General features: G+C 40.2%; 52 protein-coding genes (2 of these 52 running past the window's edge). 39 read left to right on the forward strand and 13 right to left on the reverse strand.

Going from position 1 to position 57,671, the window contains the following annotated elements:
• From SAE01_RS12225 to lysA, 20 genes are all read left to right on the forward strand, one after another.
• On the forward strand, positions 1–687 hold the final stretch of the coding sequence (locus SAE01_RS12225; RefSeq protein ID WP_147204048.1) for an ABC transporter ATP-binding protein. The gene continues 1,098 nt to the left of window position 1, outside the view; 687 of the gene's 1,785 nt are visible here — the last part of the coding sequence; the start codon falls outside the window, past its left edge; its stop codon occupies positions 685–687.
• Positions 687–2,126: a CDP-glycerol glycerophosphotransferase family protein gene (locus SAE01_RS12230; protein ID WP_147204049.1), complete on the forward strand. Its 1,440-nt coding sequence runs from the start codon at positions 687–689 to the stop codon at positions 2,124–2,126. Before SAE01_RS12225 ends, SAE01_RS12230 begins: the two co-directional genes overlap by 1 nt.
• Positions 2,123–3,376 (forward strand): glycosyltransferase family 4 protein, encoded by a 1,254-nt coding sequence (locus tag SAE01_RS12235; RefSeq protein WP_147204050.1) that lies wholly within the window; start codon positions 2,123–2,125, stop codon positions 3,374–3,376. The genes SAE01_RS12230 and SAE01_RS12235 overlap by 4 nt, the downstream gene beginning before the upstream one ends.
• A 13-nt stretch (positions 3,377–3,389) precedes the next feature.
• Complete coding sequence (locus SAE01_RS12240) at positions 3,390–4,622, forward strand: glycosyltransferase family 4 protein (protein ID WP_147204051.1); 1,233 nt, start codon at positions 3,390–3,392, stop codon at positions 4,620–4,622.
• A 36-nt stretch (positions 4,623–4,658) separates the two neighbouring features.
• A complete protein-coding gene (gene asnB, locus SAE01_RS12245; protein WP_170234152.1) occupies positions 4,659–6,509 on the forward strand; it encodes an asparagine synthase (glutamine-hydrolyzing) in 1,851 nt (616 codons plus the stop codon).
• A gap of 4 nt (positions 6,510–6,513) precedes the next feature.
• A complete protein-coding gene (locus SAE01_RS12250) occupies positions 6,514–7,692 on the forward strand; it encodes a glycosyltransferase family 4 protein (RefSeq protein ID WP_147204053.1) in 1,179 nt (392 codons plus the stop codon).
• A gap of 12 nt (positions 7,693–7,704) precedes the next feature.
• Positions 7,705–8,991, forward strand: coding sequence for a hypothetical protein (locus tag SAE01_RS12255; RefSeq protein WP_147204054.1), 1,287 nt, complete (start codon positions 7,705–7,707; stop codon positions 8,989–8,991).
• Positions 8,992–9,148: 157 nt separating this feature from the next.
• Positions 9,149–10,531: a glycosyltransferase family 2 protein gene (locus SAE01_RS12260; protein ID WP_147204055.1), complete on the forward strand. Its 1,383-nt coding sequence runs from the start codon at positions 9,149–9,151 to the stop codon at positions 10,529–10,531.
• A 133-nt stretch (positions 10,532–10,664) separates the two neighbouring features.
• Positions 10,665–11,801 (forward strand): glycosyltransferase family 4 protein, encoded by a 1,137-nt coding sequence (locus SAE01_RS12265; RefSeq protein ID WP_147204056.1) that lies wholly within the window; start codon positions 10,665–10,667, stop codon positions 11,799–11,801.
• A 7-nt stretch (positions 11,802–11,808) separates the two neighbouring features.
• Positions 11,809–12,969 (forward strand): glycosyltransferase, encoded by a 1,161-nt coding sequence (locus SAE01_RS12270; RefSeq protein ID WP_147204057.1) that lies wholly within the window; start codon positions 11,809–11,811, stop codon positions 12,967–12,969.
• Positions 12,956–14,299 carry an O-antigen ligase family protein gene (locus tag SAE01_RS12275; protein WP_147204058.1) on the forward strand — a complete coding sequence of 448 codons (1,344 nt, stop codon included), beginning with the start codon at positions 12,956–12,958 and terminating at the stop codon, positions 14,297–14,299. Before SAE01_RS12270 ends, SAE01_RS12275 begins: the two co-directional genes overlap by 14 nt.
• Positions 14,259–14,894 carry a GNAT family N-acetyltransferase gene (locus tag SAE01_RS12280; protein ID WP_147204059.1) on the forward strand — a complete coding sequence of 212 codons (636 nt, stop codon included), beginning with the start codon at positions 14,259–14,261 and terminating at the stop codon, positions 14,892–14,894. The genes SAE01_RS12275 and SAE01_RS12280 overlap by 41 nt, the downstream gene beginning before the upstream one ends.
• A 99-nt stretch (positions 14,895–14,993) precedes the next feature.
• Entirely contained in the window at positions 14,994–16,007 is a 1,014-nt protein-coding gene (locus SAE01_RS12285; RefSeq protein ID WP_147204060.1) for a Gfo/Idh/MocA family protein, read from the forward strand.
• Position 16,008: 1 nt separating this feature from the next.
• Entirely contained in the window at positions 16,009–16,473 is a 465-nt protein-coding gene (locus SAE01_RS12290) for an acyltransferase (RefSeq protein ID WP_147204061.1), read from the forward strand.
• Between the two features lie 77 nt (positions 16,474–16,550).
• Positions 16,551–17,960, forward strand: coding sequence for a phenylacetate--CoA ligase family protein (locus SAE01_RS12295; RefSeq protein WP_147204062.1), 1,410 nt, complete (start codon positions 16,551–16,553; stop codon positions 17,958–17,960).
• 136 nt (positions 17,961–18,096) lie between these two features.
• A complete protein-coding gene (locus SAE01_RS12300) occupies positions 18,097–19,122 on the forward strand; it encodes a glycosyltransferase family 4 protein (protein WP_147204063.1) in 1,026 nt (341 codons plus the stop codon).
• Positions 19,123–19,226: 104 nt separating this feature from the next.
• Positions 19,227–20,237 carry a glycosyltransferase family 2 protein gene (locus SAE01_RS12305; RefSeq protein WP_147204064.1) on the forward strand — a complete coding sequence of 337 codons (1,011 nt, stop codon included), beginning with the start codon at positions 19,227–19,229 and terminating at the stop codon, positions 20,235–20,237.
• 349 nt (positions 20,238–20,586) lie between these two features.
• Complete coding sequence (gene atpG, locus SAE01_RS12310) at positions 20,587–21,468, forward strand: ATP synthase F1 subunit gamma (RefSeq protein ID WP_147204065.1); 882 nt, start codon at positions 20,587–20,589, stop codon at positions 21,466–21,468.
• A gap of 106 nt (positions 21,469–21,574) precedes the next feature.
• A complete protein-coding gene (gene scpB, locus SAE01_RS12315) occupies positions 21,575–22,423 on the forward strand; it encodes an SMC-Scp complex subunit ScpB (RefSeq protein WP_147204066.1) in 849 nt (282 codons plus the stop codon).
• 49 nt (positions 22,424–22,472) lie between these two features.
• Positions 22,473–23,687: a diaminopimelate decarboxylase gene (gene lysA / locus SAE01_RS12320; protein WP_147204067.1), complete on the forward strand. Its 1,215-nt coding sequence runs from the start codon at positions 22,473–22,475 to the stop codon at positions 23,685–23,687.
• A gap of 43 nt (positions 23,688–23,730) precedes the next feature.
• On the opposite strand, the gene SAE01_RS12325 is transcribed toward lysA, so the two are convergent.
• A complete protein-coding gene (locus tag SAE01_RS12325) occupies positions 23,731–24,120 on the reverse strand; it encodes a Dabb family protein (protein WP_218029145.1) in 390 nt (129 codons plus the stop codon).
• Positions 24,121–24,305: 185 nt separating this feature from the next.
• Between SAE01_RS12325 and SAE01_RS12330 the strand changes: the two genes are divergently transcribed.
• The 4 genes from SAE01_RS12330 to rnc all read left to right on the forward strand — a co-directional run bounded on the left by SAE01_RS12330 (position 24,306) and on the right by rnc (position 27,884).
• Positions 24,306–25,139, forward strand: a complete 834-nt coding sequence (locus SAE01_RS12330; RefSeq protein ID WP_147204068.1) for a 3-keto-disaccharide hydrolase — start codon at positions 24,306–24,308, stop codon at positions 25,137–25,139.
• A gap of 440 nt (positions 25,140–25,579) precedes the next feature.
• Positions 25,580–25,816, forward strand: a complete 237-nt coding sequence (locus tag SAE01_RS12335; protein ID WP_018617185.1) for an acyl carrier protein — start codon at positions 25,580–25,582, stop codon at positions 25,814–25,816.
• A 99-nt stretch (positions 25,817–25,915) separates the two neighbouring features.
• Positions 25,916–27,169 carry a beta-ketoacyl-ACP synthase II gene (gene fabF, locus SAE01_RS12340; RefSeq protein ID WP_147204069.1) on the forward strand — a complete coding sequence of 418 codons (1,254 nt, stop codon included), beginning with the start codon at positions 25,916–25,918 and terminating at the stop codon, positions 27,167–27,169.
• Between the two features lie 4 nt (positions 27,170–27,173).
• A complete protein-coding gene (rnc, locus tag SAE01_RS12345; protein WP_147204070.1) occupies positions 27,174–27,884 on the forward strand; it encodes a ribonuclease III in 711 nt (236 codons plus the stop codon).
• A gap of 95 nt (positions 27,885–27,979) precedes the next feature.
• Here the strand turns inward: rnc and SAE01_RS12350 are convergent, their stop codons facing one another.
• Together SAE01_RS12350 and SAE01_RS12355 are read right to left on the reverse strand one after the other, a co-directional pair.
• Positions 27,980–28,522 (reverse strand): hypothetical protein, encoded by a 543-nt coding sequence (locus SAE01_RS12350; protein ID WP_147204071.1) that lies wholly within the window; start codon positions 28,520–28,522, stop codon positions 27,980–27,982.
• Between the two features lie 241 nt (positions 28,523–28,763).
• Positions 28,764–29,054 carry an isoamylase early set domain-containing protein gene (locus SAE01_RS12355; protein ID WP_147204072.1) on the reverse strand — a complete coding sequence of 97 codons (291 nt, stop codon included), beginning with the start codon at positions 29,052–29,054 and terminating at the stop codon, positions 28,764–28,766.
• Between the two features lie 220 nt (positions 29,055–29,274).
• Here SAE01_RS12355 and SAE01_RS12360 point away from each other — a divergent pair, with 220 nt between their 5' ends.
• Complete coding sequence (locus tag SAE01_RS12360) at positions 29,275–30,240, forward strand: glycoside hydrolase family 5 protein (protein WP_147204073.1); 966 nt, start codon at positions 29,275–29,277, stop codon at positions 30,238–30,240.
• Between the two features lie 153 nt (positions 30,241–30,393).
• On the opposite strand, the gene SAE01_RS12365 is transcribed toward SAE01_RS12360, so the two are convergent.
• Positions 30,394–33,153, reverse strand: a complete 2,760-nt coding sequence (locus tag SAE01_RS12365; RefSeq protein ID WP_147204074.1) for a hypothetical protein — start codon at positions 33,151–33,153, stop codon at positions 30,394–30,396.
• A gap of 164 nt (positions 33,154–33,317) precedes the next feature.
• Positions 33,318–34,337: an aldo/keto reductase gene (locus SAE01_RS12370; protein WP_147204075.1), complete on the reverse strand. Its 1,020-nt coding sequence runs from the start codon at positions 34,335–34,337 to the stop codon at positions 33,318–33,320.
• 265 nt (positions 34,338–34,602) lie between these two features.
• Here SAE01_RS12370 and SAE01_RS12375 point away from each other — a divergent pair, with 265 nt between their 5' ends.
• The 6 genes from SAE01_RS12375 to SAE01_RS12400 all read left to right on the forward strand — a co-directional run bounded on the left by SAE01_RS12375 (position 34,603) and on the right by SAE01_RS12400 (position 41,413).
• Positions 34,603–36,834, forward strand: a complete 2,232-nt coding sequence (locus SAE01_RS12375) for a transferrin receptor-like dimerization domain-containing protein (protein WP_246113229.1) — start codon at positions 34,603–34,605, stop codon at positions 36,832–36,834.
• A 267-nt stretch (positions 36,835–37,101) separates the two neighbouring features.
• Positions 37,102–38,100: an AAA family ATPase gene (locus SAE01_RS12380; RefSeq protein ID WP_147204077.1), complete on the forward strand. Its 999-nt coding sequence runs from the start codon at positions 37,102–37,104 to the stop codon at positions 38,098–38,100.
• Positions 38,101–38,191: 91 nt separating this feature from the next.
• Positions 38,192–38,560 carry a four helix bundle protein gene (locus tag SAE01_RS12385; protein ID WP_147204078.1) on the forward strand — a complete coding sequence of 123 codons (369 nt, stop codon included), beginning with the start codon at positions 38,192–38,194 and terminating at the stop codon, positions 38,558–38,560.
• Between the two features lie 46 nt (positions 38,561–38,606).
• Complete coding sequence (locus tag SAE01_RS12390; RefSeq protein WP_147204079.1) at positions 38,607–39,473, forward strand: DUF58 domain-containing protein; 867 nt, start codon at positions 38,607–38,609, stop codon at positions 39,471–39,473.
• Positions 39,474–40,406 carry a protein BatD gene (locus SAE01_RS12395; RefSeq protein WP_147204080.1) on the forward strand — a complete coding sequence of 311 codons (933 nt, stop codon included), beginning with the start codon at positions 39,474–39,476 and terminating at the stop codon, positions 40,404–40,406.
• The gene (locus SAE01_RS12400; RefSeq protein ID WP_147204081.1) at positions 40,406–41,413 is read left to right on the forward strand and encodes a vWA domain-containing protein; all 1,008 of its coding nucleotides are present in this window, start codon (positions 40,406–40,408) and stop codon (positions 41,411–41,413) included. The genes SAE01_RS12395 and SAE01_RS12400 overlap by 1 nt, the downstream gene beginning before the upstream one ends.
• Before the next feature lie 93 nt (positions 41,414–41,506).
• Here SAE01_RS12400 and SAE01_RS12405 read toward each other — a convergent pair whose 3' ends face one another.
• The gene (locus SAE01_RS12405; protein ID WP_147204082.1) at positions 41,507–42,415 is read right to left on the reverse strand and encodes a S66 peptidase family protein; all 909 of its coding nucleotides are present in this window, start codon (positions 42,413–42,415) and stop codon (positions 41,507–41,509) included.
• Between the two features lie 117 nt (positions 42,416–42,532).
• Here SAE01_RS12405 and SAE01_RS12410 point away from each other — a divergent pair, with 117 nt between their 5' ends.
• The 8 genes from SAE01_RS12410 (at position 42,533) to SAE01_RS12445 (ending at position 49,620) form a co-directional block, all read left to right on the forward strand.
• Positions 42,533–42,763, forward strand: coding sequence for a hypothetical protein (locus tag SAE01_RS12410; protein WP_147204083.1), 231 nt, complete (start codon positions 42,533–42,535; stop codon positions 42,761–42,763).
• On the forward strand, positions 42,745–43,125 hold the full coding sequence (locus SAE01_RS12415) for a type II toxin-antitoxin system VapC family toxin (RefSeq protein WP_147204084.1): 381 nt from the start codon (positions 42,745–42,747) through the stop codon (positions 43,123–43,125). The genes SAE01_RS12410 and SAE01_RS12415 overlap by 19 nt, the downstream gene beginning before the upstream one ends.
• A 154-nt stretch (positions 43,126–43,279) precedes the next feature.
• A complete protein-coding gene (gene metG / locus SAE01_RS12420) occupies positions 43,280–45,520 on the forward strand; it encodes a methionine--tRNA ligase (protein ID WP_147204085.1) in 2,241 nt (746 codons plus the stop codon).
• Positions 45,521–45,592: 72 nt separating this feature from the next.
• On the forward strand, positions 45,593–47,053 hold the full coding sequence (locus SAE01_RS12425; RefSeq protein ID WP_147204086.1) for a DUF6056 family protein: 1,461 nt from the start codon (positions 45,593–45,595) through the stop codon (positions 47,051–47,053).
• A 50-nt stretch (positions 47,054–47,103) separates the two neighbouring features.
• On the forward strand, positions 47,104–47,925 hold the full coding sequence (locus SAE01_RS12430) for an SDR family oxidoreductase (protein WP_147204087.1): 822 nt from the start codon (positions 47,104–47,106) through the stop codon (positions 47,923–47,925).
• 242 nt (positions 47,926–48,167) lie between these two features.
• Positions 48,168–49,181, forward strand: a complete 1,014-nt coding sequence (locus SAE01_RS12435) for a sugar kinase (RefSeq protein ID WP_147204088.1) — start codon at positions 48,168–48,170, stop codon at positions 49,179–49,181.
• 32 nt (positions 49,182–49,213) lie between these two features.
• Positions 49,214–49,417 (forward strand): type II toxin-antitoxin system HicB family antitoxin, encoded by a 204-nt coding sequence (locus SAE01_RS12440; RefSeq protein ID WP_147204089.1) that lies wholly within the window; start codon positions 49,214–49,216, stop codon positions 49,415–49,417.
• On the forward strand, positions 49,414–49,620 hold the full coding sequence (locus tag SAE01_RS12445; protein ID WP_147204090.1) for a type II toxin-antitoxin system HicA family toxin: 207 nt from the start codon (positions 49,414–49,416) through the stop codon (positions 49,618–49,620). Before SAE01_RS12440 ends, SAE01_RS12445 begins: the two co-directional genes overlap by 4 nt.
• A gap of 73 nt (positions 49,621–49,693) precedes the next feature.
• Here SAE01_RS12445 and SAE01_RS12450 read toward each other — a convergent pair whose 3' ends face one another.
• From SAE01_RS12450 to SAE01_RS12480, 7 genes are all read right to left on the reverse strand, one after another.
• Positions 49,694–50,140, reverse strand: coding sequence for a NanQ anomerase/TabA/YiaL family protein (locus tag SAE01_RS12450; protein WP_147204091.1), 447 nt, complete (start codon positions 50,138–50,140; stop codon positions 49,694–49,696).
• 182 nt (positions 50,141–50,322) lie between these two features.
• Complete coding sequence (locus SAE01_RS12455) at positions 50,323–51,348, reverse strand: sugar kinase (RefSeq protein ID WP_147204092.1); 1,026 nt, start codon at positions 51,346–51,348, stop codon at positions 50,323–50,325.
• A gap of 122 nt (positions 51,349–51,470) precedes the next feature.
• Positions 51,471–52,163, reverse strand: a complete 693-nt coding sequence (locus SAE01_RS12460; RefSeq protein ID WP_147204093.1) for a phosphatase PAP2 family protein — start codon at positions 52,161–52,163, stop codon at positions 51,471–51,473.
• A 68-nt stretch (positions 52,164–52,231) separates the two neighbouring features.
• Positions 52,232–53,197 carry a phosphatase PAP2 family protein gene (locus SAE01_RS12465; RefSeq protein WP_147204094.1) on the reverse strand — a complete coding sequence of 322 codons (966 nt, stop codon included), beginning with the start codon at positions 53,195–53,197 and terminating at the stop codon, positions 52,232–52,234.
• Between the two features lie 840 nt (positions 53,198–54,037).
• Positions 54,038–54,982, reverse strand: coding sequence for an isoaspartyl peptidase/L-asparaginase family protein (locus tag SAE01_RS12470; RefSeq protein WP_147204095.1), 945 nt, complete (start codon positions 54,980–54,982; stop codon positions 54,038–54,040).
• A 245-nt stretch (positions 54,983–55,227) separates the two neighbouring features.
• Positions 55,228–56,220: a bifunctional heptose 7-phosphate kinase/heptose 1-phosphate adenyltransferase gene (locus tag SAE01_RS12475; protein ID WP_147204096.1), complete on the reverse strand. Its 993-nt coding sequence runs from the start codon at positions 56,218–56,220 to the stop codon at positions 55,228–55,230.
• A 7-nt stretch (positions 56,221–56,227) separates the two neighbouring features.
• A protein-coding gene (locus tag SAE01_RS12480) for an APC family permease (protein ID WP_147204097.1) crosses the window boundary here: on the reverse strand, positions 56,228–57,671 show its 3' portion. The gene runs 20 nt beyond the window's last position; only the last 1,444 of its 1,464 coding nucleotides appear in the window; the start codon falls outside the window, past its right edge; it ends in the stop codon at positions 56,228–56,230.

The raw sequence follows: 57,671 nt of genomic DNA on the forward strand, positions 1-57,671 counted from the left end.
TCACAAGTGGTTTTAAATAATATAGATGTAGAAATACCAAAGAATAAAACGATCGCACTGGTTGGAGAAAGTGGCTCCGGTAAAACGACACTTGCAAACATTGTATCAGGACTTATACAACCGACAACCGGTGAAGTCTTGATAGATAATTATCCTTTAAAGAATATCAGCCTAAATAGTTATCGCGACCAGATGGGATACATCTCGCAGGAGCCGGTGATCTTCAACGACAACATTTTTAATAACATTACTTTTTGGGCTGAACCCACTGCTAAGAATATTCAAAAGTTCTGGAACATCGTTGAGCTTGCCTCGCTTACCACATTCATTACCGGCTTGCCACAGAAGGAATTAACTCCTTTGGGTGATAATGGAATGCTCGTTTCAGGAGGACAAAAGCAAAGAATATCTATTGCGCGTGAATTATACAAGGATGCGCAGATCCTGATCTTGGATGAAGCTACATCTGCATTAGATTCTGAAACAGAAAGGGTAATACAGGATAACATAGATAAGCTGCACGGCAAGTTCACCATACTAATAATAGCACATCGATTATCCACAATAAAGAACGCCGATATTATTTACTTGCTAGATAAGGGCAAGGTGTTGGCTCATGGAGACTTTGATAGTATGCTTTCAGAATCACAAAGATTTAAACGAATGGTCTCTTTACAGGAAATGTAATGCGACAAACAACAGGCGGAACTGAAATGGAAAATTTAAAGAAAAGAATACTAGTACCTATTGTTGGCCAGGGGTCTATAACCCATGTCATTCGTACCGGCATGCTTGACAGTATGAGCGAGTTCTGTAAGCCTGTAGTGGCGTTAATATGGAAGGAAGAAGAACTTGTAAAAGAATTAGAGAGTAAGGGTTATGAAGTCACTTTTTTTCCGCCTTATAAAGTTTCTCCTGAATATGCTTCTTTGCGATACAAAATAAACCTGTGGTATCTGCAGCATAAACTCAAGACGCCTAGTGTAAATATCCAGCGGCAATACCTGGAACAATTCAGAAAGAATAAGCAGACTGTCAAGCTGAGAAAACAGCTAAGCGAGACTTATTATAAGTGGCGCTTTAAGTTGCAGAGCGGGTACATCAAAGAGTTGCTTCAGCAGGAGGAAATTCTAATGCAGAAGGAGCAAGTATTGCTTGAATATAAAAGCTGGCTCAAGTTGTTGAATATATATGGCCTCTTTACCGTTACACCTTTCCTGCATGAAGTTGATTTGATAGCCCGACTTTTTAAGCAACAAAAAATTCCGGTAATTGCTTCGATACACAGCTTTGATAATGTTACAAAGCGAGGGTGGCAATCGGTAGTCTTCGACAAATACATCGTTTGGAATAAATACAATAAAGCCGAGCTGCAACGTATCTACTCGACCTTACAAAAAGACGAGCTGATTACCATCGCAGGTGCACCTCAATTTGACTTTCATTACAATACCTCATTTGCCTGGGATCGGCAGGAGTGGCTGCAACGGAAAGGGCTACCAACCGATAAAAAAGTAATCTTATTTAGCGGTGGACCTGTAGCATTGCTGCCGGATGAGCCGCAGTATTTGAAATTGCTGAAAGAGGCTTTCGAAAATGGGGAGATATCGAAAGACTATGTAATTCTTTTTCGTTGTCATCCGCTTGATAAAGTGGAAAGATGGAAACAATATGTAGGCGAGAGCAATTACATTTTTTACGACAGCGCCCCGAATGGTGTTGAAAAATTAGACCATGCAAATGTGCTGAAAGAAGACATTATGAACCTGATGTCAACGCTAAAACATACAGAAATTCATATCAATACTATCTCAACAATGTGCGTCGATGGAAGTGCGTTTAAAAAGCCCCAGATAGGGCCGTATTATGACGAGGTAAACCCTTCAAATGAGAAGTTGTTCAGGCGCATGTATTTTCAGGAACATTATGTTCCCATCATGAATAGCAAGGTTCTAAATCTGGCATATAACAAAACCCAGTTCATTGATTTGGTTAACCGCCTTATCGCCAACCCTTCTGCTTATACCACCAATTGTACAAGATGCGTCGAAGAGATTATTACTTACTCTGACGGTCGGTCAACATCGCGTGCTGTTTCTGCTATAAAAAATTTCTTTGTAGCGTGAAAATTCTTCATGTAGCTCAAAATTATTTTCCTTCTGTAGGCGGTCCCCAGTACACGATGAAACATCTTTCAGAAAAGCTGGTTTCTTACTACGGCGATGAGGTGAAGGTTTGTACGACTAACTCATTGTATAATCCGGAAGCTAAACTTTTTAAGAAAGTGGTACCTGCTGTTGAGTCTGTTGGGCAAGTTGAAGTGAACCGGCTTCCCTTTAATCGTTGGCATTATCCATTGATTGAAATAGCAGGCAAAGTTCATGGAAAAGCAACCGGCAAACCACTACCTCAAACGATTACAAAGTATAGATGGGAGCTGGATAGCCCTGCCATAAGTAGTATGATCGCAAAAAGCAATGCTGACGTTATCATGGCTACCACAATTATTTACAGTTTTGCTGATTATCCTTTTTGGCGATTTAAAACTGCAAAGCCAAAGCCGTTTGTTTTGTACGGAGCCATTCATTTGCACAAAGAGCTTCCTGCAAATTCTACCTTAATAAAAAGAGCTAAAGCTTGTGATTGTTATATAGCAAACACTCTATTTGAAAGAGATGAATTGATTAGATATGGAGTGGAAGAAGACAAAATAGCTACGATAGGTACAGGTATTGATTTGAATGATTTTAGAACAGATTTGGAAGAATCGGAATTATTCCGGCAAAGAAATGGAATTAAAGAAACAGATGTTTTAATAGGCTTTATCGGCAGGTTGGTAAAAGGCAAAGGTGTTGCAATATTGATTGACGCGTTTCGTAAACTGTATGCAGAGAACACAAATGTAAAACTCTTACTTGCCGGTGGAACGACAGAATACGTACCCGAAATAAAAAGGGTAATAGAAGAAGAAAAGCTACCAATCATACTGGTAGAAAATTTTGTTGAAGAGTTAAAGCAGGTTCTTTTCAACGCCCTAGACATTTTCGTACTAGGATCTCAAAGCGAATCATTTGGTGTAGTTTTTTTGGAAGCCTGGGCTTGCAAAAAACCGGTAGTAGGTTCAAGAATGGGCGCGATACAATCTTTGTTAAGCGATGGTGTAGATAGTCTATTGTTTGAACCAGGAAATGCAGAAAATCTAAAAGCAGTTATACAATCGTTAGTCAATGATTCGGAGGCAAGAAAATCTTTAGGAGAAAAGGGCTATAACAAAGTAGTCGAAAACTATACCTGGGAAAAAGTTGTTGCAAAATACAGGTCAGCTTATGAGTTAGGAATTGAACGGTTTAAAAGCAAAGCGTTGCACAATATCTAATTCAATTCCTTCAATGAAAATTGTTCACATAAGTCATCTTTATCATCCTTCAGTTGGTGGCGTTCAAACCTTTTTTAAAAATATTTCCGAAAGATTGGTAAAGGATTATGGGGACGATGTTTCAGTCGTTACAACAAATTCCTACTACGGTCCCGAACGTAAAATATTTAAAAAGATTGAGCCTTCAGAGGAAGTTATCAATGGGGTAAAAGTTATTCGTTTTCCATACCAAAGGGTACATATAAAGCCTTATGGTTTCATGTATAAAGTTTTTGCAAAGCTATCTATCGCAAAGCCGGGCCGGATGGTGCTACAATCAAATGGCCCGTATTCTCGGCAAATGAAAAAGTACCTGATGCAGGTAGAGGCAGATGCTTTTTGTGCATCAAGCAGTCCTTATTATTACATGCAACTTCCTCTTTGGCGCAAGTGTAATTTTTTCTATTATGGAAGTATTCACCTCGAAAAGGATGAAAGTAAGACCGTCCTTTATCCTGCCCAATTAGCTTCTATGAATGCCTCTAAACTCTACCTCGCAAATACTGCCTACGAGAAAAAGCAACTTGAAAAACTTGGAGTAATCGGCAAAAAGATCTTCGTACTGGGGACAGGTGTAGATATGGAGCCTTTTACGTCCGTTTTAGAAAAAGAGGTAAGAGCTTACCGGCTAAAACTAGGCGTTCCGGAAGATGGGTTATTGCTTGCGTATGTTGGTCGCGTCGAGCCTACAAAAAATGTCATTACTCTTATAAAAGCATTTGAAGAAATAGCCATAGAATTTCCGGGTACATACTTACTAATTGCAGGATCAAATAGTGGATATGTTGAAGAGTTAAAAGTGTACTGCGAGCATCTTAAAAGAGAAGTTGCTGAGAGAATTAGGTTCGAGGTAAATTTTCCAATAGAAGAAAAAGCGCTTGTATTTAATGCGCTTGATATACTTGTTTTACCAAGTCACAATGAGTCTTTCGGACTTGTGTTTCTCGAAGCCTGGAGTTGTAAAAAGCCAGTCATAGGCACCTCTATCGGGGCTGTGAAAGATGTTATAAGCGATGGAGTTGATGGGCTATTGATGGATGCGGGAAATGAAATCAGCCTTGCAGGAAAGTTGAAAGAGTTGATTAGCGATAAAGCATTAAGAACAAGCATGGGAGAGAAGGGCTTTGTGAAAGTAAAGGAGAATTATACGTGGGATATTATTACAGCTCGATTAAGACAATGTTATGTAGATGCAAGTATTTCATAAAATCTGCGTTTAATACAAAAAAAGGTATCAACTAAGGTGTGCGGAATTGTAGGCATATTTAATTATCGCGATAGTATTGAAGGCGAACGCCCATTTATAGAATGGGCGCTAAAAAGCATGCATCATCGTGGGCCTGATTCCAATGGTACCTGGACAAACAATGAAAATTATATAACAGGCTTTGTGCGATTATCCATTTTGGATTTATCCGAAAACGGCAACCAGCCCATGATTTCCGCTTGCGGTAAATATGCACTTTCTTTCAACGGCGAGATGTATGATGTCGGCAAGTATAGAAAACGTTTGCAAAATGAAGGGGTGACATTTCGTTCTACAACGGACACCGAAGTGTTGCTATATGCGCTCATACATTGGGGAGAGGAATATGTGTTGGAGCAGTTTGACGGCTTGTTTGCCTTTGCATTTTATAACGTCGTTGCCAATAGCCTTATTCTTGCACGCGACCGTAGTGGAATTAAACCCCTGTATGTCGGGCACTCGTCACAAGGACTTGTATACAGTTCTCAATATGACCACATCATCAATCATCATTCTATTAAGTCAAACCCGTTACATACGGGCGCTGTAGGTGCCTACCTGTCTCTAGGGTATGTACCTGAAAATTCCGGTGTGGTTACTTCTACTTTCCTCTTGCCTCACGGCTATTACTTGCATGTAAACAGTGCAGGATTTACCAGGCACAGGTTCTTCAATTATTCACTTCTGCAAAAAGGAAAAGCTGCAAAGTCACTTGAGCAAGTTCTGGAAGAAAATGTAAGGGCTCAGTTGGTGAGCGACGTGCCGGTAGGAACTTTTATGTCTGGTGGAGTGGATAGCCCTTTGGTTTCTTATTATGCAAATAAGCACACAAATATTCAATCGTTTACTATTGGGGTAGATGATAAAAAAATAGATGAAAGTAAGGCCGCTGAAGAGTATGCAAACATCTTCCATACCCAACATTTCTGCCAGCACATAACTGAAAAAGATCTGCTTGAAACAATTGCAGATAATACAAAAGCTTTCTCGGAACCCTTTGCTGATTTTTCGTCTATACCAACTTTAGTGTTATCAAAGTTTGCCAGGCAAAAAGTCATCGTTGCTTTAAGTGGCGATGGAGGAGATGAGTTGTTTTGGGGTTATCCAAGAAACCAGCGAATGCTCCGCGAGGGGATGGCATTTAGGCAAAACAAACTTGAAAGGGTTTTAAGTTTTGGAAGGGAAAAAGTTACAGGAGCAAAAAGAATTATTCGAAGAAGACATCTGCAAGTAAGGAACTTTCCGGCTTATTACTATCGCTCCCTGTTTATAACTGGCGCAGAGCAATGGCTTCCGGAGTTGTTTGATAATGAAATAGAAGAAGCTTTTTTTTTAAAGAAATTATATGAGGAGGAGGGAGCGCAGGATGTAACCGAACAGAACATCATGAATGTGCTTCGTAAGCTTGAGTTCGACATTCACCTGCAAAGAATTCTTCTTAAGGTCGATCGCGCCAGCATGTTTCATAGCCTTGAAGTACGCGTTCCAATACTGAGCAATGAAATGATTGATTACAGCTCGACAATGAATTTTGAAAGTTGCATTAAAAACGGCCAGGGAAAATATAATCTCAAACAATTGCTCATTAGTAAGTCAAACGAGCAGTTGGTGTTACAGCCAAAAAAGGGGTTTGTAATACCTATTGGAAACTGGCTCAGAAAAGAACTTAAGAAAGATGTGGAAGATAAAATAATGAACATGCCTGGAGAATTATCTCATCTCTTTGAAAGAAGAGAACTCGAAAAAATACTGAACGAGCACAACGAATCAAAGCAGGATTTAGGTTGGTTGATATGGTCTTTATATTCGCTTGTTAACTGGCATCATCAACATAGGAAAGCAATTTAGACCTATGAAAATTTGCCTCGTTACAAATGAGTTTCCTGCTCTGACCGAAACTTTTATTACTACCAAAGCACTTGAGCTTTCCCGACGCGGCCATGAGATAACTGTCATCCGCAACCAAGACACGAACGTCATAAATGCGTCTCACGTAGACCAGGTTAAAAAAGCAGGAATTAAGGTTCTTACCTATAACGGACTACAAACAAAAAAAGGTATAGCAAAAGCTTTTCTATCACATCCTTCGTTAGTGCTAAAATCTTTTTCTCTTTCAGGGACCGCCTTTAAAACAAAGTTTAAGCAGCAGCTACAAACGATGTTATTGAGGAAAAATGCTTTTGATATTGTTCATGTAGAATTTTCGGGCTTGGGCGTTGCATATGGAAATACACTTGATAATCTATCAGCAAAGCTTGTGATAAGTTGTCGCGGTACTGCAGAAAAGGTAAAGCCAATTTCAGAACCGAATAGAAAAGCACAATTACATAAGCTGTTTACAAGGGTCGACGCGATCCATTGTGTTTCACAAGACATGGCCACAACCATTGCTCCTTACTGCAACGAACCTCAGAAGATTTTTGTTAATCGGCCTTCAATTGATCCCTTGGTTTTCAAAAGAACGACCCCTTATGCTCCATCTGTTTCCTGTTTACAAATATTTACTATCGGCCGTTTTACTTTTCAAAAAGGTTATTTAATTGGTTTGATGGCCATGCGAAAATTGAAAAATGAAGGAGTCAAGTTCAACTGGCAAATCGTTGGCGATGGACCGCTCAAGGAAGAGATGATGTATCATATTCACGCTTTACAGCTCGAGGATTGGGTTGAACTGGTAGGCAAGAAAAACCGTGACGAGATCCTGGAACTATATAACAAGGCAGATGTCTTTCTACTGCCGAGTGTATATGAAGGTATCGCCAACGTATGCCTTGAAGCAATGAGTATGGAGTTACCGGTCGTGTCTACAAAAAGTGGTGGTATGGACGAAGTTATTGTCGATGGAGAAAATGGACTCTTGTGTGAAGTATATGACGTTGATTCAATAGCTGAAAAAATAAAGTGGCTAGCTCATCATCCCGAAAAATTAGCAATGTGGGGTGTTGAGGCTAGAAAAACAATTCTGGAAAGATTTACAATCAGCCGCCAGGTCGATGAATTCGAAGCGCAGTATGCCAACTTAATTAAATAGACGACCCGGAGAATGCGCTTTAAACCAACCGACCTTCATTGCTACATTATAATTATTGTTGCTTTCATTTTATATCCTGTTTTCAACGGTATCCGGGTAATGCCAGCGGGCGATACACACGATTATGTTGAAGCAGCAAAAATTATCTCAAGCGGGTATCATCAAATTGCTTTTCGCGTACCTGTATATCCTTTGCTCCTTATTGTTACAGGTTCTGTAAATCGCCTAAATACTTCGTTGTTTTTTGCGCAATACCTGTTGTATTTCGTAAGTGTGTTTTTGCTGGTAGCTGCAATGATTAGATCAGCTATTGATAAAAGGCTGCTGGTAATTATAACGCTGTTGCTTGTCTCACCTTTGCTTGTTCAAATGGTTTACCAGGTTATGACCGAAGCGATTTCATTTGCCCTGGCTAACATCATTTTCGCACTTTATATTCTATTAAAAGGAAAGTACAAATTCTTGCTTCTGGGCTTGCTGTCCGCCGTGCTCACCCTTACCCGGCCGTCCTTTCAATTGACCGGCTTACTATTAACGATTTTCTTTCTTTTATCCGAAAAACGGAAAGTTTTACCAGTGCTATTTTTTGCTTCATTTGCAATACCGCTTTTCATTTTTTCTCTTTTCAATAAGGAGCGATTTAATTTTTTTGGCATTACTCCTGCAACCGGGTGGCACCTTACGACTAAGACTGCACTGTTTATAGACCAATGGCCTGACACGAGTATGAGGCCTTTAATGATCAGGGAAAGGAACGAAAATTTGGTGACCAAAACGTCTCATACGGGTAGTATGTTCGTTTGGTCGCTGCCACAGTTGATACAGGATACACTTCATTTGAACTATGTCGACGCTTCAAAGTATATGATGAAGAATAATACAGCTTTAATTAAGTCGCACCCACTTGAGTATTTAAGTGCAGTTGGTAGAAGCCTTGTTGATTATACTTTCCCTAATGCTGTCGTTGAGAAAGGCAGCGGACTGAAAAAGGCGCTGTATGCTATTATCCAATTCTTCTATGTCTATCTGTTTTTAATATTAAGTGCATTGGTACTTGCCTGTACGTGGCTCTTTCGAAGAAAAATTGACGATGCCTGGCTACACCCGTTTGTACTAGCTGCCATCATTATTTTCAGTAACTATTTTGTTTCTATTGCTGCTGAGGTCGGAAGTTCAAGACATCGTGCACCAACTGAAGGATTGATATTGGTGGCCATCGCATTTGCGCTGCCAATTGTAGTTGCATCAAGAAGGGCTATCAAACTTCACGACGTTAAGGTGATGAGTGCTTATGACTAAATGCTAATAATTTCTATGAACCCAACCACAGGTTTCTATTCATCATTCGTTGCGTCGCACTCTTGTACTTTGAATGTTTCCGCGGCAATTTTAACATAATCAATAATTCAACGTAGAATAGTTCGTTTTAAGAATAGGCTTTCATAAACTACTATTAGTGCAGTTTTCCTTTATAAAATATACTCAACCCGGATGGCTCTTTAACCTTAAGCCTTCGAAGGATATTTCGTTTTCATCCTGCTACTACCATCCCGACTATCTTCCGTTACAAAAAGAAATCAACGTAGAAATAGACAGCTCCTTTGAAACCCTTACAGCAAAATATGCTGACCTCGGCTACCAGGCTTGGAACAAAGGATCGTTAACCTGGTGCGATGCAGAAGCCAAAAAGCACATTGGGGAAATGCCTAATCCGTCACTAAAAGATGAGTACACCTTTATCTATAAATATTGGGGAAAGCCATGGGCGCTATTTGCTTTGTTGCGAAGGATCGTGTCATTTCACAATCCTTTAAGCGAGCTCTCTGCGTACTCAAAAGCATCCGCTAAGAAAAAGGTCAACTCTCATACAAATACTATAGATCGTTCAGGTTTCCATAGTTACCAGTCTCAGCTAATTACATCGGCGCCTCTGATCGCAGTAATTATTCCAACACTTAACCGGTATGTCTATTTAAAAGACGTGCTTGAAGATCTCGAAAAACAGGACTATCAAAATTTTGAAGTAATCATTGTCGACCAGTCTACACCTTTTAACGAGGAATTTTATAAAACGTTTAATTTAAGATTGAACGTAATCCATCAAAAGGAGCGGCTTCTATGGACTGCCCGAAATAATGCAGTAAAAGCTACTACTGCCGACTACCTCTTATTTTTTGACGATGACTCACGGGTGGAAAAAGATTGGATAACCCAACATTTAAAATGTCTTGATTATTTTGATTGTGATATTTCGGCAGGAGTTTCATTAGCCAAAGTTGGAATGAAAATACCTGCTAATTATAGCTACTTCCGCTGGGCCGACCAGTTCGACAGCGGAAATGCGATGGTTAAAAGAAAACTTTTTTCAACCATTGGTTTGTTTGACGAACAATACAACAAACAGCGAATGGGAGATGGCGAGTTTGGAACAAGAGCTTATTTGAATGGCTACCGTTCTATCTCTAATCCGTATGCTGCCCGGGTTCATTTAAAAGTTTCTGACGGCGGTTTGCGGGAAATGGGAAGTTGGGACGGGTTCAGACCTAAAAAGTGGTTTGCTGCTAAACCTATTCCCAGCGTTGTTTTTTTATATAAAAAATACTACCCGAAGCAATTGTATAATAGCGTCATTCTTCTGGGGATCATGCTTTCAAATGTTTCTTATCGAAATAAAGGCAGCAATAAGATGCTCGCATTAAGTATCGCACTGACCGTGATTAAATCACCGCTTTTACTGATACAGTTTTTAAGGGCTAGAAGTATTGCAAATAAAATGTTGCAGAAAGATAACGGTATACAATTACTAGCGGAGCGGGTACCAGAATCAGTAGAGGTTTGAAGCTTAATCGGAGATATTTTAAAATTGGTAATGAGCAAAGCATAAAAAAGCTCATTAGAAATATTACAGATAAACGGAGCGTCGCAACAATGATAAATAGAATTCCTGCGGTTGGAACAAAAAAAAATCTGTAATGCCCTGCAATAATTCTTCCATAGCTCCCTCTAGCGGGGCGAGCTTTTTAATCATCAGTTCCGAGTTTCCACCTAATGTTGGAGGGATTGGAAATCATGCTTACAATCTTGCTAAAGCGCTAAGTGAGGAAGGCTTTCAAGTAGAAGTGCTGGCTGACATAATTAATGTTCCTGATAAAGATCTTGCGGATTTCGCCGCCAAAGAAACGTTTACAATACATTGGGTCAGTAGACAAGGATTTGTTGCACAGACTTATTTTGAGCGCATTGCAAGAGCGTTTTCACTGGCAGCAAAATCAGAGAAAGTAATTTGTTCGGGTAAGTTTTCTTTGTGGACAGCGGCACTTTTAAAAGCCAGGTATCCAAAGAAAGAATTCATAGCCGTTGTACATGGAACCGAACTCGACCTGAAAGCGAAAGCTGCAAAAAAGCTTACTTCTTATTCCCTTGGCAGGTTCAATAAAATTATTTCGGTCTCGAATTATACGAGACAATTTTTGCCGGCGTCGCTGCCCTCGCACATTTTACAATCTGTTATTCACAACGGGATAAACGAAGCCGAATTTGAAATGCAAACTGTTCCAGGCCTTCCCGGTAATCCTGCTTTGATCACCATTGGAAATGTTACTGACAGGAAAGGGCAGGAAAATGTAATTGCCGCTTTGCCTCAAATATTAGGCAGCAATCCCTCTGCCCGTTACCACATTGTAGGAAAGCCAACAAAAAAGGAAACGATCGAAACAAAGTCGAAGAAGTTGGGAGTTCAAGATGCCATCGAGTTTTACGGGGCAGTTAGTCGTGTTGAATTACTGCAGAAATTAAAGGGAGCTACTATCAAACTAATGCTAAGTAACCATACGGCAGACGGAGATTTTGAAGGATTCGGTATTGCCGTTCTGGAAGCTAATGCTTTTGGAGTTCCCGCTATCGGAAGCAAAGATTGTGGAATAGCCGACGCGATCAAGCATGGTGAGACAGGATTACTGGTAGATCAATACAAACCAAAAGAAGTGGCCGATGCAGTGTCTACTATTTTGAAGGATTATCAAAGGTTTTCTGAAAATGCAAAAAATTGGGCGAGGCAACATGATTGGAAGATTATCGTTAAGAAATATGTCGAAGCATTCAACGCATGACATTTAAATGAAACTTGGGATTATTTCAGATTGTATACACTATAAAACCCCCGACGGAAGGATCGGAACAGAGAACCATATTTTGCTTCGGCAATTGCAGGCGCTCTCTTTGTTTTATAGTAATACGATGATCTGTTGTCCGTTTGAAACCTACAATACATCGAAGGTTATATCAACTTATTCCAGCCAAAACATTCAATTTATTTCTGTGCCTGCAGTTGGGGGCAATACGATTAAAGCCAAGCTTCGATTGGCGGCCACAATTAGAAAGTGGTGGCAGGCCTATAAAAAAATAGACAAGTTCAGCGATGTCGTTTACCAGCGTTTTCCTAATAATTTGAATATCCCGGCTTTTTTCTATTTCAACTTAAAAAGGAAAAATCTTTTTGCAACGTACACGGGAACTTGGAATGCCTACCCATCAGAACCTTCCACTTATCGTTTTCAAAGGTGGTTGCTCAACAAATATTTTAAAGGACCGGTGTGGGTGTATTCGAATCAAATAAAAAGCGGTGATAGAATTCGTGCCGGTTTTAGTCCATCGTACAGTGCTGCGGAATGGGAAGAAGAAACATTGCAGGTTGAAAAAAGAATAGCACGAATAGAAAAAGAAGGTTTGAAGGTTTTTAAGCTGATAACTGTAGGAACGCTAATCAGCTATAAAAACCAGGCAGGAATTATAAGATCTTGCGCGTTGCTAAAAATCAAAGGCGTTTTATTTTCGCTTACCATCGTCGGAGATGGGCCGATGCGATTGGAACTGGAAAGCCTGGTGAAAGAACTAGGGCTTCAACAAGAAGTAAGTTTGGTAGGTAAACAAAATAGCCTGGCACTAAGAGAACTTTACCGGCAACATGATTTTGTTGTGCAGGCACCCTTTTCAGAAGGGTTTGGAAAAGTTCCGATGGAAGGTTTTTTTCATGGAGCGATACCGGTGATTAATAATATCAGTATGGCCAGTTTCATGACTGGAAATGAAGAGCGCGGTTTTCTGTTCGATGCATCTGATGAAAAAAACCTGGCGGATACGCTTGTAAAAATTAAGAGTAGAATTGAGCAATTACCGCAGACGATCAGGAAGGGGCGCGCCTTTGCCAAAGAGCAAACGTTGGAACAATGGGCGAAAGAATATTATGAAACTGTAACAGACTATTTTGGCAAATCTTAAATATATAATCAACACCGAAAGCCTCATTGCAAAGTACATCGTCGCTTTTGCCCTGGGTGTAATCATAGGTTTAAAATTATTGCCTGTTCCTGTTGTTGTAGGTCTCCAGGTTATCCTCGCTATCGTTTGTGTACTCCATTGTTTAAAGGGCAATATAACCGGCTTTTTTATCTGGCTTCCTTATGCTGTATATAACGAAGTATATGTACGAGGCTTTGCGAGGTGGTTTCCTTACCTGGCTATGCAATACTTATATATCATCTGCTTCGCAATATTATTTTTTACCATACCCAGGTTGAAGAAACCGCATTCTAATGCGTGGATCTTCCTGGCAATATTCAGTTTTGTTGAAATTGCCAATAATGTTTATCCTGATAAAGCCGCGATCGGCAGACAAATTCTAACGCAATCATTTGCTTTATTGGCAACAGTAGTTTGGGCTTCTTACAATGTATTGAAGCCTGCCTTAATTAATAAGCTTTTAGACAACGCAAAAGTAGCATGCGTTGTACTTGCAGGAATTGTGTTTGTGGCGCATATAACCGGTAAGATAAATTACGGTTTGTACTCTAATTCTGAGTCAAGTAATGGACTGGCGCCGGTACAGCTCAGCGGCTATCTGGGCTTCGGATGTATCCTGTTTTTCCTGTCAATTATGAATCCGCAGGATTTAAAGAACCGTACGATTAATATAGTTGTATTGGCCGTTGTCGCAACTGTAATGGTGCTTACGTTTTCGCGCGGAGGATTGTATTTCCTGGGTGCAGTGGTCTGCCTTTTCTTTTTCTACAACCGCGATAAGCTTGCGAGCTATGCGCGGGTTCTCATTTTTATACCTATTGCAGCTTTCATCTATTTCTACGTCGTAAATCAAACGGGGGGAAAAATTGTTGCACGTTACGAGCAGGAGGGTACAAGTAACCGCGACGTACTAATTAATATTGGCTTTACCATTTTTGCTGATCACATGATTTTTGGCGTAGGAACAGGGAATTTTAATACTACCATTGTTAGGGAAAAATTATATTCTGAAGAGTCCGGCGCGCACAACGAATACGTTCGCGCGGCTGCCGAACACGGAGTAATCGGAATATTTTTCTACTGGGGATTCTACCTGTTTTTACTTTTTGAAATATTGAAACGGCAACGGCTTCAGAAGCAATATGCCATCTACTTTTTTGCCTTGTTCTGTTTGATCATCATTCACAACGGTTTGAAAATCGCGATACAACCTTTGGTAATTATGCTGGTAGTCGCAACTCCTACCTTAATCTATCAGCCGAAAAAACATGTTTACAATAGAGAATACTCAGACCAGGAATTTGCCTGACCTGGCTACCTGTCATATGGCTTGTTTCAAAAATTCGCTTGCCACTAGATTAGGTAGATCTTATGTTGAAAAAACGTTAGAATGGTTTTTGGTCAATCCCAATCGATTTCTTTTCCATTGTATAAAAGACGAAAAAGTGGTTGGTTACTGCGGAGGGTTTATGCCCATAAAACCGGGCGACGGCAGCAGCAGCGGGATGCTTCAATTTGCTTTTTCAGAGGCAATTAAGGGAATTCTCAAAAACCCGTTTTTATTGTTTCATCCTGAAGTGGCTCAAAACTATCCTTTTCTCTGGATGAATATTAAGCGAAGAATTACGGGCAAAGCGAAACCTTTCAAGCCTGTTTCTGCTACCAAACCTTTCCGTCAGTACGTAGGGCTTGTGGTCATCGGTGTTCATCCCGATTTTCGCGGCAACGGCTTAGCGCAACAGCTAATGACAGAGTTTGAAAACCGCACAAAAGACTTCCATCAAAAAGAAATGGTATTGTCTGTAAAAAAGGACAACCAAAGGGCAATCAAAGCTTACGCAAACTTCGGGTGGACTACAAAGGAGGAACATGTGAAAACATTCGTGATGCACAAGTTTATCTAATGTTTGTCACCGGCTTCAAAACATCTTTCGACATTGTTGTGTCACTCACTTGTACCATTTTTTATTCTTAGTTCTTCTAAGGAAACATAGTCATCTGGAATGAAAATAAAGTTTGCTTTAATTGGTTGCGGCAGGATAGCAGAAAGGCATGCAGAACATATAAAAACCTATGGAACATTGGTAGCCGTCTGTGACGTTGTAAAGGAACGAGCCACCATGTTTGCTGGAAAATATAAGGTAAACGCATACACAGAAATAGACATACTGCTGCAGCATGAAAAAGAGATAGACGTAGTTGTCGTATGCACACCCAACGGTTTACACGCCTCCCATTCAATAAAAGCTTTACAGGCAGGTTTTCATGTACTATGCGAAAAGCCAATGGCGATAAAGGTCAAAGATTGTAAAGCGATGATTGCAGCAGCAGAACAGGCGAAACGAAGTTTGTTTGCAATTAAGCAAAACAGGTTTAACCCACCGGTCGTGGCGGTAAAAGACGCTATCGAAAAAGGAATTTTAGGAAAGATCTATAGCATTCAGCTAAGCTGCTTCTGGAACCGAAACCCTGATTATTACCACAACTCCTGGAAAGGAACCAAAGAGCTTGACGGCGGCACTTTATTCACCCAGTTCAGTCATTTTATTGACTTGCTATACTGGATGATCGGAGATGTTACACGCGCCTATTGCCTTACCGCCAACTTTGCCCACAAAGAAATTATAGAGTTCGAAGACACAGGTGTAGTAGCTATTGAATTTGTGAATGGCGCTGTCGGTACGATCAATTATACGGTAAACAGCTACAATAAAAACATGGAAGGTTCCCTCACTATTTTTGCGGAGAAAGGAACAGTAAAAATAGGAGGGGAGTACCTGAACGAACTGGAATACCAGAACATTAAAGACTTCGAGTTCAAGAACATTCCTGCCGGTAACAGGGCAAACAATTATGGAACGTACGTTGGCTCCATGTCGAATCATCATAAGGTGTATGAGAATTTAATCCAGGTTTTACTACACAACGGCTCAATGTCGGCCAACGCTTTCGAGGGAATGAAGACAGTCGAAATAATAGAGAAAATTTACCAGTCATCGAAACAACTAAATAACTAAGGTGGCTGATCCTATTCTTATCTCGTCGGGAATTGTTGATGTTGTCTTTGGGGAGAACGTAAAAGTAGTGACGCCTGTGAACTTGTACGGTTGCACTGTAGGTTCGAACACTTTTATCGGTCCTTTCGTAGAAATACAAAAAGATGTAACGATAGGTGAACACTGTAAAATTCAAAGCCACTCATTTATTTGCGAGCTGGTTACCATAGGTAATGATTGTTTTATTGGCCATGGGGTCATGTTTGTAAACGATCTCTTCTCAACCGGAGCACCGGCCGAAGGCAAAAGAGAACTTTGGAAGGCAACGACTATTGGAAATCATGTTTCCATCGGAAGCAATACGAGTGTGCTCCCGGTAAGTATTTGCGATCATGTGGTCATTGGCGCCGGATCAGTTGTCACAAAAAATATTACCAAACCAGGAATTTATGCCGGTAATCCTGCAAAGCTTATACGAACTATTTAGGTGTAGGCGTTTTAGTTAAGGCATTAAAAAGATGCGTACGTCCCCCATATAATTTTCTCAAAACAAGCTCCCCTAATTTGCCCCTTACAGAAACCATTTACCAAAAAAGCCCCGTTGCAATTCAGAATATATTGATTTCTGCTTTCGGCTATCAATGGAAGAAACGAAGATTCGGGGGCATATTTTCCAAAGAGTATAAAGCAGCAAAAAACAGGGAAAGCTATACTGTTCAACAGTGGACAGACTATCAGCAAGCCGAACTTCAAAAGTTGCTTTTGCATGCGCAGGCCAAAGTCCCTTTTTATAAGAGTTCATTTGATGAGAAAGGAATAACGGCTACTGACATACAAAATCTAGACTTAGGAAGGCTTGAAGATTTGCCGGTTCTAACAAAAGAGCAACTAAGGAAGTTTTGTACCACGACGCTAATCTCAACTACTAAAGAAAGTAACACTTCCTTTTTTTCATCCAGTGGTAGTACCGGCACTCCTGTTAAAATTTTGTACTCGCATTCTATGCACCAAAAGTGGTTTAGCATTTTTGAAGCAAGGATAAGAAACTGGGCAGGCGTAAGCAGTTTTATTCCAAGAGGTATGATTGGTGGTCGGCGTATTGTGGCTGATGCCTCAAACACTCCTCCCTTTTATAGATACAATTATTTTGAGAAACAGGCCTACTTTTCAGCCTACCATATCAGTTCAGCCAACGCCTCGAACTACCTTAAAGGAATTGAAAAACACAAGGTAGAATACATGACAGGTTATGCTATGAGCAATTTTTTTCTTGCTCGTTTTTTAATGGAAAATAACATGCAAGCGCCTGAACTCAAAGCTGTACTTCCTTCTAGTGAAAAACTTAGTCCTGAGATGAGGCAGATGTTTTTAGAAGTGTACAACTGTAAAACTTTTGACAGTTGGGGAAGCGTTGAAGCCTGCGGAATGGTAAGTGAATGTGAACATGGCAGCCTTCATATAAACCCCGATGCAGGCATCATTGAAATTCTGGACGATGATTTAAAACCCGTACCGGATGGAGTTGCAGGAGACGTGTATTGTACAGGGTTGCTGAACTTTGATCAGCCTTTGATTAGGTACAAAATCGGTGATAGAATGATCAGGAGCAGTGAGCCTTGTGCTTGTGGACGTAATATGCCGGTGATTAAAGAAATTGTTGGCAGAATTGAAGATGTAGTAATTGGAAGAGATGGCCGGGAGATAGTACGTTTTCACAGTATATTTTATGGATTGGAAAAAATTAAAAAAGCTCAGGTAATACAGGAAGAGTTAGGACATATTCATATAAAAATTGAGGCAGAAACTTCACTGACGCAAGAGGAAGAAAATATGATCGCACAAAGAGTAGAAAGTCAGCTGGGAGAAATGGACATATCGATTGAAGAAGTAGTTTCTATTCCATTAAACAAAAATGGAAAATTCCAGGCAGTAATCTCTAAAGTAAAAAGGCAGGCGCTCAATTCTATTACATGATGATGTCATTGGTTAATTTGTTTTGTATACGATATATAAAAAGCCTGATAAAGATGTTACCATTGAACGGAGCGTCGCAACGATATTTAATCGAAGAACTGAAGTTGGTAACCAAGAAACTTTGCGGCTACCAAGCATGACCCGGAAGATTATTTACGTCGATAATTTTCTTACGACTCATGGACAGACACCTACAACGGGCACTACTTTAGTAAAGCTTTTTGCCGAAGAAGGTTATACAGTCATCCCCACGAGCAGGAAACAAAACCAAGCTTTGCGTCTTTTCGACATGCTTTTTACAATTGTATCAAATCGGCTGCACTCTGTAGTGTTGATAGCGACGTATAGTACTTCAGCTTTTTATTTTGCATGGCTCTGCGCAATGTGTTGTCGAATTTTCTACATACCCTACATTCCCTGTTTACATGGAGGCAACCTTCCGGACAGAATAAAAGGATCGCCTAAAAAAGCAGCTCAATTGTTTGCAAATAGTTTTATGAATGTTGCTGTGTCGGGCTACCTGCACAAGAGCATGGCCGACCAGGACTGGAAGTGTCTGATTATCCCTAATAACATCAGTATTGGTGCTTACCCCTTCAGACAAAGAACTCATTGCGCCCCTAACATTCTCTGGGTAAGATCTTTTCATCAAATTTATAATCCTACACTTGCCATTCGAATTCTGAATACCTTATTGCAAACACATCCTGGCGCAACCCTGACTATGGTTGGCCCTGATAAGGACGGAAGCCTTGAGCAATGCAAAGCATTGGCAAAGGAACTTGCCATTGAACGCCACGTGACTTTTACAGGATTATTGCCACGCGAGAAATGGGTTGAAATTGCTGCGAAGTGTGATATTTTTATCAACACGACCAACTTCGATAACCTTCCTGTAAGTGTGGTTGAAGCTATGGCGCTGGGTATGATTACGATTAGCACGAATGTGGGCGGGGTGCCCTATCTAATAGAAAATAACCAGAACGGACTACTTGTGCCTGCGGGTGATGAAGTGGCTTTTATTGAAGCTATCTGGCGAGTTATCGACAATAGTTCACTCTGCCAACGACTTAGTTCTGCTGCACGAAAGAAGAGCGAAGAGTTTGATTGGAGCAACATAAAGGTTTTATGGAACAAACTTTTTTACTCAATTTCTCCATAGCCAAATTCTGATCTGTTATACAAACTTTACATCACTATCAATCTGACCCTAACTTGCACGGGTTCAACGTCGACCAAACTTATAATAATACTTCTCTGTCTCCAATGATAACTGTCATTTGTCCTGTTTATAATGAAGCTGCGTACATCCATTCGGTGCTTGATTTTTTTGTCACGGCTTTACCGGCAGACAAAGAATTGATACTGGTTGATGGAAGTTCTTCAGATGCGACTTGTGCTATTATTGAGGAATATAGGATGCTTTACAGCAATGTTCATCTGCTCCATAACCCTGATCGCTATGTACCCTTCGCTCTAAATAAAGCAATCAAAGCAGCTAAAGGAGATATTATTGTAAGGCTTGATGCACACACCGATTATAACCTGCATTACTTTGAAAGAATAATCGAGACTTTTGAAAAAACAGGTGCAGACATTGTGGGTGGCGCCATGCGAATTGCTGTTGGCAATAGTGTTCAAAATGCGATTGGTTATGCAACCACTACGAAATTTGGTGTCGGTAATAGTTCTTTCCATTTCGAGGATTTCGAAGGCTACACCGACAGCGTTTATCTCGGTGCGTGGAAGAAAAGCATCTTTGAAAAAACGGGTTTATTCGACACCAATTTCAAACGTAACCAGGACGACGAGTTTCATTACCGCGCAAAAAGTTTAGGGTTCAAGGTGTATCAAAGCCGAGATATAAAGCTGTATTATCATCCCCGAAAGAATTTCAAATTGCTGTACAAACAGTATTATCAATATGGCCTGTACAAGCCTTTAGTGCTTAAAAAGGTTAAAACTGCCACCAATGTCCGCCACCTCGTTCCGTCCCTATTTGTAATCTACCTGGCCATGTTGCCTCTACTGTTGTTATTAGGACTTACAATCAGCCTTGTGCCGCTTGCTCTATACCTTCTTGTAGCAATCACTTTTGCGGCCATTAGCAGAAAGCCTTTTAAGGAGGTTGTTCTAATTCCCCTTGTGTATTTCACACTTCACCTCTCATACGGCATTGGCTTTCTTGCCGGATTAACATTGAAACCTGTCACGAAGAATGGCAAGACAAGTAAGGTTCTGGTGACAGACCAAAGAGAACTTACTGTTAATCCATAGTTGCAGCTATCATCTTTTACTTCTCCTGTTTAAGTCTGCGCTTTCTCCTGTTACGGCCCTGGCCACGCTCTCCCTCCCAATTTTTTTTACCCAAAATGAGATAGCAAACGCACTGCTTTTGCCTTTTGCTGTCCATCCCTTACCTTTGCAGCCGATTTAACTAATGCTGTTAGTTTTTCATTTTTAAGTATGTCTACATCTTCTTTTGCTACGATTTGAAGGGAAGTTTGATGGAAGTTTGTTAAAACAACTGTAAGAAAATCTAAGAAGCTGGCAGACGTAAGGGAGGTTTAAAGATTTTTAATAATATTTTTTGGTTTTATCGAAATGAAACTTAAAACACGAAAAAATGAGTGGCCAATTAAAAGAGGTTAGGAACAGGATTAAGAGTGTGCAAAGCACGCAGCAAATTACCAAGGCGATGAAAATGGTAAGTGCCGCTAAGCTTCGCCGTGCCCAGGATGCAATTACTCAAATGCGTCCTTATGCTCAAAAGTTGCAGGAGATGTTAAGCAACATTGTGAGCAGTGGTGACGATGACGTAAGTGGTTCACTTGCGGTGGAAAGAGGTAAAGAAAGAATTCTTTTAATTGTAATTACGAGCGATCGTGGTTTGGCAGGAGGTTACAATGCTAACATTGTAAAGCTGGCTAAGGAAACAATTTCTTCGAGGTATAGCGACCAGTTTAAAAAGGGAAACGTCACCATTTGGAACATTGGGAAAAAAGGCTTTGAAAGCTTGAGCAAACAGAACTATAAAACGAATGCAGATTTCAAAGATGTTTTTTTAAACCTGCACTTTGAAACTGTTCAGGCTGCTTCAAAAGCGGCTGTGAAAGCATTTGAGAATAAAGAATTTGACGTGGTTGAGTTGATATATAGTGAGTTTAAAAACGCTGCTACACAGAAGTTTGTGGTAGAAAGATTTCTGCCAATTCCTAAAGTGGAAAGAAAAGGCGGGCAGAAAAAAGCTGATTTTATTTTTGAACCAGCCAAAGAGCAGCTGGTAGCGGAACTAATGCCTAAGATTTTGAATACGCAATTATTCAAAGCTGTTCTAGACGCACACGCAAGCGAACATGGGGCACGTATGACTGCTATGGATAAGGCGAGTGAAAATGCCAACGAATTATTAAAGACGCTGAAGATTTCATATAACAGGGCAAGGCAGGCTGCCATCACTACCGAGCTTACCGAGATTGTGAGTGGTGCCGCCGCGTTGAATGGATAAACTTGAAATAAAAGTGGATTTTAAATCCTATCCTCATAACTTTTACAACTATAAATAAACTTTAGTCTCATCAAGGGATTTTAGTAACTCCTTTAGGGGTTTCACTATGGAACTTTCGCAGATAATTCCTCATATCGAAGCTTTGATCTTTGCCAGTGATAAACCACTTACGGCACTAGATATTGTTGACCTCATCAACAATGCTTTTGGTTTTATGGAAGAAAGGATCTCACTGGACCAGATAGAAGCTGCAATTGAAGGAATCCGTGAAAAATACAATGCGGAGTTCTATCCGTTTGCGGTAAGAGAAAGCGGAGGTGGTTATCAGTTCCTGACCAAAAAAGATTTTTATAAAACGGTCGCATTGCTAAATGGCGAAAAATTTTTGAAGCGCTTATCTAATGCAGCTTTGGAAACACTCGCTATTATCGCTTATAAACAACCTATAACAAAGGGCGAAGTAGAAGCGATACGTGGCGTAAATAGTGACTATTCTGTTCAAAAATTGCTGGAGAAAGAATTAATTATTATTTCTGGACGGAACGAAGAACTTCCCGGAAAGCCGTTGGTTTATTCTACATCCAAATCTTTCATGGATTATTTCGGAATAAACTCTACAGACGATCTCCCAAAAATAAGAGAGGTGCTTGCCGAACAGTCCATCCAGGGAACACTTATCAACGATGCAGTAAACGCACCTGCAGACGACGCTACTGAAGCAGAACAAGGCGAAGAGCTGATGAGTCAACAAGAAGAAATTGCCGAGTTAGCAAATACAACTTTTATCGTAGCAGATAATGGAGAGTTGATTGAAAAGCCTTTACAGCAGGATCAAATTGAAGGCTTATCGGATGCTGGACCCGAAACTCCTTTGAAGGAAGAAAGCTCATCTGAAGATAAACCGGGTGATGAAAAACCGGGAGAGTCACCTGAAGATATAAAACAGGAAGATTAACGTTCTCCAACTCCTCTTTACACCTTTTTTCAAATTACTTTTGCCCACTATGTCGCTAAAATTATCCACTAAACAATTGATTAGTATTGCCAACGAGTTTGGTACTCCCGTGTATGTATATCACGCAGAAAAAATAGAAGAACAATTTAAAAAACTAAAAGAAGCTTTTAAAAATTCAAATTCTAAATTTTTCTATGCATGTAAAGCACTTACTAATATCAATATTTTAAAGTGGATGAAGCAGATTGGCGCCTCATTGGACTGCGTAAGTATTAACGAGGTTATGCTTGGTCTAAGAGCAGGTTTTGAGCCAAAAGACATTCTGTTTACGCCTAATTGTGTTGACTTCGAAGAAATTGAAGCGGGAAAGAATTTAGGGGTAAATCTCAACATTGATAATATTTCTATTCTTGAACAATTCGGAAATAGATACGCTCATTCTTACCCTGTCTGCATTCGGTTGAACCCGCACATCATGGCCGGTGGAAATTATAAAATTTCAACGGGGCATGTAGATAGCAAGTTCGGTATCTCTATTCACCAGTTGCGTCATATTGAAAGGATCGTAAAAACGACTAATCTAAATGTTACCGGTTTGCATATGCACACTGGCAGTGAGATCAAGGACGTAAACGTTTTTATCGAAGGCCTTGAGGTAATGTTTGAAATAGCGAGACATTTTCAAAATCTTGAATTCATCGATTTAGGTAGCGGCTTCAAAGTTCCTTATCAGCATGATGATCCTGAGACTGATGTCAATCAGTTGGGTGCTAAAGTTGCTGAAGCGTTTGCTGCATACGAAAAAGAAACGGGAAGAAAACTGCAGATCTGGTTTGAACCGGGCAAATATCTGGTAAGTGAAGCAGGTTACTTTGTTGTAAAAGCAAATGTTGTTAAGCAGACAACTGCAACTGTCTTTGCCGGTGTTAACAGCGGTTTCAATCACCTGATACGACCAATGTTTTACGAGGCTTTTCACCGAATCGAGAATATTACAAATCCCAAAGGAGCTGAACGAATTTACACTGTGGTAGGAAATATTTGCGAGACAGATACGTTCGCGTGGGATCGCAAGCTCAACGAAGTTCGTGAGGGCGACTTTCTTGTATTTTTTAATGCGGGTGCTTACGGATTTGAAATGTCAAGCAATTTCAATTCGCGGTTGAAGCCAGCCGAAGTCCTGGTAAAAGACGGCGAACCTAAATTAATCAGGAAGCCTGACGTATTCGAGGATCTTCTTAGAAACCAGATAGAGGTTCTATAGGAGAGCAGGCTAAGATAGGTTGCCACCAAGGGCAAAGGGCAGTCTATTGTGCTGCCCAATAATCAATTACCAGTACTTTATCAAGATGCGGCGTTAGCACATCTACAAATGCTTTGTGCGCGGGATGAGGCAAATACTCTTCACGGTCTTTCTCCGTTTTAAAAGTCACAAAGAAACAATGGGTAAAACCTTGATTAATGTTCTCAGGGCTATTGTTTGTGCCCCACTCAAATCCTTTTACAGCTTTTATTTTTGACGGTAGTTGGCGGAAGGCATTTTCTACTTTCTTAATATCAGCAGCTGTACTTGCATCTTTAAATTTTAGTAATACTACATGTCTTAATAATTTATCCGTCATTTTTTTTGTGTTTTGTGCATGTAAAGTTGATGTAATTGCAAACATGACCAGTAAACAAACTAAAGCTTTTTTCATTTGAGTTTTTTGGAATACAAGTTAATGACATTTGAATTGTTTCAGTCCTACAATTCCAGCTTAAGTAAAGAAAGGTCGGTGAAATGAGGAAGTGAGAATAGAACGCTTTGACGTTATTAATTGATAGTAAAATTAGAAAACAGTGTACTTTCATTTCTTATTACAGAGAACCTTATACAAGAAAAATGAAATACCTATTTGCTACTTGCTTGTTGCTTGTCTCAATTGTCGCGTCGGCCCAAAAGAAATCATCGCTTAAGTGGGTAAAGCTTTTCAACGGAAAAGATCTTAAAGATTGGAAAGTGAAAATAAAAGATCATCCTTTAAATGAAAATTTCGGTAATACTTTTCGTGTAGAGAATGGTGTTATGCAAGTACGATACGACCAGTATGATGATTTCAAAGAACAGTATGGCCATATCTTTTACAAGAAAAAGTTTAGCGCTTATCTCCTTGTAATAGAATATCGTTTTGTTGGTAACCAGGTAAAGGGAGGACCAGGCTGGGCGACCAGAAACAGTGGCGCTATGCTACATTGCCAATCACCTGAAAGTATGTTTCTTGACCAGGACTTTCCTATAAGTATGGAAGACCAGTTACTAGGTGGTAATGGTAAAGATGAGAGGTCAACTTGTAATCTATGTACACCCGGTACTAACGTGTTTTTAAAAGGTAAACTCTTCACACCGCATTGTGTCAACTCGAGCTCGAAGACTTATCATGGTGATCAGTGGGTACGAGCCGAAGCGCTTGTATTGGGTGACTCTATTATAAAACAGATAGTCAACACTGATACGGTAATGGTGTATGGCAAGCCTCAGTATGACGGCAATGATAGGTGGGTAAAGAAAGCTGGTTTGGAAGGCGGCAAATTAATTAAGGAAGGCTTTATCTCTTTGCAGAGCGAGAGTCATCCTTGTGAATTTAGAAAGGTAGAGCTGTTTGATCTTCAGCCATACATAAACAATCCAAAGAAGTTAGAAGCAATCTTACAAAAACTATCAGCGCGAAAAAGTTAGAATGAAAGAAAGAAATGATTGGCGAGATATTAAAAGATAAGAATAGGGCCGACGTACAGATGTTAGTACAAGTGAGTGACACAACGATGTAACAACGAAGATAAAATGCCCGAACACTAATTTTACTGAAACTGTAAAAAGCACATACAAATAGCCAAACTAGCAAGACTGTATACTCTTAAAAAAGATATTCCTTGTTGAAGATGAAATAGAGAGTTCACTATGAAGTTCTGAGGGAACATTTATTGCAGTAACAGTTTTTAGAACGAGTGTGGTGATAGCTAGCTTATTGTATATTGCATCGGAACATACAGTAAGAAGCAAGGCAAAGAAAAATCGTTGATTTATCTACGAACTTCAGTTCATAAATAAAAGTCAGGTATTTCGTTGCTTATTTACCAAAAATTATATTTTTGCAACCGTAACTAAACTTAATTACAATGTCAGACATCGCAACAAGAGTTAAAAAAATCATTGTTGACAAACTTGGCGTAGATGAAGCTGAGGTAACAACTGAAGCGTCTTTTACCAATGACCTGGGTGCCGACTCTTTGGACACCGTGGAATTAATAATGGAATTTGAAAAGGAATTTAATATTTCTATTCCGGATGAGCAGGCTGAAACCATTACAACAGTTGGCCAGGCTGTTGCCTACCTGGAAGAGCACGCTAAATAATTTGTCCGTCACTTATTAGCTAAACTTTTTTAATCCGCCTTGCGAATGCTTTTTGTGTTTGTCAGGCGGATTTATCACTTAACAATTTACAGGCAGAATATGCAATTGAAAAGAGTTGTTGTCACTGGTATCGGAGCTTTAACACCGCTGGGAAACAATCTTGAAGATTACTGGAATGGTTTGATCAACGGCGTCTCTGGTGCTAACATGATAACACTTTTCGATGCATCTAAATTCAAAACAAAATTTGCTTGTGAACTTAAGAACTTTGAAGCAACAGATTACCTCGACCGAAAAGAATCACGAAAAATTGACCGCTTTGCTCAGATTGCTATCATAGCAAGTGACCAGGCTGTGCTCGATGCAAAAATTGACAAGGCTACGATTAATCCTGACCGTGTCGGCGTAATTTTCGGTAGCGGCATTGGAGGTCTTATTACCTTTCAAAATGAGGTAATTGATTTTGCCAAAGGAGATGGAACACCTCGTTTCAATCCCTATTTCATTCCCAAAATGATATTAGATATAGCCGCCGGTCAAATATCTATGCGTCATGGTTTTCGTGGACCAAACTTCGCTGTTGTTAGCGCATGCGCTTCTTCTACCAATGCCATCATTGATGCCTTTGACTATATCCGTATAGGGAAGGCTGACATAGTAGTGACCGGTGGAAGTGAAGCTGTCGTTAGCCAGGCCGGAGTTGGTGGATTTAATGCAATGAAAGCCCTAAGCGAAAGAAATGATGGGTTCGAAACAGCCAGTCGCCCGTACGACAAAGACCGCGACGGTTTTGTAATGGGCGAAGGTGCCGGAGTGCTTATACTTGAAGATCTCGATCACGCTCTTGCCCGTGGTGCTCACATATACTGTGAGATCGCCGGTGGTGGTGCTACCGCAGACGCTCATCATATTACTGCCCCACATCCTGAAGGGTTGGGTGCAAAAAATGTGATGCTTTCAGCTCTTAAGGATGCAGGAATGAAACCTGAGGATATAGATTATATCAATACTCACGGTACTTCTACTCCTCTTGGCGATGGTGCTGAATTGAAAGCAATTACACACGTTTTCGGAGAGCACGCTTATAAATTAAACATCAGTTCTACCAAAAGTATGACCGGCCACTGCCTCGGTGCTGCCGGCGTTATTGAGGCCATTGCATGTATCCAAAGCATCGTACATGGTATCATTCCCCCTACTATTAATCACTTCACAGATGATCCTGAATTAGATCCTCAATTAAACTTTACTTTCAACAAAGCACAGCACCGCCCCGTTAATGCAGCTTTAAGTAATACGTTCGGATTTGGAGGTCACAATGCTGCGGTGATAGTGAAAAAATATGTAGCTTAACATTGTGGAATTCATCGAGCGATTTCTAGGTCGCAAAAAAAATATTCAGACTTTACAAAAGCAGTTGCAGAATGTGCTGGGCATTAAAACCGGCAACATTTCCCTATACACTACAGCCTTAAGTCACCGCTCGGTTAAAGAGAATGCAGACGAAAACAATGAAAGGCTCGAGTACCTTGGAGACGCTATACTGAGTGCAATTGTTGCTGATTATCTCTTCAAAAAATATCCGTACAAGGGTGAAGGCTTTCTTACCGAGATGCGCAGTAAAATGGTTAACCGGCAGCAGTTAAATGATCTGGCCATAAAAATTGGCCTTAAAAAACTGGCTCTCTATAATAAGGTTGACGGCTCTCTAAAAGGAAGTCAGATTTTTGGAAATACACTCGAGGCGCTTATTGGTGCATTCTACCTGGACAAGGGTTATCTCAAGACTCAGAAGTGGGTAACAAAGCAAATGATCATTCCTCACCTTTATGTAGATGATCTTGAACTGATTGACATTAACCTTAAAAATAAGTTGATAGGGTGGGCGAGTAAAAACGGCAAAGCCCTGGGTTTCGAAACCATTGCCGAAAAGCTTGAAAACAACCGCCGCGTCTTTACAATCGCGGCCGTGTTAGATGGAGAGCAACTTGCTATTGGTAAAGCTTATAATAAAAAGGACGCAAGCCAGATAGCTGCCCAACTAGCTATTGAGAAATTAGGTTTATAGATGCAAAAAGCTTTAAACCTCGCTTTATAGTTTCACTTGCTTGAAACGGTTCGATATAATTCTACTATTCTTAAAAGAGGAAATAGCTGTAAAAACTACTGATAGCTTATTGCAATATTTTTAAAAACTCCGTTACTTATAAGACCGGGCGCATACATTGTGGTTCCCGTATCTGTTGTAGCATTTGAAAGCTTCCCTGAAAAAGTTCCATCAATAGTGCCATTGGTATTTCTTATAATATCGAGATTTAACACGTCTTCACTTCTGTTTACAGAATATTGAACAGAGTCAAATTTTGTGGTAGTGATTGGGTTTGAAGAAGAACTTGTAGTATAGGTTCCTGTGGTTAAGCTATCTGTAGCTATAACTATAGTGATAGATCTTCTTGCCGATAGTTGCCCGACAATAACATACCTCGTATTTTCACCTGTTGTCGTTTTCAGTTGTTTCCTGCCATATACTCCAATGCCGGTATTCGAAAACGAACTATAGCCACCATTGATTTCAAAAGGGAAATTGTTTAATTGATATCTTATGTAACCGTCTGCGACATTGTAAACTCCCAGGTTTCTATTATCAGTTTTAAAACATGAGGCAAGTGTGAAGCTGAGGAGAGTAATTAATAAAAGTCCTTTCATTTTTTAAAAATAAGCATTTCTCGTCTTTTGCTTTTTGCCTCGTTTTTGTTTGATAGTACTCTAGAGATAAAAGTTTGAAAACTTGCAAGCACGGAAAAGAGAGTGGTTTGGTTAAATAAAAAGCTGCAAAAAAATGTTTATCGATAAACACTGTTTTGCAGCTTTTATTATTTGTACAATTTCATCTTATTTACCATCATTCAAATGACTTGAAAATAAAATGAGGTTTTAGTCTAATTGTTTAGAGAACGATTACGCTATTAACACTACCAAATTCATTATGGTGCTGACTATCTGCTTCGGGCTCATTAATCCACTCGGTCTCATTTACACGATATTTAAATTCATGCTGACTATTTTTAGGCAAAGAAACATCAGCGCTAAAAGTGCCATCTTTTTTCTTGCTCATCACTACTGAATTTTCCCAATCACTGTTTAATCCAAGAATTTCTACTGTCTCAGCATTTTCAAGATTTAGGGCAAATTTCACTTTACAATAGTCTTTTGTCTTGAAATATGTTTTTTGTACCATATTGTTTTAGTTTATTAAAGGTTAACAGTTAATACAAATATGAAAAAAAGGTAACCCTCTTAAAATATTCTGTCCTTTTAAAAACCATCCCGGAAAGCATTAAAGTAAATTAAGATTAAAAGTAATTTTTACTCATAAAACATGTATAACTCGCTGCATGGCTTACGGTTGAATTATTTGGGATAGGTGGGCTATATTCGTCCCACTTATTAAAATAATTATGAAAATAAAGACTCTGCTGGCCTTTTTATATCTTTTTTTTGTGAGTGTATTTCTATCGGCGCAACCTGTTAAACAACACGGGCCACTTCATGTTGACGGTACTAACCTGGTGGATAAAAAAGGAAATGCTGTTGTGTTAAGAGGAATGAGTTTTGGGTGGCACAACTTTTGGCCGCGTTTCTATAATGCAGAAGCGGTTAAGTGGTTACATACCGATTGGCAATGCACAGTAGTACGGGCCGCGATGGGAGTGGAGCCTAAAAACGGCTACCTGGAAAAGCCCGAAGAGTCAGTAGCAAAGGTAAAAGCAGTTGTAGATGCTGCTATAAAAGAGGGTATCTACGTAATCATTGATTGGCATAGTCACAACATTAAGTTGAACGAGGCAAAGACCTTTTTTGCCGAAATGGCTAAAACCTATGGAAAATATCCAAACGTTATTTACGAGATTTTCAACGAGCCAGACCAGGAGTCGTGGAAGGAAGTAAAGGATTATTCAAGAGAGGTTATTTCTACGATTAGAGCAATTGACCCCGACAATGTTATACTTGTCGGCAATCCCCATTGGGACCAGGACATACATACCGTTGCTGATGACCCTTTAACCGGTTTTACCAACTTAATGTATACGGTTCATTTTTATGCTGCAACCCATAAACAACAACTTCGCGACCGTTGCGATTATGCGCTGAAGAAAGGCATCCCTATTTTTATCTCCGAATCTGCAGGCATGGAAGCCAGCGGAAACGGACCTTTAAATATGGAGGAATGGCGTAAATGGATCGACTGGTCAGAGAAGAATAAAGTGAGTTGGGTTACCTGGTCAGTTTCTGACAAAAACGAAACTTGTTCTGTTTTGCTTCCAACCGCCAGCGCCCAAGGTAAGTGGGAGGATAAGGATTTAAGGGAGTCTGGAAAAGAAACAAGAGAACTGATCAGGCATTACAACAGCAAGGAAAAATAATTCTGTACCAGATGTCTTCATTTTAGCAACGAATGATAGTATAACGACATCGCACAACGAGTGAAACTGTTGTTTATTCAAATGAAAAGACTTTCTTAATGCCGATAAGCCAAAAAGCAAGTAATTCGTAATATCAGTTTCTTTGATTTATATCTAATGCCGTATGATATTCATTAATGGTAAGTCAAAAAACATCCCTGCTCTTAATGAAAATGCGGTTTCCTGTTTCTGTTTTGCGGCATCAAAAGTCCTTAACTCTGGCGTGTATTGGACACCAGCTGAAAAGCAAAGAGGAGTGTTTCTAATACCCCATTGTGCAAAAAGACCAGGGCTTATTAGTTGACCAAAGGTCACGTTGTTTGGCAACGCTCCTGCTGATCCTTTACTTAGTCGGTAAGAGACAGGCGCACCGATATCTATTATTGAAATCGTAATACTAAAATTATTTTCCTTAAGGCTTTTAAAACTTCCCTTTTTGGTAAGGAAGCTATTGCCAGTGATATTTTTAGCAGGCTTGCTATAGCCCCAGCTACAAGACACTCCAATTGGAGCCGAAACTCCGGCAGAAAAAGCAAAATCAGAATATTGCTTTAGATTGAAAGCAGATTGTTTCAGCTGTCCTTCATACCCTCCGTAGATTCCTACAAAGGCATTTAAATCAATAGAAAAGTTACTGCTTCTTTTCTGCTTGTAAGACACGGGGGGAGAAGCGTAGGATGATATTACCTGACTTAATGTTTTGCTATCTGGCGCCCGCCTTACATCACTAATAAATGAAACAGTACGGGTTATGGTATTGAAATTGTTTGATTCTGCAAGATTATTAAAGTCGGTTATTTTTAGCGCATTGTCTTTAACAAATCTATCCAACCTGCTACCATCGGTGATGTTTGGTGAAAGGTACTTTTTCAACTCCCCGCGCGCTATGCTGTTAAAAAAGCTGTCGCGGTTTAACTCATACTTGCTATACCACCTTACACTGTCAGCATGAGTTTTACTTGAGCTATAGGTATTAAAACTTGTAACAGTCTCTATGAATTTTAAAGATGCTTCTTTTACAACATCCTGGTTGCCATTTACAACGGCTTCCCATTCGGTTCTTTTTTTGTATTTATACTTGTATCGACTTTGAACATAGGCAAACAGCGCTTTCTCTTCTTTCAAACGTGTTTCTGACATTAGCTTTTCAAGAATATGCAGCGTTCGGTCAAAAGCTACCGAGTAATCTTTTCCTTCGAGCGCTTCAAAGACATCAGACAATTCTTTATAGGTTTCAACTCCCCTGTTCGTAACCGTAAAAGGACCGGTTTTTCTGAAGATAGATTTATCCTGGTAATCCGAAACAAGGGTTTTATAAAGCTCAGGTAAGAAACGCCAGAAATTCGCATTACTTTTTGGCACGTTACCTGATTTTACAAAATCATTTAAAGCTTGTTGATTCGTTTGAAATTGGTTTAGTACATAAAATGCATCTCCCAGCCACTTTTTAAATTCTCTCTGATTTACCGCCGCTGAGTCAACCCGGTCCCAATTACCCTGAGAAATGTTTAAAAACGAAAAGATCTGGTCCTTGTATTTTTTAAAAAGCAAACCTGATAAGATTCGAAATTGTTGGGGCGTTAGTTTGTTTAGATCAATATAACTTACCCAAAATTTGTCCCTGTCGATTGAGTAAAATTCGTCGTTTATAAGATGAAATAATCGGATAAATTTATTGAAAACTGAAAGATGCTCAGGTAGTGTGTCTTTGTATCTTTCATTTAGTAGTTCAACAATATCTATAATATTCCCTTTTTGTGCTGCAAGTACTGGTAGTTCTATTGCCTCCCGAATGAAATTGAAAGTCGGACTGTTCTTATACTTACGGTAAAAATAATTATCAGTATTCTTAAAAGAAGCAATGCGTTGAGGTATCATGATAAAATCCTCAGCAAACGCCTGCTGCCACACATTTCCAAAATTTGGCATTTCGTAACTGTTGTAGGTTGTAAACAGCCGCAGTGTTTCCGGAAAAAGGTTTAATAAAGTAGAATCTGTTTTCAATGCCTTTTTTATATACTCAAGGAAGGTAATAGCTGTTTCGTATTTTACTCTATTGGCAAGATAAATAGCCACTGCATCAACCATTTGGGTTTGGGTAGGCATGCTTAAACCTGGAGCAGATGCTTGTTGATTTTCTGCTTTAATTGCTTCTGCTGAAGTATTTAATTGTTTTAAAACTATTTTATATTCTTTGAAGTGGATGTCACCGGTGGGCTCTGGGATTTTCAATTTTCCGTCCCGTTTAGCTGGTGGCAGATTTTTATATTCAATAACAATTTGCTCGCAAAAAACATTTTTTATATTCTCCTTTTGTCCCTTTAATTCCAACAGCTTATTTTGTACGTCTATATAAATCGGTTTGATGCTTTCGGTGTCTGTAAAAATTCTCGTGCTATCTATATATCCTTTGTACCAGCTTTGAATTTTCAACCTGTGATCATTCATTAGCTTTTCCGACTTACTTAACGTATCAAGCAGCTTAAGCTGCGAAAAAACTACATCGGCCATCACAGTGTCTATTAACTTTTTAAACTGATAAATTTTGACATAGGACTTGTCTTCCCACTTAAGATTTGCTTTTAAGATAGAATCGCAACTAATGTCAGGTACTTTAAGCTGATCGATCAGTTGAATGATGGCAGGGTCTTCCTTAAAGTAATTTCTCAGTTTTTCTCTTCCGGGATCCGCCGCGAACTCCCTGGCTTCATTTTCGGAAAGATAATTTACCAGGATAGCTACTATTCTTTCTGTATTTCTAATGCTTGAGTCAAGACTTAGTTGTGCAAGTTCTTTAGCGTTATAAAAAGCATTTTGGGAAATAGCGAGGTTACTAATACATGTTATTACAAACAGTATTACAAGTTTTCTCATAGAGTTTTTTTCGGGTTAAGCAAGTAGTTGGCCAACGGTTTACTAATGTAATAAAAATATTAAATGAACTAAAGTGTTAATTATAGCTACTTTATTTAAATAAGAGAGCCGGCAACAATGAGTGCCGGCTTTCTTATAATTATCTGTAACAAATGAACGCGTTATTACGCTTTTCTATCCTGGCCTTGCCTTTCAAGCATCCAGCCGGGATACTCGGGCTGCAGCTTACTTACGTCGTTTAATTTTTCCAGCTCTTCCGCATTAAGCTGTACATCGACTGCCTTCAGGTTGTCTTCAAGTTGCTCAGGTTTTTTCGCGCCTATGATAACACTCGTTACAGCCGGCTGATGTAGCAGCCATGCCAATGCTAGTTGCGCAACTGAAATTCCTTTTTCCTGTGCGATGGGCTGCATCACGTCAATAATGTCAAATGCCTTTTCTTTATTTACCGGTGGAAAATCAAAACTAATGCGTCTGCTATCTTCCGGCCCTTGCATGTTGCGACCATATTTGCCGCTTAGTAATCCTCCGGCTAAAGGGCTCCACACCATAAGGCCAACTTTTTGATCTTGTAACAATGGTCTAAGCTCGCGTTCAAGATCACGGCCTGCAATGGTGTAGTAAGCTTGCAATGAAACAAATTTCGCCACTTTGTTATAGGTCGAATAAGACAGCGCCTTCATAAGTTGCCATGCAGCGAGATTGCTGCAACCGATGTACCTCACCTTCCCGCTTTTGACAAGATCGTCCAAGGCCCAAAGCGTTTCTTCAAGCGGTGTCAGTGGATCGTAACCGTGTATCTGGTACAGATCAATATACTCTATGTTCAGACGTTTAAGACTTTCCTCTGCTTGCTGTACAATATGTTTTCTGGTGAGGCCTGAATTGTTAGGTCCTTCACCCATTTTACCTCTGACCTTTGTTGCGATTACAAGGTCGTCCCTGTTTAGTCCCAGGTTTTTAATTGCTCTGCCGGTCATCTCTTCAGATAAACCTTCGGAGTACACATTAGCGGTATCTATGAAATTGATGCCCGCATCTACCGACCGTTTTACCAATTCATCAACCGGTTCCTGGGCAAGTTGGCCAATTGCCGTCCAATATCCTTTACCACCAAACGTCATGGTGCCGAGGCAGAGCTCTGAAACTTTTAAGCCAGTATTTCCCAAAATCTTATATTTCATTTAGCTAATTTTTAAAATGATTTAATTGAATGCTTATTGCACAAATATCAGGCTAACCAAAAGGTGTGGAAGTTAGGGTTGCCTTCAACTACTTCAACAATAGGGGTCTACAAAAGTTGGGTGCAATAACTGTATCGGATTTGAAAACGCACCTGCTGCTTGTAAATAAACTGTACAAGTGTGCGACGCAAGAAAAGATCAATTGAAAAACAAAAGCCTGCTACATAAAAATCTCTTTCTTAAATTGCCGGCTTCAATCATGCGTATGAGAAAAACGTTTACGAAAATTGTCATTACGGGGTTGTTCTTTTTGCCGCTTCGGGCACATGCTCAAACAGAGACAATCACGGGTTTCACTACTATTACCTCAGGCACTCAAAAGCAGTTGGAAAGCCGCTTCGACCAGCAATTGGATGCACAAAATATAGGGGCTGCGATAAAAACGTTTTCTGCAAAACCCCATCATATAAGTTCGGCAGGAAGCAAGGAATATGCAACCCTGATAGAAAACAAGTTAAAGAGCTACGGCTTTGATACAAGGATAGAAACCTATACCGTATTGTTTCCTACTCCGATAACACGAGTGCTGGAAATGACCGGACCAACAACCTTTAAAGCCCTTTTAAAGGAGCCATTATTAAAAGAAGACGCTACATCGGGCCAACAAGGACAGTTACCCGTTTATAATGCGTGGAGTGCTGACGGCGATGTTAAGGGTGATCTTGTTTTTGTGAACTATGGATTACCGCAGGATTATGAAGAACTGGAGAAATTAGGCATCGACGTAAAAGGTAAAATCGTTATTGCAAAGTACGGAAGAAGCTGGCGCGGGATAAAACCAAAAGTTGCACAGGAGCATGGAGCAATAGGTTGTATAATTTATTCTGATCCAAAAGAAGATGGGTATTTCCAGGGCGACGTATATCCGAAAGGGGCTTTTAAAAATGAATATGGTGCACAACGGGGAAGTGTAATGGATATGGTTATTTATCCCGGCGATCCTTTGACGCCAGGAGTTGGTGCCACCCAAAGTGCCACAAGGATTGCAAGTCATAATGAAGCTCCTAATTTGTTGAAGATTCCTGTCTTACCCATAAGTTACCACGATGCTGAGCCTTTGCTTAAAGCACTTGAAGGCCCCGTTGCTCCCCCTGATTGGCGTGGTGCATTGCCTTTCACTTATCATATTGGTCCCGGTAAAACAAAAGTGCATTTAAAAGTTGCGTTTGACTGGAAGATGGTTCCTTGTTACGATGTGATAGGAATGATAAAGGGAAGCAAACTACCCGATGAATGGGTGATAAGAGGAAACCATCACGATGCCTGGGTGAATGGTGCAGGCGACCCCGTCAGTGGTCTTGCTGCCATGTTGGAAGAAGCCAAAAGTATAGGCGCGATGGTAAAAGGCGGATGGAAACCAACACGCACACTTGTGTATTGCGCATGGGACGGAGAAGAGCCTGGACTACTTGGTTCAACAGAATGGGCAGAAGATCATGGTGCTGAGCTGCAGCAAAAGTGTGTTGTATATATTAATAGTGACGGTAATGAAAGAGGTTTTCTTGAAGCCGGAGGCTCACATGCATTAACTAAGATGATGGATGAAGTGGCAAAAGGCATTACAGATCCGCAAACAAAAGTAAGTGTATACGACAGGCATAAGGCAAGGGAAGTGGTATCGGCAGCAGGCACTAAAGCAAAGAAGGATGTGTTGGCTGAAACTACAATGGAGTTAGATGCCCTTGGTAGTGGCTCTGATTTTTCAACCTTTTTGCAACATTTAGGAATCCCTGCTTTAAACCTTGGTTATGGTGGTGAAGGTCCGGGTGGCGAATATCATTCTATTTATGATTCTTATGATTTGTATAAGCGCTTTAAAGACCCAACGTTTGCTTACGGAGTTGCCCTTGCTCAAACAGCAGGACATGTAGCTCTGCGTATGTCGGAGTCAGAATTACTTCCGTTTGATTTTACTGATTTGTATAAAACCCTGCAAAATTATACAACGGAGCTTCAAACTTTGACTGAAACCATGCGTGATAATACCGCCATCGAAAACAAGCTTTTGAGTCAAAGCAAATATGTACTTGCATCAGATCCATCCAAAACTTTTATCGCTCCAAAGGCAAAAGATGAGGTTCCATATATCGATTTTTCTCCTCTGCAAAATGCGTTGGTAACCTTGCAGAAAAGTACAGACAGTTTAGTGGGAGTTATAAAAAAGGCAAATGCTGCAGGTGGAAACCATGACGCATTGAACAAGCAATTGTACCAGGCAGAGCAACAATTATTATTGAAGAACGGGTTGCCCCGGAGAAATTGGTACAGGCATGCCATCTATGCTCCCGGTTTTTATACAGGGTATGGCGTTAAGACAATGCCGGGAATACGCGAAGCAATTGAACAAAGAGACTGGAAAGAAGCACAGGAACAAATAGGATTGAGCGCGGAAGCGATTACCAAGTTAGCTGCATACTTATCCATTATTATGAGGTAGGATATTTGCAATTTGAAGAGCAGCAAGTTTTAAAGGTACCATGCAAACATTTTATTAAGAAGAATAGGAAAGTTTTGGAATGTTTATTGTTGATGGCAAGTACCGCAAAAAATAATTCGAATAGGTAAGTAGTAAGGCGGCAAACACTTTTAATGATTTTACATTGCTTTTCTAAAAACAGTAAGTATGGGGCCGTGAGAGATCATGGCCTTAGTTATAATGATTGGTTATAACATTAGTTCTAATTTCACCACTTAAAACATTGAAATGCAAACGGCTGAAGATATCAGGTTACTAAATGAACGAATCCAACAAGCGGCAGTATTTATCGACAGGCTTAGAACTGAGCTGGCAAAAGTAGTAGTTGGCCAGTTGTACATGGTTGACAGGTTGATGATTGGCTTACTTAGCAACGGTCATGTGCTGCTGGAAGGTGTACCTGGTCTGGCAAAAACTTTAACGATAAAATCACTTGCGCAAGCTATACAGGCAAAGTTTAGCCGGATACAGTTTACACCCGATCTGTTGCCTGCTGATGTTATTGGTACCATGATATACAACCAGCAAAGGCACGAGTTCGTAATTAGAAAAGGACCCATTTTTGCCAATTTCATATTAGCAGATGAGATCAACCGTGCCCCTGCAAAAGTTCAGAGCGCATTGCTGGAAGCAATGCAGGAAAAGCAGGTGACCATCGGAGATGAGACGCACAAATTGGAGGAGCCGTTTCTTGTATTGGCCACACAAAACCCTATAGAGCAGGAGGGTACCTACTCGCTTCCTGAAGCCCAGGTTGACAGGTTCATGCTTAAAGTTGTGGTCGGCTACCCGGGTAGAAACGAGGAGCAAATGATTATACGGCAGCAAGTGCAGGGTGCTGACTTGCCGGTTGTAAACCCCGTCGTAAGCACATTCGAAATCTTACAAGCAAGAAGTCTTGTAAGACAGGTTTACATGGACGAGAAAGTGGAGCAGTACATACTAGACATCGTATTTGCTACCCGCTATCCCGAGCAATACAGGTTAGATCGTTTGAAGCCATTGATTAGTTATGGTGGCTCGCCACGTGCAAGCATTAATCTTGCATTGGCGGCAAAGGCACATGCATTTATGAATAAGAGAGGTTACGTTATTCCTGATGATATAAAGGCAATTTGCAAAGACGTGATGCGCCATCGAATTGGTCTGACTTACGAGGCTGAGGCAGAAAATATTACTTCTGAAAAAATAGTCGATGATATTTTGAATGCTATTGCAGTTCCTTAAGGTAAGTTGACAGTTCACGGATGACAGATGACGGAAGGAACTTTGAAATTTACAACTGTCTTTTGTCCTTATCACCTAAACTAGAGCTATTATGACTTCTTACAAAAAATTAGAGGCTTGGAAAAAAGCAATGCTTCTGATAAAGGAGGTCTACTTCGTTTGTAAGTCTTATCCTAAAGAAGAACTTTTTGCACTTACATCACAAACGAAGAGAGCGGTAGTTTCTATTGCAGCAAATATTGCGGAGGGTATTGGCAGAAATTATAAAAAGGATACAATACAGTTTTTGCATATTGCAAGAGGTTCTTTATATGAGGTCGAAACACTTTTAAATATAGCAGTTATGGTAGAGATAATTCAGGAGGAAAAATTTAGAGCATTTGAAAGTATTATTGACGAAGAAATAAGAATACTTAATGGGCTAATAAATTCATATGAAATAAGAACAGAACTAAAATAAGGTTTGATCTCTGTCAACAGTCATCTACCAACCGTCAACTTAAACTATGACCACCGCCGACATTCTTAAGAAAGTACGTGAGCTAGAAATTAAAAGCAAGAAGCTGACTAACCATCTTTTTACAGGTGAGTATCATACTGCTTTTAAGGGAAGGGGTATGTCTTTTAAAGAAGTGCGGGAGTATGAAGCTGGGGATGATCCACGGTTTATTGATTGGAATGTTTCGGCAAGAATGGGACATACATTCAGCAAGATTTTCGAGGAAGAAAGAGAGCTATCCGTTTACTTGTTAATAGACATTAGCGCCAGCAGTTTGTTTGGAACCTTCAGACAAAGTAAAAAAGACCTGATGACAGAGATGTGTGCCGTACTTGCTTTCTCCGCTATTAGCAACAACGATAAAGTTGGTCTTATCTTTTTTAGCGATCATGTTGAGAAATTTATTCCTGCCAAAAAGGGTCGTGATCACGTGTTGTATATGGTTCGCGAGATGTTGACTTTCAAATCGAGGTCGTCTCAAACCGATGTTCTAAAAGCACTTCAATTTTTGAATGCAACCACCAGGCATAAAAGCATTGTTTTTGTGCTTAGCGATTTTGCAGATGCCGGTTATCACGACACCCTTCGCGTGGCTGCAAAACGACACGATGTAATTGGTGTGCAGGTATATGATAAGCGTGATGAGCAGTTGCCACAAGTGGGGTTGATGAATTTGAGAGACGCGGAAACAGGAAATATGGTGCTGCTGAATACCAACGATCCCTATACAAGATTTAAGTACAGCCAACAGTTTCAGAAGGTATTGGACGACGCCAAAAATTCGTTTAGAAAAGCCGGCGCTGATTTATTGCAGGTTACTACAGGACAGGATTATGTAAAACTTTTACAACAATTTTTTATCAGAAGGGCATAAGTGAATAAACGGAAATTATATATAGGTCTCGTTATTTTAATAGTGTTATCATCTGTAACCTCTAACCTGTTTTCTCAAACAGTTAAAGCAGGGGTTGATCGGAATAAGATTTTCATTGGGGAGCAAATCCGCCTTAAGCTCGCTATTCAAGGGGGTAGGGCAGGGCTGAAATGGTTTAGCTTCCCTGACAGTCTTAATCATTTCGAAATTGTTAAGAGAGGCAAGATTGATACAGTTTTAAACGGCAGTTCCACCGACTATTACCAGGTCATTACAATAACATCTTTCGACAGTGGAAGGTGGCAATTTCCCTCTTTGTTTGCGTCGGGCATTTCGCAGCCCACTCCTCCTATCGCCATTGATGTATTACCCGTCGACGTCTCTAAGATGGAAGACTATAATGACATCAAAGACATTGAAGAAGTAAAGCAGGAGAATGATCCCCTGATTATTGGAATCATCGCCGCTATTACTCTTCTTTCTTTATTCATCCTCTATTGGCTGTTTATTAAAAAGAGGAAGGTTTTTGTTGGAAGGCGCCCGGCAAAAGGTAGCCTCTCACCCTTAGACTGGGCACTTGCGGAATTGAACAAGCTGAAGGGTCAAAATCTTAGTACTCCTGCCGAGGTTAAAAAATATTACTCTTCGCTCACCGATATAACCCGGACTTTTTTTAACCGGCAGCTACAGCAGCAATCGCTACAGCAAACTACCGACGAATGGATGATGACACTCCAGCCACTCTCTGTAGATAATGAAACGAAGACTTCTTTTTTCCAGGTGCTTCGGTTAGCAGATACGGTGAAGTTTGCCAAGTACCTGCCGCATTCAAGAGACAATGAAACTTCTGTTGAAATAATAAAAACGATGCTGCAGAAAGTCTCCCTTTTACATTCACCTATTCATTCAAACTATCAACCCAATCCGGCCTGATGCTTTACCAGTGGTTTCAAAATATCACCTTTCACAATTCCGAAGCCTTGAGTTTGCTTTTTATAATTCCAATTATTGCAATTTGGTATTATGGCAATGTCAAGAAGCGGCAGGGATCGATGTTGGTGACCACTACCCATTTCCTTTCCGATATCCGCAGTTCTAAAACATGGCTTCAAAACTTTCCTTTTGTTTTACGATGTATTGCTTTGGCTTGCCTGATTGTTGCTCTTGCACGTCCGCAGCACAAGTTTAGCGAACAGCAAACCGAAGGCGAGGGCATAGACATAGTGCTGTGCTTTGATATCAGCGGGAGCATGACAGAAAAAGATTTTACTCCCAATCGTCTTGAAGCCTCAAAGGAGGTAGCGCAGTCGTTTGTAAATGAGCGCACGGGCGATCGTATTGGCGTCGTTATTTTTAGCAGGCAGAGTTTTACCCTTTGCCCCATCACCACCGACAAGACAGCCATCTTATCTCAGATAGCTAATATTCATAGCGGTTATCTTGAAGAAGAAGGCACATCAATTGGATCTGGTCTGGCCACTAGTGTAGACCGTTTAAAAAATCAAAAAACTAAAAGTAAGATTGTCATATTGCTAACCGACGGTGTCGATTTTGGTGGGCTAATACCTCCCGACATTGCAAAGGAAATGGCCAAGTTGTACGGAATTAAAGTATATACAATCGGAGTAGGGTCTGAAAAGGAAATAGACGAGCAGGTGCAGACTCCTTATGGAAAGATGAATAATCGAAAGAAGCTCGAATTCAACGAAGGCTTGCTAAAGAATATTGCTGTTGAAACAGGAGGCCAATATTTTCATGCAGTGGATCAGAATGCACTGAAAAATATTTACGCCAGTATTAATAAATTGGAAAAGACGAAGGTTGAGATAACTTCTTACGACCGCTTTACCGAAGAGTTTCTGCCTTGGCTGGTAATTGCCTTTGTTTTTCTTGTGATTGAGGCGGTGCTGCGTTACACTGTCTTTAAAAAGTTCCCTTAGTTCGCGACAACTATCTGTAGACAAGCTTTGGGCTATAAATGACCATTGTTGTGTCACTCACTTGTACAGGTATTTCTTTGTTCAGCAGGCAGCCTATTTTTCAACCAGCTCCACTTTTTTCTTGCCCACGTGGAGTTTATAATCCACCCCAACTTTAAGCGCATAATTTTCCTTCATGTGCCCTACCGGGAACTGGAAACAAATTGGGTAATCGTACTCCTTAACTACTTCGTAAATGACTTCGTACACCTCTTTTCCAAAAGGTATTGTCGTATCCTTTGTTTCAGTAAAACCTCCTATTATCAAACCTGCTAGTTTAGACAATTTTCGGCTTCTTTTTAACTGGTACAACATTCTGTCGATGTTATAAATGTATTCGCCTACTTCTTCTATAAAAAGTATTTTATTATCAGTGTTTATATCAGACGGAGTTCCTACAAGATGACTTAACAGCGATAGATTTCCTCCAACTAATTTTCCTAATGCAGTGCCAGTGTTATTATAAGGATTGATTGCACAGGTATACTTTTGTTTCTTGCCTTCCAGGACAAGTTTCAAAGATTGGACAAATTCGTTTTTGTGCTCATTATCATTAAAAGCTGCAGCCATTGGAGCATGCAAACTTGCAATTTTGTAGCGATTGTAAACATGTGAATGCAAGACAGTAATATCACTAAAGCCGATTATCCACTTCGGTTTTTTCGTAAACTTTTTAAAATTCAATCCGTCTATGATTCTTCCCACCCCATATCCTCCGCGGGCACACAAAATGGCGTTAACAGAGTCATCGTCCATCATTTGTTGTAGATCGTGGAGCCGTTGTTCATCTGTGCCTGAAAAATAATTGAACTGACTCCCAATCGTGTTTCCGGCTTTTACTTTGTAACCCCATTCCATCAAAACCGCCATGCAGGTTTGGATCTTTTCAACAGGCATATAGCCTGCGGGACAAACAATACCAATTGTATCGCCTTTCTTTAAGTATGGAGGAATTGTTGCCATTGAGCAATGTTACGATAAAAATTTACAGGCAAAAAAGACCGAAGTTTCCGTCGTCTTTTTATTGAGTTAACCTTAACCGTAGAATTTAGTCTTAGCTTTAGTATTTAAATGAACAGCATGATTCGGACACAAATAATTCCTGATTCAAATAAAATTTCTGTAGTTGTACCAGACAATTATATCGGAAAAAAAGTAGAAGTTATACTATTTTCTGAGGACGATGTTGATGAAGTTGGCAGCAAAAAAGGTGAAATTAAAAGGTATAAAGGGATGTTTTCAAAAGAAAAAGCTTTGGAAATGCAAGAGTTCGCTCAACAAATCCGGAAAGAATGGGGAAGGGAAATTTAATAGATACAAATACAGCTATTGATTATCTCGCACAGCTACTTCCACCGAGTGCGTCACAATTAATAGAGGCAATGGAAGTTAATATTTCTATTGTTACCAGGATTGAGCTCTTGTGCTGGCCCAATGCAACCGATAATGATACCGATATGCTTTTAGGTTTTATCTCTAGTTGCACTGTCATCAATCTCTCCGAGCCTGTAGTTGAAAAGACTATAGAAATAAGAAAAAAATACAGGCTAAAATTAGGGGATGCAATTGTTGCAGCAACTGCATTACTGAATAGACTAGATTTATATACGAGAAACGTAAAAGATTTTGACCGAGTACTGGAACTTAAAATATTCAACCCTTATTTGGTATAATATCCTCCAAGCTTTCAATAGCAACTACATTTTCCCCTTAGCTGCTTATTGGTTATTTTTGCAGCCCTTTGTTATTACGTCTTGTTCCAACTTAATTTATAGTAAAAGTGTGCGACGCAACGGTGACGAGGAAAGTTATAAAGCTTAGTACAAAATGAATTTACCTAAAAGATATATGGTCACATCCGCGTTGCCATATGCAAACGGATTAAAACATATCGGACACCTTGCCGGCGCTTACATACCCGCTGATATTTACGTTCGCTACCTACGAGCGAGGAAAAAAGATGTGGTATATGTCTGTGGAAGTGATGAACATGGCGCTGCGATAACGATACAGGCAATGAAGGAGGGCACAACTCCTAAAGCGATAGTTGATAAGTATCACGAAATAATGAAGCAAAACTTCCATGACCTCGGGATTAGTTTCGATATTTATCACCGTACTTCTGCGCAAATACACCACGAAACAGCGCAGGAGTTTTTCACCGCTTTGAACGAAAGGGGCGAACTGGAGCAGCAGGAGACAGAACAGTTTTACGATGAGGAAGCAAAATCTTTTTTAGCAGACAGATACATTGTAGGTACTTGTCCTGTTTGTGGCCACCCTAACGCTTTTGGTGACCAGTGCGAGAAATGCGGCTCTTCTTTAAGTCCTGAATTGTTGATTAATCCACGTAGTACTTTAAGTGGCAACGCGCCTGTAAAGCGTACAACTACTCATTGGTATCTTCCGCTGAATAAATATGAAGACTTTTTGCGTCAATGGATTTTGCAGGAGCATAAAGATGACTGGAAAACAAATGTGCTCGGTCAGTGTAAGAGCTGGTTGGATGCAGGCCTGCAGCCCCGGGCAGTAACGCGTGATTTGGATTGGGGTGTGAAAGTTCCGCTAACTGAAGCGGAGGGCAAAGTGCTCTACGTATGGTTTGATGCACCAATTGGTTATATCAGCGCAACCCGGCAATGGGCGCTCGATAACGGCAAAGAATGGGAGCCTTACTGGTACAATAAGGATACAAAATTGGTTCACTTTATTGGTAAGGATAACATTGTGTTCCATAGCATTATTTTTCCTGTAATGCTAAAATTGCATGGAAATGTATTACCGGAAAATGTTCCTGCCAATGAGTTTATGAACCTGGAGGGCGATAAGATGAGCACCAGCCGTGGCTGGAGTATTGAGATGGACGAGTACATAAACGACTGGATAAAAAAAGATAACGGCGGCGATAGCATGGCCGACGTCTTACGTTATTACCTCACAACTATTTCACCGGAAACGAAGGACAGCGAGTTTACATGGAAGGGTTTCCAGGATGCAAGTAATAGCGAGCTGGGAAACATTTTTGGCAACTTTGTAAACCGGACATTTGTGTTAATGCACAAATTATGTAAAGGGAAAGTACCTCCTTTACATGCAGAGATCTTAGACGATGCAGATCGAAACATGTTTGCAGTAATTGAAAATGCAAAAGCTACTATTGAAAACTTAATAGAGACTTATAAGTTTAGGGAAGCGTTGTTTGAAGTAATAGATCTGGCCAGAAGAGGCAACAGGTACATGCAGGATAAGCAGCCGTGGATAGTAGCAAAGCAGTTAGAAGCGGCAAGCCAAAAGCTGCAAGCTGCCAGCGATGAAGAAGAGCGAAAAACATTGCAGTCGGAGGCCGAGAGCCTGCAGTTCAAGATCGACAATTGCCTGCATGTTTGTTTGCAGCTAACTGCAAATCTTGCAATCCTGGTTAACCCTTTTTTACCTTTTACCGCTAAAAAGTTGTGTTACATGATGAAAGTGGTAGATAAGATGCTGGATTGGGAAAATGCCGGGAAAGCGAAATTGTTGAGCGTTGGCTACAACCTGCGCGAACCGCAAATTTTATTTAGAAAAATAGAAGACTCTGAGATCGCAGCACAAATTGAAAAATTAAAAATAAAAAGTAAAAAAGTGGAAGAAGAAAAGAAACAAGTTACCGATTCCCAGTTACCTGTAGCGAGTGAAACATCAGGCGAAGCAAGCGGCGGTCAAGCGGAAACAGGAACCGGGGAACTGGTAACTAGCACAAAAGCTGAAATCGTTTTTGATGATTTTGCAAAAATTGATTTAAAAGTTGGAACCATAGTAAGTGCAGAAAAAGTGCAAAAGGCAGACAAGCTTTTAAAATTGCAGGTAGACCTGGGCTTTGAAACAAGAACAATTGTTTCAGGGATTGCTATGCACTTTCAACCGGAAGAAATTGTGGGTAAGCAGGTAACAGTTGTCGTAAATCTTGCACCAAGAAAAATGAGAGGAATTGAAAGCAATGGTATGATCTTAATGGCAGAAGACGCTGCTGGAAATTTGCACTTCATAAATCCTGAAGAAAAGATAGATGCAGGAAGTAACGTTAGTTAGTTTGGAGAAACATGTTGTATTCATCCCTGTCAAATGCCTGGCAGGGATGAGTTTTTTAAAGCGAAAAATTTTATGAGTGCAGCTTCCGTCCTAAGATTCATTAATAATAAAAAGTTTCTTTTTGCTGCTGTTATAATTTTTCTCCTTCCATTTCTGTTGTTCTGTTTTTGGAACGTCCCTTCTGCCGACGACTACATGATCCTTGATAAAAAGCAGCAGTTTAGCTTTTGGGGTTTACAGAGTTGGGTCTACCACACATGGACTGGCCGTTATGTTTCTACATTTGTTAGTACAGCATTCTCTTATAGCGGTTTTCTTTATTCCCATTATTACGTCCATACAATCCTGCTATTATTATTTACAGTTCTTTCATGGGTTTTTCTCCTGAGGCAAGTGAATAGATACCTTCTAAACAGCCGGTTTTCTTTTTCGTCATTATTACTTGCTTCCTTGCTTTTATTGATCCTCGAGATCAATATCATTCCTGAACCTGTCACCGCTTTTTACTGGTTTTCAAGTGCTATCACTTATCAATTGCCACTCATATTATTGATCCTCCTGGCGGGAACTTTATTCAAACTATTCTTTAAGAAGGATCAGCGAAATTTGCAATTTATTCTTGCTGCACTACTAATTATTTTCCTCAATGGCTGTAATGAAAGTATTACTCTTTTTGTGCTAATACTTTCTACTTTTTTGATAGCTTTTTACTATTTCGTTAATAAGAGCATTCCCAAAATTTTTCTCAGCCTCTACATTATCAACCTTATCAGTTCTTCTTTTTTACTGTTCGCGCCTGGTATTATTCACAGAGGTTCGTTACATGACACAAGTCCGTTTTTATCTATCACTGTAATTGCTGCAATCAAGTTTACTGTGCTGAATTGGTTTTTTTTAAAAGAGCCCCTCTGGTGGTTTTTGCTTTTATTCGTTAGTTCGTTCCTCTCCAACAACGAATCATTGTGCGTTAGCTTAAGAAAGCATCTTGCCGGCATTCGATTTCCCTTATTGCTACTCGCGTATGTCTTAACGGGCCTTCTGATTTACATTCCAATCTTATATGCAACCAACGGCTCACTTCCCCTTCGCACTGAAAACATTACCTGTTTTTTATTCAGCCTCATGCTACTATTGATCATTACAGCCTTTATTTTAAAAAAAGCAAAATTAACTGCACTCGGTTTTTTATATCCATATCGATACTTGCTTTTTAGCATATTGATCTTTTCGTCTTCAAACATGAAAAAGGTATCAGATACATTGTTATCAGGTTTTTTGTACAAGCAAATAATGCAGGAAAGACTAAGCTTGTTTGAAGACGCAAAACGCATGGGTTCATCTGAGGTTACGTTCGATGATTACAGCCTCGCAATTCATAAGCGGATTAAAAATTACCCTTTGTTAAACCGAAAGGTTTTAAAGGATATAATACAGAAGCCGCCACCTATGATTTGCTTCGAGAACGACTTGTATGATATCAACTACATGAAGGAGCTTTACGGCATTAAAATTTTGCATATCAATAAAAAGTAGCTGCTAACTTTACTTTGTCCTCCAACTTATAACCACCAAAAAGATATTATATGAATGACAGCAACATGTTTAGTTTAAAAGATAAGGTCGTAGTAGTGACCGGCGGAACCGGGATTTTAGGGAACGCTTTTGTAGATGCAATAGTAGAAGCCGGCGGAAAAGTGGCTATTCTTGGCAGGAAGAAAGAAGTGGCTGATGAAAGAGCTGCAGCTATTAATGCGAAAGGCGGTAGTGCAATTGGAGTGGTCGCGGACGTACTTGATGAACAACAACTGTCCGAGGCAAAAGATAAAATTGTCGCAGAATTTGGAAAAATTGATGGTTTGGTAAATGCTGCTGGTGGCAATATTCCCGAAGGTGTTTTGCAGCCTGAGCAAGACATCTTTAAGATGAATATTGGAGGAATGAAAAAAGCGGTGGAGATTAACTTATGGGGGACCGTGATTCCAACTCAAATTTTTGGCGAAGAGATAGTCAAAACCGGTCGGGGAAGTATTGTAAATATCTCTTCAATGAATTCTAAACGGGCGATAACTAAAGTACTGGGATACAACATGGGTAAGGCTGCAGTAGATTGTTACAACCAATGGTACGCGGTCGAGCTATCCAGAAGGTACGGCGACACCATCAGGATGAACGCCTTGGCTCCCGGTTTTTTTCTTACCGAGCAAAATAGAAACTTACTTACGAAACCAGAAGGAGGATATACTGAAAGAGGCGAGCTGGTAATCAGGCAAACGCCGTTCAAACGTTTCGGTCATCCTGATGAGCTGAAGGGCGCTTTGGTTTGGCTACTTAGCGATGCATCCCAATTTGTAACAGGCGCAATGATCTGTGTTGATGGCGGCTTCTCAATATTTGGTGGCGTGTAAATTATTCTGCTGATATCAAATAATGGCCTCTTTCTACTTTGAAGTAAAATCGGACGATTTTTCAATTGTAGCAATAATTTGTTGGAAGATTCTGGTACCGGCAGTCGAACGTATGGCAACATCGTTGCGACGCATTTCGTTCGTCTTTAAATCTTTTGGCTGCTTTTTCAGTATTTATTTCTAACTGCAAATTTTATTAGCCTGGCATTATTGTCGTTAAAAGGCTTAAACCTCTAGTAAGTATGAACAAGAAAGTCCTCTGTTTTGGGGAATTGCTGTTGAGGATTTCGCCGGCGTTGGGAGGAGGAAAATCAGGCAATCAACCGATGCAGGTGTATGTAGGCGGAGCAGAAGCAAACGTAGCCACGGCCCTGGCTGGTTGGAACGTTCCGGTTAAGTATTGTACTGTTTTGCCTGACAACTTTATGTCTAAACACGTGCGACACTACCTGGAGTATAATAACATTTTTGCTTCCTCTATTTTACTTGCAGGCAATCGCATTGGTGTCTATTACCTCGAGCGTGGCGCAGACTTAAAAGGAAGCGTTATTTACGACAGAGAACATTCGGCATTTTCAGAAGTAAAGCGTGGAATGATAGATTGGGACACAGTACTGCATGATGTAGAATGGTTCAATTTTTCTGCAATAAGCCTGGCACTAAATGAAAATGTTGCAGATGTTTGTCTTGAAGCACTGGAAGCAGCCTCTGCCAAAAACATAACTATTTCCGTTGATCTTAACTACCGATCAAGATTATGGAAGTATGGAAAACAACCCATAGAAGTAATGCCTCAGCTTGTAGAGTATTGTAATGTTGTCATGGGAAACATATGGTCAGCAAATACTTTGTTAGGTACAGCTATTGATGAACACGTGCATGAGAAAAAAGACAAGCAAGCTTACCTGGATCACGCCTTGGCAACATCAGAAGAAATTATTCAAAAGTTTGCAAAGTGTAAGGTAGTTGCCAACACTTTCAGGTTCGATCAAAAGGAGTTGTTGTACTACACAACCATGTACAAAGACCAGCAACAATATGCGTCAACTGAGTTTACAACAAATAGGGTAGTGGACCGTTCCGGGAGCGGAGATTGCTTTATGGCCGGCCTTATTTATGGTTTGTATAATGATCATGCTCCCCAGGATATTGTAAATTATGCAGCCGCGGCAGCATTTGGTAAACTACAGGAAGAAGGAGATGCAACCGGCCATGATATTTTAACCGTAGCAAGGATTGAAACAGAGAATAAGTAAGTTGAATCATAATTAGGTTTAAATTTGATAATATGAAACTTAAAGTGATTATACATGAGGCTGAAGAAGGTGGGCTGTGGGCTGAAGTGCCTGCTCTTCCCGGTTGCGTTACGCAGGCAGAAACGATGGAGGAGCTAATACCTAACATTTACGAGGCTGTTGAAGGATGCTTATCAGTGGATATCGAGCCATCATCTATTGGAAAGAATGATAGGCTTTTAGAATTAGCTGTATGAAAACAGTTTCCGGAAAGCAGTTTGCCAAAATATTAGAAACAAAAGGATGGACGCTAAAAAGAATTCAAGGGAGTCATTTCATTTATTCCCACCCAAATAAGAATCAAATTATTTCTGTACCTGTTCATAAAAATGAAGATTTGAAAAAGGGACTACAGAAGAGTCTAATGAATTTAGCGGAAATAAAAGATGATGAGTTATAAATTATAGAAAGTAAAAAGGCTGTAATTTGCAATTTTACTTTCTATAAATAAAATGTTCTTCACTTCGCCAAGATTACAACTTCACTTTCACTACTAACTTCTTTATCATGCCTTCGCCGATCTGTGGAGCATGTACATCTTCCGGATAAAAAATGGCAAACTGGCCGGCTTGTAGAGTAAAATAGGTGTCGGGCTTATCATCGTAAAAAGTTACATCCTTCTCTGCGTTGTATTCTCCTTTGGGCGAAGAGACTCTTTCTCTTGCGCTCCATCCTATTTGCTCTTTGCCTGTCGGGCAAACCTGAATATCAAGCCAGTGATTGTGGCATTCAAATTTTGCTTCTTCACGCGAATAGCCTTGACGGTCGGTTACACCTGCATGTAGTTCAGGTCCGTCAATCTGGTATTTTCCTGGTTCAATCGCTGCTAAGTTTTGACTTTTAATAAATTCAAAAGCTTTAGCAAAACGGGGATGAAGGCTAACGTATTTGTCTGAGTTGGATAATGTGTCGATGATCATGTGATGAGTTTTAAGTGTTAGGTTTTAAGTGATAAGTTATAAGCATTTCCATTTTCGTTGAAAAAATGTTTTAAAGTACAAGTGTGCGACGCAACGATGCAACATGAAAGTTATAAAGGCCGGTAACAAAAAAATCCGCCAGAAGATAAGCGGATTTTTATTTTTTACTTTTTACTTTTCAATTAACGTTGAACACGGCCGGAAGCATCTCCTTTTACAAGATCCATTACTTCTTTACGTGTTGCATGGTTAAGGTCCCCGGGAATGGTGTGCTTTAACGCAGAAGCTGCCACGCCGAATTCCGCAGCCTGGTTGAGAGGCATATTAGTTACAAGGCCGTAAATAAAACCACTCGCAAAAGAGTCGCCACTGCCAACGCGGTCAACAATACGAACTTCATATTGCCTTGTGTGGTAGAACTCGTTGCCGTCATACACCAAAGCGCTCCATCCGTTGTCGGAAGCACTATGGCTTTCGCGCAAAGTGGAGGCAATGTATTTAAAACCAAACTTTTCTTTCATCTGCTGAAAAACGCTCTTATAACCTTCCAGGTTGAGTTCTCCTTTTGTGATGTCTGTACCTTCTGCTTTAAACCCTAACGTTGTATCAGCATCTTCTTCGTTGCCGATACAAACATCTACATATTGGCAAAGGTTAGTCATGATTTGACGGGCTTTTTCCTTACTCCATAATTTCTTGCGATAGTTAAGGTCGATACTTGTAGTAATACCTTTTGCTTTCGCAGCTTTTAAAGCAGCCTCAGTAAGGGCAGCAGATTTATCGCTCAGCGCAGGGGTAATACCTGTTGTGTGAAACCAGTCGGCGCCGTCAAAAATTTTATCCCAGTCAAATTCACTTGCATCCACTTCGGCTATTGAAGCACCGGCACGGTCATACACCACTTGCGATGCCCGCATTGATGCGCCAGTCTCAAGAAAATAAATACCTAGCCTGTCTCCACCGCGAGCTATAAATTGGGTATCGACGCCATATCGACGGAGGTGATTGATGGCTGATTGACCAATAGGATTATCAGGAACTTTAGAAACAAATACACCGTTCTCACCGTAGTTACAAATGGCAGCAGAAACGTTTGCTTCACCACCACCGTAGGTAACATCAAAAGAGTCGGCTTGAACAAATCTTTTAAAATCAGGAGTTGACAATCTCAGCATTATTTCTCCAAGTGTCACAACTTTTTTAGGCATCGTTATTTATTTTTTTGTTGGTTTTGAATGTTATTAGCAAAAGGTGGTCAAAGATACTTCTTCACTTTACAATTTTATAAATAGGCTCATTATTTTGTATAGTGCTTCTTGAGGGGATTTCACTATCGATGATTCCTGGCAGTTTTTGTCTCAGGCCTGAATTTGTCTAAAATGAAAATGCACAAGGCCAGCCAAACAAAACTTAGGCAGAAGCCAGCGATTACATCGCTGGCATAATGCACCTGCAAGTAAACGCGACTGAAAGCTATTATCGTGGCTAGAATAAATAAGAAAGCAGTACCGGTGCATTTCCAAACAAGGTCTCTTTCAGACTTCCACAGCATATAAATGATAATGCCTACAAAGGTGAACGATGAAAACGAATGGCCGCTGGGAAAACTAAAACCGCTAACGTTTGCAATCAGCGGATGCGGTGGCCTGTGACGTTGGAAAATGTTTTTAATCAGGTACAATAGTAAGCCGCTGGAGAGACCGATAGCGGTAATATTGAAAGACTTATAATTGTTCTTCTTAAAGAAGACAAAGTAGAGAGAGAGTAGTATGTATGCAGGCAACAGAAAATTAAGCGACCCAAAAAAGGTAAAGAAAATAAGCACCTGTGTTACGCTGTTAGACCTGTAACGATCAAGGAATTTAAAAACAGAAAAGTCGAAGCTTGTTTGATTTTGTAAGACCACCTCATTTGTAAGAAAAAAAAGCACCAGGAGAAAGACGGCAGTTATAAACAAAACAACCAGTACTCTTATTGAAATTCCTTTTACTTCTTCTTTAGTTACTGCTGGCTCATTTTGCATCTGGTTCTGATATTTGTAAAAATAATTTTCATATCTAAATTTTTGTACAACAATAAATATACCCCAACTTAAAAGGTATAGGTGAGACCCGATAAGAATTGATTATGGTTGTACTGCAGGTTAAAAGACAAAGAGGTGGCAGGGCGACCGGCTTGTTTCAACGCGGAGTAGCGGTGGAAGTTCCGAACAACCTGCCTTCCACTTAAGTAACCAAGCATAGCGCCTACTACAACGTCTGTTGCCCAGTGCTTGTTTTCTGTTAGTCTACTGAGACCAATTAAAGTGGCCGCAGAATATGATATAATTGGTACCAGCGGTTTATCTTTATATTCTACAGCAAATACGGTTGCTGCTGCAAAGGCAGCCGTAGTATGTCCTGACGGAAAGGACGAATATGCTTGTCGATCTACACTCTTTTTGAAAGGATAGAATGGTCCGCGAAAAATCGGCCCGATATTATTAGAATTAGGATCGGTATAATAGGGCCTTTGCTCCCCCGATAAATACTTGCCTATAGTAGACAGAAGTCCTGCTGTTATATATGCCTGCGTAGCAAGTGCAGTAGTTGTTTTTTCTTTTTGCGTTTTAAAAATAAGTCCATAAGCATATAAGCCTGCGATCGTATACACCTCGTAAGCACCTCCAAAATTGGTTACATACCTACTTATGTCTGTTACGGTTTTACTATCATCACGCACCCTGGCTGCATAGTTGGTAACCGACCGGTTAGTAAGCGCAACTGCGCCTGTTACAAGAGCAAAGCCACCAACCCGTAGCCAGTCTTTTTTATCGGTGTGAAAAGGGCTGCTCAATTGTTTTTTTAAATTGTCCTGAAGTAAAAAAAAGTAGGTTTTAAGATCGAGTTTGTAGTCCTGGTAGTTTGCAACATTATTGGGGGTATTTACCAAGTTTAGTAAAGCGCCCTCGTTTATGCGTAAGCTGTCCGGCTGTTTATAAAGCGTATCCTTTTGCTGTGCTAGGGAGAGGATGGGAAAAAGAATTATAATAGCTAAAAGCTTGACTGGTACATTCATCTACGCTCGGTTGTAATTAATTTCTTTTGCATCGCTACTTTTCTTTTTCCGCTAAATGTACTAAACATCTTAAAAGAACAATTTTTTTGATACCAGCTGCTAAGCTCACTTCAGCATTGTTGTGTCACTCACTTCAACTAATATCGCTAGTTTCAACCTCACAGATTGCTTGACTTTGATTACTCAGATTTTAAAAATCGAAACGATGGTTGTTGTAAATGTCAATGCGAGCAATACGATAGGGAAATAGGGTCAAAACATAGAAACATCATAAAACAAAAAAACCACCTCTTGGGTGGTTTTGACTTTTTTTATATCTTCCTAATCACGACCCTTATCTAATTTTTTTACTGAGTAGTAGTTGTTGATACTTATGTAAGCCAGCGTAAAAAGAGATGACGCAATTAGCAAAATGACTATTAGTGTGATAGTTTCCATATTGCTTAAATTTTAACCGTTATAAATAAAATATATCTAAAAAACATGCCAAATTATAGGCCTTTGAATCTCAAATATTTGAAGGGTAAATTAGGAGGGAAGGATTAAGAAAGCAGTCCTGATTTAAGGACTTAGAAGTATGATGAAAAGCAGCTCATCAACGGGCTTCTACCTCTTGTAATCCTTCTCACATAATCCACCCTGAAGCACCCGAAACTCACTAGTAAAATTACTTATAAGCTTTCTGAATAACGGTTCTAAAAATGTTAAAAGGAAGGGTAGAAGGGGTCTTTAACCTTTGTTTAAAAATCGTAGCTATTGCAAGAATTCATTTAGAATCTTTTTGCGCAAGTAACGGTGTTTGTAATGGGACAGTTAGTCTTTATTTGGGAAGGTTCTATGTTATTTATAAATAGCGACTTCGTTGGTTCCATCGCTGCTTTTAACGCCGCGGTACATACCTGCACTATTAAAAACCATTACAAAATTTCCTTGCTTATCTACTGATATCAAACCACCCTCACCTTCCATCTTCACTAGTTTATTTAGTACGACTTCGTTGCAGGCTTCTTCTACAGTTAGTCCTTTGTATTCCATTAAGGCGCTCACATCATATGCAGCCACTGCGCGGATAAAGACTTCACCATGACCTGTGCAGCTTATGGCGCAGGTGTTATTATTTGCATAGGTTCCACTGCCAATGAGAGGACTATCTCCAATTCGTCCGTACTTTTTGTTGGTCATTCCTCCCGTGCTTGTGGCGGCAGCGATGTTGCCGTTCTGGTCACAGGCCACCGCGCCAACGGTACCAAACTTCTTTTCTTTCAGTTCATTCAAGTCGTGCAGCGTATGATCTAAAGTATAATTGTCTGAGTCGCGAACAGCCTTCCATTGATCGTATCGGAACTGCGAGAAAAAGTATTCATCCGGTTCTAGCTTTACACCTTGTTTTATAGCAAAGTCATTTGCTCCTTTGCCGCTTAAGAAAACATGGTTGCTATTTATTAAAACTTCCGTTGCAAGCTCTATAGGGTTTCTTACATTTCTAACGCCTGCAACAGCCCCTGCTTCCAAATTTTTACCATCCATAATGGCGGCGTCCATTTCCTGCAAACCCTTTTTGGTAAAAACCGAGCCTCTGCCTGCATTGAAAAGAAGGTTGTCTTCTAATATAACCGTCGCTGCTTTCACAGCATTTACCGCCGATCCGCCTTCCTGCAACACAGCAAAGCCTCCGTTAAGCGCCTCTTGCAAACCTTTAAGATAGGCCTGCTCAAGTTCGTCAGACATTTCTTCTTTATTGATCGTACCAGCGCCGCCATGTATAACAAGTGTAAGCTTTTGCATAAGTTGTAAACGAAAATTTAAAGCAGCGAAATTAGGTAAATAACCGCGGCAACTTTTAACAACAGGATTTAAAGAAGGTTTGAAAAATAGCGATGATTTAGTGAATGAAGGATGTAAAATAATCCTTACTGAAGTCGACGAAAAGACCAGCTTAATAGCGATACAAAGATGAACGGATTGCGACGCAAGAATGACGCTATGAAAAGCTTGCTTGTATTAAAAGAAGCCATGGTTATTATTGGGATTCAGTTAGAAAGAAGATCGCAACACTCGTTGAATAATTTCTCCCTGTTAATTGCAACCGTTCCCACTTCTTCGCAAACAAGGCCGCCTGCTATATTAGCCATCGAAGCTGCGAAGGATATGTCTTTTGTAGCGGCATAAACCAATGAAGCGACAGCAATGACCGTATCTCCAGCTCCACTTACATCTGCAATACTTCTTACGTGAGTAGGAATAATTTTAGAAGTCTGGTCATCCTTATAAAAAACGCCCTTTTCCGACAAAGTGATCAGGGAAATCGAATGCTGCAGAATGTTTTTTAGCTGTTGATGAATATCATTTAAAAAGGCTTCATTCACGTCGTCCAATAAAACATTCAAGCCATCTTTGACCTCTTTAAGGTTAGGCTTAAAAATGGTGGCATTTTTAAAAGAGAAGAAATTTTTACGCTTAGGATCTACAGTCGTAACAATACTGTTTTTTGAACAAACAAACATCATCTGCTCTATCCCGGTGGCAGTTAGAACACCTTTGTTATAGTCTTCAAAGATGACAACGGAAGGTTTTTCAGCCTCCACGAAATCTGTAAATTTTTGTATTAACACCGCCTCTTCATCTCTATTAATATCTCTAGTCATCTCAGCATCGAGGCGAAGCATATGTTGGTTTCGACTAATGACCCTTGTTTTGTTGGTAGTAATGCGATCATTGCTGATGACTATGTGGCTGCAGTCAATCTTATTTTTTTCCAAAAGGTTTACCAGCGATCGTCCGTCATCATCGTTGCCAATAACTGAAAAAATAATGGTGGCTGCGCCTAACGAAGCAGTATTGAGTGCAACATTTCCTGCACCTCCCATTCTTAATTCTTTCTGATCTAAAACCACTACCGGCACTGGAGCTTCCGGCGATATCCGTTCAACATTTCCCCACCAGTAAGTATCCAGCATTACATCACCCACAATAGCCACCTTCATCAAAGAAAACGCGGAGAACAACTGTTCAAGATCGGGCATACTTACATCAGTTTTTTGCAGAGCGCAAAGAAAAGAAATAAATGGGAATACCTATTAATACGATGATGAACCCGGGCCAGGTATACTCAGGTTTGTAAATGATCAAAGCGATACAAAAAGCGGCGGCCATGAGTATATAAATCGCAGGCAAAACGGGATACCCAAAGGCTTTATAAGGCCTTTCAGCTTCGGGTCTTTTTTTGCGTAAAATAAAAATACCTGCAATGGTAAGAATGTAAAACAGTACCACCACGAACGAGATCATATCGAGCAGATCTCCGTACTTACCACTTAGACAAAGTATAGCAGCAACAAGGCATTGCAACCATAGAGCAGGCTCAGGAACAGCGTTTTTATTTAAGACGCCTGTACGCTTAAAAAACAGTCCATCCTTTGCCATCGTGTAGTACACTCGTGCTCCGGAAAGTATCAATCCATTGTTACAACCGAATGTTGAGATCATAATCATGATGGCTATTATGATAGTACCGGCATTTCCGAAAATGACATTGGAGGCAGTTACTGCTACACGATCATTTTCTGCATGCGCAATTTCATTTAACGGTAGTACAGAAATGTACATTAGGTTTACCGTAACATAGATGACCGTAACGATAAGCGTTCCAAGAAAGAGGCTTAGTCCTATGTTTCGTTTGGGGTTTTTTACTTCACCTGCTATAAACGTTACATTGTTCCAGGCATCGCTGCTGAAAATGGATCCGACCATAGCGGCAGCAATTCCACCCATCAATGCCGCGCCACTTATTGCAGTTACACTAAAACCCTGGTCAGGATTACAGGCATTTACCAGTTGATCTTTTGTAGCCTGCCATGCATTCGCCCAATTGGCATTCCAGATCTCGCTTTTCGCAGCCAGCAGGAAACCGAAGATGATCAAGCCAAATAGAGAAAGCAGCTTGGCAGATGTAAACAAGGTTTGAATGATTTTACCACTTTTTACGCCTTTTGTATTAATATAAGTCAGCAGTACTATAATTGAGATAGATACCAATTGCGCTGCACTGATAGAAAAATATTTAGGATCGCCACAAGCGTTTACACCTGATTGGATATGCCACAGAACGTTTTTGTCGCTCAACACGGGAAGCAGGTAAGCAGCGAACTTTGAAAAGGCTACACCTACTGCCGCGATGGTTCCGGTTTGGATGACTGCAAAAAAACTCCAGCCATACAAGAAGCCGACGAGCGGGTTATAAGCTTCTTTCAGATAAACATACTGGCCACCTGCTTTAGGAAACATAGCGCTTAGTTCGCCATAACTTAATGCAGCCGTCAACGTCATAAAGCCAGTGATGATCCATACGAAAATAAGCCAGCCGGCACTGCCTACATTTCGGGTAATATCGGCACTAACTATAAAAATACCCGAGCCGATCATGCTGCCGGCAACCAGCATGGTTGCATCTAATAAGCCTAGCGTTGGTTTAAAC

This window comes from Segetibacter aerophilus (genome assembly GCF_007991655.1).
Classification (GTDB): domain Bacteria; phylum Bacteroidota; class Bacteroidia; order Chitinophagales; family Chitinophagaceae; genus Segetibacter; species Segetibacter aerophilus.

What these genes read in the sequence shown, in the direction of transcription:
- SAE01_RS12230 (WP_147204049.1), top strand. Translation starts at nt 687, where the DNA reads ATGCGACAAACAACAGGCGGAACTGAAATGGAAAATTTAAAGAAAAGA.
- SAE01_RS12240 (WP_147204051.1), top strand. Translation starts at nt 3,390, where the DNA reads ATGAAAATTGTTCACATAAGTCATCTTTATCATCCTTCAGTTGGTGGC.
- SAE01_RS12250 (WP_147204053.1), top strand. Translation starts at nt 6,514, where the DNA reads ATGAAAATTTGCCTCGTTACAAATGAGTTTCCTGCTCTGACCGAAACT.
- SAE01_RS12255 (WP_147204054.1), top strand. Translation starts at nt 7,705, where the DNA reads ATGCGCTTTAAACCAACCGACCTTCATTGCTACATTATAATTATTGTT.
- SAE01_RS12265 (WP_147204056.1), top strand. Translation starts at nt 10,665, where the DNA reads ATGCCCTGCAATAATTCTTCCATAGCTCCCTCTAGCGGGGCGAGCTTT.
- SAE01_RS12270 (WP_147204057.1), top strand. Translation starts at nt 11,809, where the DNA reads ATGAAACTTGGGATTATTTCAGATTGTATACACTATAAAACCCCCGAC.
- SAE01_RS12280 (WP_147204059.1), top strand. Translation starts at nt 14,259, where the DNA reads ATGTTTACAATAGAGAATACTCAGACCAGGAATTTGCCTGACCTGGCT.
- SAE01_RS12285 (WP_147204060.1), top strand. Translation starts at nt 14,994, where the DNA reads ATGAAAATAAAGTTTGCTTTAATTGGTTGCGGCAGGATAGCAGAAAGG.
- SAE01_RS12300 (WP_147204063.1), top strand. Translation starts at nt 18,097, where the DNA reads ATGACCCGGAAGATTATTTACGTCGATAATTTTCTTACGACTCATGGA.
- SAE01_RS12305 (WP_147204064.1), top strand. Translation starts at nt 19,227, where the DNA reads ATGATAACTGTCATTTGTCCTGTTTATAATGAAGCTGCGTACATCCAT.
- atpG (WP_147204065.1), top strand. Translation starts at nt 20,587, where the DNA reads ATGAGTGGCCAATTAAAAGAGGTTAGGAACAGGATTAAGAGTGTGCAA.
- scpB (WP_147204066.1), top strand. Translation starts at nt 21,575, where the DNA reads ATGGAACTTTCGCAGATAATTCCTCATATCGAAGCTTTGATCTTTGCC.
- lysA (WP_147204067.1), top strand. Translation starts at nt 22,473, where the DNA reads ATGTCGCTAAAATTATCCACTAAACAATTGATTAGTATTGCCAACGAG.
- SAE01_RS12325 (WP_218029145.1), bottom strand. Translation starts at nt 24,120, where the DNA reads ATGAAAAAAGCTTTAGTTTGTTTACTGGTCATGTTTGCAATTACATCA.
- SAE01_RS12330 (WP_147204068.1), top strand. Translation starts at nt 24,306, where the DNA reads ATGAAATACCTATTTGCTACTTGCTTGTTGCTTGTCTCAATTGTCGCG.
- SAE01_RS12335 (WP_018617185.1), top strand. Translation starts at nt 25,580, where the DNA reads ATGTCAGACATCGCAACAAGAGTTAAAAAAATCATTGTTGACAAACTT.
- fabF (WP_147204069.1), top strand. Translation starts at nt 25,916, where the DNA reads ATGCAATTGAAAAGAGTTGTTGTCACTGGTATCGGAGCTTTAACACCG.
- SAE01_RS12350 (WP_147204071.1), bottom strand. Translation starts at nt 28,522, where the DNA reads ATGAAAGGACTTTTATTAATTACTCTCCTCAGCTTCACACTTGCCTCA.
- SAE01_RS12355 (WP_147204072.1), bottom strand. Translation starts at nt 29,054, where the DNA reads ATGGTACAAAAAACATATTTCAAGACAAAAGACTATTGTAAAGTGAAA.
- SAE01_RS12360 (WP_147204073.1), top strand. Translation starts at nt 29,275, where the DNA reads ATGAAAATAAAGACTCTGCTGGCCTTTTTATATCTTTTTTTTGTGAGT.
- SAE01_RS12365 (WP_147204074.1), bottom strand. Translation starts at nt 33,153, where the DNA reads ATGAGAAAACTTGTAATACTGTTTGTAATAACATGTATTAGTAACCTC.
- SAE01_RS12370 (WP_147204075.1), bottom strand. Translation starts at nt 34,337, where the DNA reads ATGAAATATAAGATTTTGGGAAATACTGGCTTAAAAGTTTCAGAGCTC.
- SAE01_RS12375 (WP_246113229.1), top strand. Translation starts at nt 34,603, where the DNA reads ATGAGAAAAACGTTTACGAAAATTGTCATTACGGGGTTGTTCTTTTTG.
- SAE01_RS12380 (WP_147204077.1), top strand. Translation starts at nt 37,102, where the DNA reads ATGCAAACGGCTGAAGATATCAGGTTACTAAATGAACGAATCCAACAA.
- SAE01_RS12385 (WP_147204078.1), top strand. Translation starts at nt 38,192, where the DNA reads ATGACTTCTTACAAAAAATTAGAGGCTTGGAAAAAAGCAATGCTTCTG.
- SAE01_RS12390 (WP_147204079.1), top strand. Translation starts at nt 38,607, where the DNA reads ATGACCACCGCCGACATTCTTAAGAAAGTACGTGAGCTAGAAATTAAA.
- SAE01_RS12400 (WP_147204081.1), top strand. Translation starts at nt 40,406, where the DNA reads ATGCTTTACCAGTGGTTTCAAAATATCACCTTTCACAATTCCGAAGCC.
- SAE01_RS12405 (WP_147204082.1), bottom strand. Translation starts at nt 42,415, where the DNA reads ATGGCAACAATTCCTCCATACTTAAAGAAAGGCGATACAATTGGTATT.
- SAE01_RS12410 (WP_147204083.1), top strand. Translation starts at nt 42,533, where the DNA reads ATGATTCGGACACAAATAATTCCTGATTCAAATAAAATTTCTGTAGTT.
- SAE01_RS12415 (WP_147204084.1), top strand. Translation starts at nt 42,745, where the DNA reads ATGGGGAAGGGAAATTTAATAGATACAAATACAGCTATTGATTATCTC.
- metG (WP_147204085.1), top strand. Translation starts at nt 43,280, where the DNA reads ATGAATTTACCTAAAAGATATATGGTCACATCCGCGTTGCCATATGCA.
- SAE01_RS12425 (WP_147204086.1), top strand. Translation starts at nt 45,593, where the DNA reads ATGAGTGCAGCTTCCGTCCTAAGATTCATTAATAATAAAAAGTTTCTT.
- SAE01_RS12430 (WP_147204087.1), top strand. Translation starts at nt 47,104, where the DNA reads ATGAATGACAGCAACATGTTTAGTTTAAAAGATAAGGTCGTAGTAGTG.
- SAE01_RS12435 (WP_147204088.1), top strand. Translation starts at nt 48,168, where the DNA reads ATGAACAAGAAAGTCCTCTGTTTTGGGGAATTGCTGTTGAGGATTTCG.
- SAE01_RS12440 (WP_147204089.1), top strand. Translation starts at nt 49,214, where the DNA reads ATGAAACTTAAAGTGATTATACATGAGGCTGAAGAAGGTGGGCTGTGG.
- SAE01_RS12445 (WP_147204090.1), top strand. Translation starts at nt 49,414, where the DNA reads ATGAAAACAGTTTCCGGAAAGCAGTTTGCCAAAATATTAGAAACAAAA.
- SAE01_RS12450 (WP_147204091.1), bottom strand. Translation starts at nt 50,140, where the DNA reads ATGATCATCGACACATTATCCAACTCAGACAAATACGTTAGCCTTCAT.
- SAE01_RS12455 (WP_147204092.1), bottom strand. Translation starts at nt 51,348, where the DNA reads ATGCCTAAAAAAGTTGTGACACTTGGAGAAATAATGCTGAGATTGTCA.
- SAE01_RS12460 (WP_147204093.1), bottom strand. Translation starts at nt 52,163, where the DNA reads ATGCAAAATGAGCCAGCAGTAACTAAAGAAGAAGTAAAAGGAATTTCA.
- SAE01_RS12465 (WP_147204094.1), bottom strand. Translation starts at nt 53,197, where the DNA reads ATGAATGTACCAGTCAAGCTTTTAGCTATTATAATTCTTTTTCCCATC.
- SAE01_RS12470 (WP_147204095.1), bottom strand. Translation starts at nt 54,982, where the DNA reads ATGCAAAAGCTTACACTTGTTATACATGGCGGCGCTGGTACGATCAAT.
- SAE01_RS12475 (WP_147204096.1), bottom strand. Translation starts at nt 56,220, where the DNA reads ATGCCCGATCTTGAACAGTTGTTCTCCGCGTTTTCTTTGATGAAGGTG.